The 57671-nt window shown below is 71.6% G+C and carries 43 protein-coding genes and 1 pseudogene (1 of these 44 running past the window's edge); 18 read left to right on the top strand and 26 right to left on the bottom strand.

Going from position 1 to position 57671, the window contains the following annotated elements; all coding sequences use genetic code 11:
- Together FLL47_RS12075 and FLL47_RS12070 are read right to left on the bottom strand one after the other, a co-directional pair.
- Positions 1-602, bottom strand: the 5' portion of a protein-coding gene (locus FLL47_RS12075; protein ID WP_144120580.1) for an Lsr2 family DNA-binding protein. 571 nt of this gene lie to the left of the window's left edge; 602 of the gene's 1173 nt are visible here — the first part of the coding sequence; its start codon is at positions 600-602; its stop codon lies beyond the left edge, outside the window.
- An 8-nt stretch (positions 603-610) separates the two neighbouring features.
- Complete coding sequence (locus FLL47_RS12070) at positions 611-3790, bottom strand: DEAD/DEAH box helicase (RefSeq protein WP_222106039.1); 3180 nt, start codon at positions 3788-3790, stop codon at positions 611-613.
- Between the two features lie 135 nt (positions 3791-3925).
- On the opposite strand from FLL47_RS12070, the gene FLL47_RS12065 reads away from it, so the two are divergent.
- Complete coding sequence (locus tag FLL47_RS12065) at positions 3926-4231, top strand: GNAT family N-acetyltransferase (protein WP_144120579.1); 306 nt, start codon at positions 3926-3928, stop codon at positions 4229-4231.
- A 43-nt stretch (positions 4232-4274) separates the two neighbouring features.
- Here FLL47_RS12065 and FLL47_RS12060 read toward each other — a convergent pair whose 3' ends face one another.
- Together FLL47_RS12060 and FLL47_RS12055 are read right to left on the bottom strand one after the other, a co-directional pair.
- Complete coding sequence (locus FLL47_RS12060) at positions 4275-5075, bottom strand: SCO1664 family protein (RefSeq protein ID WP_144120707.1); 801 nt, start codon at positions 5073-5075, stop codon at positions 4275-4277.
- 153 nt (positions 5076-5228) lie between these two features.
- The gene (locus FLL47_RS12055) at positions 5229-5816 is read right to left on the bottom strand and encodes a DUF3090 family protein (protein WP_144120578.1); all 588 of its coding nucleotides are present in this window, start codon (positions 5814-5816) and stop codon (positions 5229-5231) included.
- An 88-nt stretch (positions 5817-5904) separates the two neighbouring features.
- On the opposite strand from FLL47_RS12055, the gene mshC reads away from it, so the two are divergent.
- Positions 5905-7146, top strand: a complete 1242-nt coding sequence (mshC, locus tag FLL47_RS12050) for a cysteine--1-D-myo-inosityl 2-amino-2-deoxy-alpha-D-glucopyranoside ligase (protein WP_144120577.1) — start codon at positions 5905-5907, stop codon at positions 7144-7146.
- 188 nt (positions 7147-7334) lie between these two features.
- Here the strand turns inward: mshC and FLL47_RS12045 are convergent, their stop codons facing one another.
- The 4 genes from FLL47_RS12045 to FLL47_RS44705 all read right to left on the bottom strand — a co-directional run bounded on the left by FLL47_RS12045 (position 7335) and on the right by FLL47_RS44705 (position 11294).
- Positions 7335-7703, bottom strand: a complete 369-nt coding sequence (locus tag FLL47_RS12045; protein WP_144120576.1) for a hypothetical protein — start codon at positions 7701-7703, stop codon at positions 7335-7337.
- Positions 7704-7772: 69 nt separating this feature from the next.
- The gene (locus tag FLL47_RS12040) at positions 7773-8594 is read right to left on the bottom strand and encodes a GntR family transcriptional regulator (protein WP_144120575.1); all 822 of its coding nucleotides are present in this window, start codon (positions 8592-8594) and stop codon (positions 7773-7775) included.
- A gap of 252 nt (positions 8595-8846) precedes the next feature.
- Positions 8847-9713: a PAC2 family protein gene (locus FLL47_RS12035; protein WP_144120574.1), complete on the bottom strand. Its 867-nt coding sequence runs from the start codon at positions 9711-9713 to the stop codon at positions 8847-8849.
- Between the two features lie 204 nt (positions 9714-9917).
- Complete coding sequence (locus FLL47_RS44705) at positions 9918-11294, bottom strand: fibronectin type III domain-containing protein (RefSeq protein ID WP_186315683.1); 1377 nt, start codon at positions 11292-11294, stop codon at positions 9918-9920.
- 410 nt (positions 11295-11704) lie between these two features.
- Between FLL47_RS44705 and FLL47_RS12025 the strand changes: the two genes are divergently transcribed.
- Genes FLL47_RS12025 through FLL47_RS12015 form a run of 3 tightly spaced genes read left to right on the top strand, consistent with a single transcriptional unit; the run spans position 11705 to position 14976 of the window.
- Positions 11705-12544, top strand: coding sequence for a nitrilase-related carbon-nitrogen hydrolase (locus FLL47_RS12025; RefSeq protein WP_144120573.1), 840 nt, complete (start codon positions 11705-11707; stop codon positions 12542-12544).
- Between the two features lie 14 nt (positions 12545-12558).
- The gene (gene hydA / locus FLL47_RS12020; RefSeq protein WP_144120572.1) at positions 12559-13965 is read left to right on the top strand and encodes a dihydropyrimidinase; all 1407 of its coding nucleotides are present in this window, start codon (positions 12559-12561) and stop codon (positions 13963-13965) included.
- Positions 13966-13974: 9 nt separating this feature from the next.
- Positions 13975-14976 carry a TIGR03842 family LLM class F420-dependent oxidoreductase gene (locus FLL47_RS12015; RefSeq protein ID WP_144120571.1) on the top strand — a complete coding sequence of 334 codons (1002 nt, stop codon included), beginning with the start codon at positions 13975-13977 and terminating at the stop codon, positions 14974-14976.
- Positions 14977-15087: 111 nt separating this feature from the next.
- On the opposite strand, the gene FLL47_RS12010 is transcribed toward FLL47_RS12015, so the two are convergent.
- Positions 15088-16002 carry a DMT family transporter gene (locus tag FLL47_RS12010; protein WP_144120570.1) on the bottom strand — a complete coding sequence of 305 codons (915 nt, stop codon included), beginning with the start codon at positions 16000-16002 and terminating at the stop codon, positions 15088-15090.
- A gap of 221 nt (positions 16003-16223) precedes the next feature.
- Here FLL47_RS12010 and FLL47_RS12005 point away from each other — a divergent pair, with 221 nt between their 5' ends.
- The 3 genes from FLL47_RS12005 to FLL47_RS11995 all read left to right on the top strand — a co-directional run bounded on the left by FLL47_RS12005 (position 16224) and on the right by FLL47_RS11995 (position 19929).
- Positions 16224-17822 (top strand): Re/Si-specific NAD(P)(+) transhydrogenase subunit alpha, encoded by a 1599-nt coding sequence (locus FLL47_RS12005; protein ID WP_246157839.1) that lies wholly within the window; start codon positions 16224-16226, stop codon positions 17820-17822.
- Positions 17823-17825: 3 nt separating this feature from the next.
- A complete protein-coding gene (gene pntB / locus FLL47_RS12000) occupies positions 17826-19283 on the top strand; it encodes a Re/Si-specific NAD(P)(+) transhydrogenase subunit beta (RefSeq protein WP_186315682.1) in 1458 nt (485 codons plus the stop codon).
- A gap of 130 nt (positions 19284-19413) precedes the next feature.
- Positions 19414-19929, top strand: a complete 516-nt coding sequence (locus tag FLL47_RS11995) for a mycothiol transferase (RefSeq protein WP_144120569.1) — start codon at positions 19414-19416, stop codon at positions 19927-19929.
- A gap of 89 nt (positions 19930-20018) precedes the next feature.
- Here FLL47_RS11995 and FLL47_RS11990 read toward each other — a convergent pair whose 3' ends face one another.
- Positions 20019-21173 (bottom strand): pyridoxal phosphate-dependent aminotransferase, encoded by a 1155-nt coding sequence (locus FLL47_RS11990; RefSeq protein ID WP_144120568.1) that lies wholly within the window; start codon positions 21171-21173, stop codon positions 20019-20021.
- 134 nt (positions 21174-21307) lie between these two features.
- Between FLL47_RS11990 and FLL47_RS11985 the strand changes: the two genes are divergently transcribed.
- Positions 21308-23092, top strand: a complete 1785-nt coding sequence (locus FLL47_RS11985; RefSeq protein ID WP_144120567.1) for an HSP90 family protein — start codon at positions 21308-21310, stop codon at positions 23090-23092.
- The gene (locus tag FLL47_RS11980; protein ID WP_144120566.1) at positions 23079-25946 is read left to right on the top strand and encodes a hypothetical protein; all 2868 of its coding nucleotides are present in this window, start codon (positions 23079-23081) and stop codon (positions 25944-25946) included. The genes FLL47_RS11985 and FLL47_RS11980 overlap by 14 nt, the downstream gene beginning before the upstream one ends.
- A 49-nt stretch (positions 25947-25995) precedes the next feature.
- Here FLL47_RS11980 and FLL47_RS11975 read toward each other — a convergent pair whose 3' ends face one another.
- Positions 25996-26532, bottom strand: coding sequence for a RipA family octameric membrane protein (locus FLL47_RS11975; protein WP_144120565.1), 537 nt, complete (start codon positions 26530-26532; stop codon positions 25996-25998).
- Between the two features lie 166 nt (positions 26533-26698).
- Here FLL47_RS11975 and FLL47_RS11970 point away from each other — a divergent pair, with 166 nt between their 5' ends.
- On the top strand, positions 26699-27553 hold the full coding sequence (locus FLL47_RS11970) for an esterase/lipase family protein (protein WP_186315681.1): 855 nt from the start codon (positions 26699-26701) through the stop codon (positions 27551-27553).
- A gap of 46 nt (positions 27554-27599) precedes the next feature.
- Here FLL47_RS11970 and FLL47_RS11965 read toward each other — a convergent pair whose 3' ends face one another.
- From FLL47_RS11965 to atzF, 7 genes are all read right to left on the bottom strand, one after another.
- The gene (locus FLL47_RS11965; protein WP_144120563.1) at positions 27600-28409 is read right to left on the bottom strand and encodes a hypothetical protein; all 810 of its coding nucleotides are present in this window, start codon (positions 28407-28409) and stop codon (positions 27600-27602) included.
- Between the two features lie 88 nt (positions 28410-28497).
- Positions 28498-28875: an AtzH-like domain-containing protein gene (locus tag FLL47_RS11960; RefSeq protein ID WP_144120562.1), complete on the bottom strand. Its 378-nt coding sequence runs from the start codon at positions 28873-28875 to the stop codon at positions 28498-28500.
- A 78-nt stretch (positions 28876-28953) separates the two neighbouring features.
- Positions 28954-30597, bottom strand: a complete 1644-nt coding sequence (locus FLL47_RS11955; protein ID WP_144120561.1) for a regulator — start codon at positions 30595-30597, stop codon at positions 28954-28956.
- Between the two features lie 26 nt (positions 30598-30623).
- A complete protein-coding gene (locus FLL47_RS11950) occupies positions 30624-31322 on the bottom strand; it encodes a cysteine hydrolase family protein (protein WP_246157829.1) in 699 nt (232 codons plus the stop codon).
- Positions 31323-31357: 35 nt separating this feature from the next.
- The gene (biuH, locus tag FLL47_RS11945) at positions 31358-32086 is read right to left on the bottom strand and encodes a biuret amidohydrolase (RefSeq protein WP_144120560.1); all 729 of its coding nucleotides are present in this window, start codon (positions 32084-32086) and stop codon (positions 31358-31360) included.
- 86 nt (positions 32087-32172) lie between these two features.
- On the bottom strand, positions 32173-32823 hold the full coding sequence (locus FLL47_RS11940; protein ID WP_144120559.1) for a GntR family transcriptional regulator: 651 nt from the start codon (positions 32821-32823) through the stop codon (positions 32173-32175).
- A gap of 74 nt (positions 32824-32897) precedes the next feature.
- Positions 32898-34523 carry an allophanate hydrolase gene (atzF, locus tag FLL47_RS11935; protein ID WP_144120558.1) on the bottom strand — a complete coding sequence of 542 codons (1626 nt, stop codon included), beginning with the start codon at positions 34521-34523 and terminating at the stop codon, positions 32898-32900.
- A 338-nt stretch (positions 34524-34861) separates the two neighbouring features.
- On the opposite strand from atzF, the gene FLL47_RS11930 reads away from it, so the two are divergent.
- A complete protein-coding gene (locus FLL47_RS11930) occupies positions 34862-35887 on the top strand; it encodes a hypothetical protein (RefSeq protein WP_144120557.1) in 1026 nt (341 codons plus the stop codon).
- A complete protein-coding gene (locus FLL47_RS11925; protein WP_222106038.1) occupies positions 35887-36675 on the top strand; it encodes an HAD family hydrolase in 789 nt (262 codons plus the stop codon). The genes FLL47_RS11930 and FLL47_RS11925 overlap by 1 nt, the downstream gene beginning before the upstream one ends.
- A 14-nt stretch (positions 36676-36689) precedes the next feature.
- Here FLL47_RS11925 and FLL47_RS11920 read toward each other — a convergent pair whose 3' ends face one another.
- Together FLL47_RS11920 and FLL47_RS11915 are read right to left on the bottom strand one after the other, a co-directional pair.
- The gene (locus FLL47_RS11920; RefSeq protein WP_144120555.1) at positions 36690-40061 is read right to left on the bottom strand and encodes a phosphotransferase family protein; all 3372 of its coding nucleotides are present in this window, start codon (positions 40059-40061) and stop codon (positions 36690-36692) included.
- A 182-nt stretch (positions 40062-40243) separates the two neighbouring features.
- Complete coding sequence (locus tag FLL47_RS11915) at positions 40244-40666, bottom strand: hypothetical protein (RefSeq protein ID WP_144120554.1); 423 nt, start codon at positions 40664-40666, stop codon at positions 40244-40246.
- A gap of 129 nt (positions 40667-40795) precedes the next feature.
- Here FLL47_RS11915 and FLL47_RS11910 point away from each other — a divergent pair, with 129 nt between their 5' ends.
- Positions 40796-41620 carry a hypothetical protein gene (locus tag FLL47_RS11910; protein ID WP_144120553.1) on the top strand — a complete coding sequence of 275 codons (825 nt, stop codon included), beginning with the start codon at positions 40796-40798 and terminating at the stop codon, positions 41618-41620.
- A gap of 95 nt (positions 41621-41715) precedes the next feature.
- Positions 41716-43110, top strand: a complete 1395-nt coding sequence (locus tag FLL47_RS11905) for a lactate 2-monooxygenase (protein WP_246157826.1) — start codon at positions 41716-41718, stop codon at positions 43108-43110.
- 49 nt (positions 43111-43159) lie between these two features.
- On the opposite strand, the gene FLL47_RS11900 is transcribed toward FLL47_RS11905, so the two are convergent.
- From FLL47_RS11900 to FLL47_RS11890, 3 genes are all read right to left on the bottom strand, one after another.
- Positions 43160-44614 carry a M1 family metallopeptidase gene (locus FLL47_RS11900; RefSeq protein ID WP_144120552.1) on the bottom strand — a complete coding sequence of 485 codons (1455 nt, stop codon included), beginning with the start codon at positions 44612-44614 and terminating at the stop codon, positions 43160-43162.
- Between the two features lie 204 nt (positions 44615-44818).
- Positions 44819-49711, bottom strand: a complete 4893-nt coding sequence (locus FLL47_RS11895; protein WP_144120551.1) for a diguanylate cyclase — start codon at positions 49709-49711, stop codon at positions 44819-44821.
- A gap of 432 nt (positions 49712-50143) precedes the next feature.
- Positions 50144-50659, bottom strand: a complete 516-nt coding sequence (locus FLL47_RS11890; protein ID WP_144120550.1) for a DUF2199 domain-containing protein — start codon at positions 50657-50659, stop codon at positions 50144-50146.
- Positions 50660-50889: 230 nt separating this feature from the next.
- Here FLL47_RS11890 and FLL47_RS11885 point away from each other — a divergent pair, with 230 nt between their 5' ends.
- Entirely contained in the window at positions 50890-51942 is a 1053-nt protein-coding gene (locus FLL47_RS11885) for a LacI family DNA-binding transcriptional regulator (protein WP_144120549.1), read from the top strand.
- A gap of 109 nt (positions 51943-52051) precedes the next feature.
- Positions 52052-52408, top strand: coding sequence for an SHOCT domain-containing protein (locus FLL47_RS11880; protein WP_144120548.1), 357 nt, complete (start codon positions 52052-52054; stop codon positions 52406-52408).
- Positions 52409-52444: 36 nt separating this feature from the next.
- Here the strand turns inward: FLL47_RS11880 and FLL47_RS11875 are convergent, their stop codons facing one another.
- From FLL47_RS11875 to FLL47_RS11865, 3 genes are all read right to left on the bottom strand, one after another.
- Positions 52445-52903, bottom strand: a complete 459-nt coding sequence (locus FLL47_RS11875; protein WP_186315680.1) for a DUF305 domain-containing protein — start codon at positions 52901-52903, stop codon at positions 52445-52447.
- A gap of 260 nt (positions 52904-53163) precedes the next feature.
- Positions 53164-54366 carry a DUF1996 domain-containing protein gene (locus tag FLL47_RS11870; RefSeq protein ID WP_246157823.1) on the bottom strand — a complete coding sequence of 401 codons (1203 nt, stop codon included), beginning with the start codon at positions 54364-54366 and terminating at the stop codon, positions 53164-53166.
- 179 nt (positions 54367-54545) lie between these two features.
- On the bottom strand, positions 54546-56747 hold the full coding sequence (locus FLL47_RS11865) for a discoidin domain-containing protein (protein WP_144120545.1): 2202 nt from the start codon (positions 56745-56747) through the stop codon (positions 54546-54548).
- 698 nt (positions 56748-57445) lie between these two features.
- On the opposite strand from FLL47_RS11865, the pseudogene FLL47_RS11860 reads away from it, so the two are divergent.
- Positions 57446-57671 (top strand): annotated as a pseudogene (locus FLL47_RS11860) (hypothetical protein); the annotation flags it as partial.

Here is a 57671-nt window from a genome sequence, read left to right as displayed (position 1 = left end):
GCGTGTTTGCAGGGGTTGCCCCAGTCCGGGCACGAGCACGTCAGACGCAGTCCGCGCATGGCCGGGAACAGCGACATGCCCAGCGGCGCCAGAGCCTGCTCGATGTCCTCGGGCATCCGTCCGGCCAGCAGCGCGGCGCTGAACGCGGCCTGCTCGGCCAGCCCGCCGACGGCCCGCTTCCAGTCGGACGCGGTGAACGGCGCCACCGCGACGGTGACCGCGTAGGGCTCGTCCCGGGAGCCCTGCACCTGCGCTGTCACCTCGCCGGGTGACACCACCAGCGAGAGCACCTGGCCGGAGCGCGCGTACGACTTGCCGCGGCTGAGCCGGCTCGCGGTCTCCGGCGATTCGATGGCCTTCAGGAAACGGCGCGACCACCAGGTCGTGGCGATGTCGCCGCGCCGGCTACGGGCCCGGATCCCGTCGGCAGGCAGCCGCGGCTTGGCGGACGGGAAGCCTCGCCACGACCGGTCCGCCCCCGCGTCGGTGCCGAGGTCGGCCTCGTGGAGGTCGTGCTCGTGCTCGGCGGGCGGCCACCCGTCCAGATCGTGCTCGCCGGGGTTGTGCCATTCGTCCAGGTCGTGCTCGTCGTGCTGTGCCATGCCCGCCCCTACTCGACGACCGCGTCGCGGTTCAGCGCGACGAGGTCGCGCAGCGCGTCGGTGGACAACTCGGTCAGCCACGCCTCGCCGCTGCCGACGGTCGCCTCGGCGAGGGCCTTCTTCTGCTCCAGTACCGCGTCGATGCGCTCCTCCAGGGTCCCCGCGCACATCAGCTTGCGCACCTGCACGTCGCGGCGCTGCCCGATGCGGAACGCCCGGTCGGTGGCCTGGTTCTCGACGGCCGGGTTCCACCAGCGGTCGACGTGGATGACATGGTTCGCCGCGGTCAGGTTCAGCCCGACGCCGCCGGCCTTGAGCGACAGCACGAACAGCCCTGGGCCGCCCTCGCCCTGGAACGCCGCGACCATGCCGTCGCGGGTCCTGCGGTCCACCCCGCCGTGCAGGAACGGCACGGGCTGGGCGAATACCGCCGACAGGTGCTCGGACAGCATCCCGCCGAACTCGGCGAACTGCGTGAACAGCAGTGCCTTCTCACCGGCGGCGAGCACCTCCTCGCAGATCTCCTCGACCCGCGCCACCTTGCCAGACCGCCCGGCGATCCGTGAGCCGTCCTTCAGCAGCTGGGCGGGGTGGTTGCAGACCTGCTTCAGCTTGGTCAGCGTGGCCAGGATCAGGCCTCGACGGTCGATGCCGTCGGCCTGCGCGACCTGGCGCAGCATGTCGTCGAGCACCGCCTGGTACAGCGTCGCCTGCTCGCGTGTCAGGTTGCAGGCCACCGTCATCTCGATCTTGTCGGGCAGGTCGGAGATGATGCTCGGGTCGGTCTTGACCCGGCGCAGCATGAACGCGCCGGTCACCCGGCGCAGCCGTGCTGCCGCCTGCTCGTCGCCGTCCCGCTCGATCGGCACGGCGAAGCGCCGCTTGAACGACTCCGCACTGCCCAGCAGGCCGGGGCTGGCAAACTCCATGATCGAATGCAGGTCGGCCAGCCGGTTCTCGACCGGGGTGCCGGTCAGCGCGATACGCCGTGGTGCGGGCAGCGCCCGGATCGCCCGCGATTGCTTGGCCGCCGCGTTCTTGATCGCCTGCGCCTCGTCGACCACGATGCGCCGCCAGCCCACCTCCGCCAGGCCTTTCTGATCCCGCAGCGCCAGGCTGTACGTGGTCAGCACCAGGTCGACGCCCGCGACCGCGGCGCGGAACTGCTCGCCGGTCAACCGCTCCGCACCGTGGTGCACGTGCACGGCCAGCTTGGGCGCGAACCGTGACGCTTCCCGCTGCCAGTTCGCGACCAGCGACATCGGGCAGACCAGCAGCGTCGGGCCCTGCCCCGGGGCCTGCTGTCGTTCGCGTTCCAGCAGCGCCAGCACCTGGATGGTCTTGCCCAGGCCCATGTCGTCGGCCAGCACCGCGCCCGAGCCGAGCGCATCCATGAACGACAGCCAGCCCAGTCCGCGCTCCTGGTACGGGCGCAACAGCGCGCCGAACCCGTCCGGCGTCGGCAGCGCCGCGAACCTGCCTGCCGGGCCGCCGGCCAGCAGCTCGCCGAGCCAGCCGGTGGCGGCGACCCCGACCATCGGCAGCCCGGTTTCGGCGCCCTCGCCGAGCAGGCCCGCGCGCAGCACGTCCCGCGCGGTCATCGGACGCCCCCGCGACCTGCCGAGCTGCTTGAGCCCGGCGGCGAGCCGGGCCTGGTCCACCTCGACCCACTGCCCGCGTATCTTCACCAGCGGCGACTTCGCCTCGGCCAGCGCCGCCAGCTCCTGTTCGGTGAGCACCTCGTCGCCGAGGGCCACCTGCCAGGCGTACTCGACGAGCGAGTCCATGCCGAGCCGGGACTCCTTGGCGACGATGCCCGGCTGCGGCGGCGTCTGCGCGTTCAGGCGCAGCCCGAGCCGCGGCCGCGGGCCGCTCCACCAGGCGGGCAGCAGCACCCCGACACCTGCCGCGGTCAGCGCCGACGCGTGCCGGCGCAGGAAGATCAGCGCGTCCTCGCCGTCCAGCGCCATGCCGACCGGCGCGGCCTGCCGCAGCACCCGCGCCAGCGGCGGGTAGTGCTGCGCGGCCCGGCCGAGTCCGGCCAGCAGCGCGGCCTGCGGATCGAGCCCGGCCTCGGCGAACAGCAGCGCGTTGCCGTCCAGCCGCCACACCTCGGCCGCCCCGGCGACCAGGGACGGGTCCTCGTGCGACTGCAGCAGCAGCTCCAGCCGCCAGATGCCGCCCTCGTCCTGGTCCTCAGCCCTGGTCGCGTCTGCTCCGGCTGCGCCGTCGGGACCGGGCGCTCTTTCCGGCTCGCCCGCGCGGCCCCTTCCGGCCGTCCAGCCAGGCGCGGCGTCGTCGCCGGGGGCGATCAGGCGCAGGCAGGTGCGCACCAGCCCACCGGTCCGTGACCTGCCGCCCTCCCGCCACGTGTCCAGGGTCTCCGACAACCGGTTCGCCTCGTACGGGTTGAGCTGCTCCGCATCTATGACGTTGTCGGCGGAGGTGAGGGCCGTGAGCACCTGCTCGGCGGCCTGGGTCTGCCGGGTGGCCCGCCCTCGGGGCGCCGGCAGCAGGGCCGGGCCCAGGCCGGACACCGCCTCGTTGGCCAGCGCGTCCACCATCGAGTCGAGCGCCGCGTCGAACACCGCGTCGGCCGGGGCGAGGGCGACCTCGTCGTCGTAGAGCCAGCATCGCAACGCCGGGGGCATCGCCGCGAGCAGCGGGATGCGTACGGCGGCGACCTGCAGCGACGAGGCCGCCCGCCAGTCGGCGAACCAGTACCGGCTCTCCTCATCCCAGGTCAGCGCCGGGGTCACCAGCCCGCTGCCGACCAGGTGGGCAGCCGCGCGCGTCAGCGCGGTCGCGAAGCGCACGGTGGCCCCGCCGATCGGGGCGAGGCCGGGCAGCAGCCGCAGTGCCGCCGTGGCGTCCATCCGCAGCGTGGGCACGACGAACGCGGCCAGGTGGTCCGGCTCCGGGCCGGTGCCGAGTTCCGCCGACGGCGTCGGCCGACCGCCGTACGCCGGCAGAGCCAGGACCGACCAGCCCGTCTGGAGGTCGCCGCTCGGGTCTCCGAGCGCTCCCAGCGCCGCGCCGAGCGACGAGGCGGTCACCGCGAACGGATGCGTACGCGGCCGCCGGGTGCGGCGCTCGCGCTGGGCGGGCAGCGCGGCCCGCAGGTCCGCGTCCTCGGCCCAGAACTCCCAGCTGCCGTCTGCGGTGTACACGCAGTGCGCGACCAACACGCGCGGACCTCCGGATTCGCCGTACGAGGGGACCGCCGCCGATCCTCTCACGCCCACCGTCCCGGCCCCGCGCGCACATCACCGCCTACCAGCCGCAACGTCGGTCACACCGGGGCTGCGGGCTACGATGGCCGGATGTCGATCGACGTGACGGACGCGCCCGAGCGCGAACGGTTCGAGGCCCGCGACAGCGCGGAGCAGGCGGTGGCCGGGTTCATGACGTACCAGCTCACCGGCAATGTCATCGTGTTCACCCACACCGAGGTCTCCCCGGCGTACGAGGGCAAGGGCGTGGGCAGTGCGCTGGCCCGCACGGTGATGGACGACTCCCGGGCGAAGGGCCGCACGGTGGTGCCGATGTGCCCCTTCCTGGCCGGCTGGCTGGAGAAGCACCCTGATTACGCTGACATCACCGCCCAGGGCACCAAGCGGGTCAAGTAGCAGCCCGTCGGCAGTCCTGCCGTCTCGAGTCCGGCCTGACCGGTCAGATCGGGGGCCACGGGATGGCGTGGCGGTCCTCCGGCGGCTGCGGTAGACGGCCGTCGGCCACCAGTTGCTTGATGCGGGTGCCGACGGCGTCGACCTCCGCCGTGGTCAGCAGGTCGTCCAGCACACCCGGATCGAAGGCGCGCAGCGCCGCGCCCACGTCCGGCGGCACCGCCCGTCCGGCGAACCCCCACAGCACCGTGCGCAGCTTGTCCTCGGTGTGGAAGCAGATGCCGTGGTCGACGCCGTACACCCGCTGATCGGGGGTGGCCAGCACGTGCCCGCCCTTGCGGTCCGCGTTGTTGATCACAGCGTCGAACGCGGCCAGCCGGGCCAGCCGCGGGTCGTCGGCGTGCGCCAGCAGGTACGGCCGCCCCTCCTCGTCCTCGGCGGCGGCGATCGGCAGCCAGCCCTTGGGCAGCTTGTCGGCGGGCACGAAGTCGACCGGAGGCTCCACCGTCTCGTCCAGCCACAGCTGGCACGAGCCCGGCCCGAGCGGCCCGTCGCGCATCACCGTCGGCGGCACCAGGTCCCACCCGAGCGACTCGCTCACCGCGTACGCCGCGACCTCCCGGGCGGCCAGGGTGCCGTGCGGGAAGTCCCACAGCGGCCGCTCGCCGCGCACCGGCTTGTAAACCGCCCGCACCGACCGCCCACCGCCGGACAGGATCACGCGCAGCGTCGTGTTGGAGGCCTCGACCAGCCGGCCCTCGATCTCCATCTCGGCGTCGCGTAGCAGCCGGCCGAGCTCGGCCGGGCCGTCGCCCGCGGAGGACCGCGCGCCGGGCGCACCGGCCATGCCGCGGTCGCCGGAGCTGCCGCGCTGCTGCTGCGCGCCGACCGGGCCGTGCTCGCCGGTGTGCGTCTGGTCGCCGGTGGGAGGGATGGCGAACCTCACCTTCGGATCTGGCTGCGTGCTATCCGGGTGACGCTACTCCGCCACCGGACGATCTCACCTGCGGTGATAGCCGTTGTGCCGCGGGCACAGGTGCCCGGCCGGGTCCAGCGGCTGCCCGCACAGCGGGCACGGCGGCCGGCCCGCGGCCACCACCCGCTTGGCGCGGTCGATGAACTGCCGCACCTCCGCCGGGGTCAGCCGCACCCGCAGCCGGTCGAGATCGTCGGAGATCTCCGGCGTCGCGTCCTCGTCTTCGTCCTCATCGTCGGCGGTCTCGGCCTCGGCGTCGAACTCGACCTCCTCGGCCGCGATCGCCTCGATGATCACCGTGCTGGTCTCGACGTCGAAGGCCAGCCCCAGCGTGCCGACGCGGAACTCCTCGTCCACGGGGGTGTCCAGCGGCTCGTTGTCGGCCGGTCCCTCGGCCGCCGCGGGCAGCTCCGCACCGAACCGCTGATGCGCCTCGGCGAGCAGCTCCTCGAGCTTCTCCGCCAGCAGCGCGACCTGCATCTTCTCCAGCGCCACGCTGACCAGGCGGCCGCCGCCGCGAGCCTGCAGATAGAACGTACGCTCGCCCGGCGGACCCACCGTACCGGCGACGAACCGCTCCGGCGGCTCGAATGCGTACACCTGATGGGTCATGCCTCCGACCCTAGCGTCACGCCCGCGCCAGCGGGTAACCGCTCGAGGGGAGATCCGCTCTCGGCATAAAGCTGGTTAGGCTGGCGCCATGGAAACGTGGTCCGGTCTTGACGTCCCGCGCCTGCCAGGCGCCGGACAGCCGCTGGCTCTGTTCGACTCCGCACGCCAGGGCGCCTTCCCGAGCCGCCCGGTGGGCGGGCACGCGACGATGTACGTCTGCGGCATCACGCCGTACGACGCGACACATCTCGGCCACGCGGCGACCATGATCACATTCGACCTGGTGAACCGGATGTGGCGCGACGCCGGGCACGACGTCGTCTACGTCCAGAACGTCACCGACATCGACGACCCGCTGCTGGAGCGGGCCACCCGGGACGGCGAGGACTGGAAGGTGCTCGCCATGCGCGAGACCGCCCTGTTCCGGGAGGACATGGAGGCCCTGCGGATCATCCCGCCGAGCCACTACGTGGGTGCGGTCGAATCGATCCCCGTCATCGCCGAGAAGGTCGCCGACCTGCTCGACCGCGGCGCGGCATACCGGCTCGAGGACGGCACCGGCGACGTCTACTTCGACATCAGCGCCGCGCCCCGGTTCGGGTACGAGTCGAACCTGTCCCGGGAGCAGATGCTGGCCTTCTTCGCCGAGCGTGGCGGCGACCCCGAGCGTGCCGGCAAGCGCGACGCGCTCGACCCGCTGCTGTGGCGCGGCCGCCGCGACGGGGAGCCGTCCTGGCCCGGCGGCGTGCTCGGCGCGGGCCGCCCCGGCTGGCACATCGAATGCGCGGTCATCGCCCTCGAACTGCTCGGCGAGACCATCGACGTGCAGGGCGGCGGCAACGACCTGCTGTTCCCGCACCACGAGTGCTCCGCCGCGCACGCCGAGGTGCTCACCGGCAAGGCGCCGTTCGCGGCGCACTACGTGCACGCCGGCATGATCGGCCTGGACGGCGAGAAGATGAGCAAGTCCCGCGGCAACCTGGTCTTCGTGTCGCGCCTGCGCTCCGACAAGGTCGACCCGATGGCCGTACGCCTGGCCCTGCTCGGCGACCACTACCGCGCCGACCGCCAGTGGACCGACGAGGTCTTCAAGACCGCCGAGCACCGCCTCGGCCGCTGGCGCCGTGCCGCCCGTGCCGCCGCCGCCCCCTCCGGCGCCGAACTGCTGGCCGGCGTACGCGCCAAACTCGCCGAGGACCTCGACACGCCCGGCGCCCTGGCCCTCATCGACACCTGGGCCGACGACACCCTCGCCGGCGTCGGCAACGACCGCCAGGCCCCCACCCTCATGGCCGAAACCCTCGACGCCCTCCTCGGCCTCAAACTCTGACCACACCACCCCAACCACCACCACCCCAACCACCACCGCGACGATCTTGCGTGAACTGTGGGTACGACACGCTCGTACCGGACAAAAGGGCAACAGTTCGCGCAAGATCGTCGTGATCTAGAGTTCGGCAGCCGGTGGCGGGATGGTCCGGTGGTCAAAGTGGGGGTGGCGCGGTCCGGCCGTGGGAGTCAGGCGCGGGGGCGGGGCTGGGGGCGGGGGCGCACGGCGACCCGGGACGGCCGCTGCGGCGGCGCCTGGCGCAGACGGGCCGGGCGGGCCGGTGCCGCGGCCTGCCGCCGCAACGTCAGGGCGACGTGGCCCAGCCGCGCGGCCAGGGCGAACACGCCCACGGTCAGCGCGCCGAGTAGCAGCACGCCGGTGCTGGGCACGCCGTCGGCGATGCCGACCACCAGCACGGCGAGCAGGGCTATTCCGATCACGAGCACGACGAGCGCGCCGAGCAGGGCCACGAGCGCCTGCGGGGAGTGTGGAACCGCGCCGTCCGGCCGATTCTCGGCACCTCGCTGCGCTCCGTTGGAGAATCGGCGAAGGGTCATGCAACCATCCTTGCGGCGAACGCGCGGGTGCGCAGGCGAAAAGGTGTCGGGCACCCGACAGTCCGCAGATTAGCCCAGGACAAGGCCAGGATCGGTATCTCCGTCCAGGTCGGCGTCCGGGCGTGGCGTGGGCACCCGGTATTCCTCCGTCAGTGTCGTCATCGGTCCCGGCCACGTCGCCTGCGCCACCTCGATCACCTTGTGCTCGCCGTCGTACGCGACGTGCAGCAGGTGCAGCACCGGCGTGTCCGGCCGGATCTGCAGCGTCTCGGCCTCCTCGCGGGTGGGCAGCCGGGCGGTGATGGTGTCGGTGGCGGTGACGTAACGGCGGCCGGTGACCTCCTCGACCTCCTGGTAAAGCGGGCGGCCGAAGGACTCCAGGCGCTCCAGCGAGGTGCCCGCGGTGTCCTGGGGGCGCAACCAGGCGGCGCCGACCTCGACCACGGCGTCCTGGGTGCGCACCAGGTGCCGGCGCACCACCAGCAGCGTCGAGTCCGGCACGCCGAACGCGTCGGCCACCTCGGCCGGCGGGGTGGCCCGGGTGACCTCGGTCAGCTGCTGGCGGTAGCGGGCCGCCAGGTCGGCGTGGTAGCCGCGGTGCGCGCCGTAGCGGCCGCGGGACAGCCTGTTGAGCCGCCGCCGGGTGCCGCGGACGTAGGTGCCGGAGCCCGGCTTGGTGATCAGCAGCCCTTCGACTCTCAGCTGGTCGATGGTGCGCTGCACGGTCTGCTTCGCCACGCCGTACATCTGCGCCAGCGCCGGGATGGAGGGCAGTTGCTCTCCGGCGGCCCAGTCGCCTCGTCTGATCTTGGCGCGCAGCTGGGCGGCGATCTGCCGGTGCGGGTGCTCCGCAGCGCCCGGATTGATCCCGCCGATGCCCGTCTCGGTCATGAGGCGATCATGCCGTACAAATGTCCGAATACCTAGCGACCTAGGACGCCCCCAGACCGCATGTCGCCCGACACGTCGCCCCAACGCCCGCCCCACCGCGCCCCACTGCGGTCGGACCGGGCCGACCGAGGCCGGTCGGGAGGCCGCAACTCTTGAAGACTTGCGGCCTTCGGGCACGCCGAAAGGCGCAACTCTTCAAGAGTTGCGCCTGGTGACGGGTGGGGTGGAGGTGGGCGGCGGGCCGGGGCGGGGTTACCAGGTGCCGTGGGTGGGGCCGGGGGAGCCGCCGCGACGGCGGAGGTATTTCTCGAACTCGACGGCGATCTCGTCGCCGGACAGGGGCTTGGCCACGTCGCCGGCGCGCTCTTCCAGGTCGCGGAGGTATTCGGCGAGTTCGGCGTCCTGGGCGGCGGCGGCGCGGACCCGGTCCTCCCACTCGGCGGACTCCTCGGCCAGGTCCAGCATCGGCACCGGCAGGTCGAGGACCTCTTCGATGCGGTGCAGCAGGGCGAGTGTCGCCTTCGGGCACGGCGGGTTGTTCGCGTAGTGCGGAACGTGGACCCAGAACGACATCGCGTCGATTTCGGCGCGGGAGGCGCTGTCCTGGAGCACCCCGACGATGCCGGTCGGGCCCTCGTACCGGGTGGGGGTGAGCTGGATCTTCTCCTCACCGGCGTGCTTGCCGGTCACCGTGCCGCTGATCGGCAGCGGGCGGCTGTACGGCACATCGGCCAGCAGGGCGCCCAGCAGCACGATCTTCTCGATGGCCAGGCTGTGGCAGATCTCCAGGATCTCGTTGCAGAACGTGCGCCAGCGCAGGCTGGGCTCGATGCCGCGGATCAGGACCACGTCGTGCTGCGCCCCGGGCGGCGAGGCGACCATGAACTTGGTGCTCGGCCACTCGATGCGCCGGGTGTCGTCGACCAGGGTGATCAGCGGCCGGTTCACCTGGAAGTCGTAGAACTCCTCCGGGTCCACCGACGCCACCTCTTGCGCGTCCCATACCTGCTCGAGGTGTTCTACCACGGCAGTGGACGCGTCAGCGGCGTCGTTCCACCCCTCGAAGGCGGCGATGGCGACGGGGGAACGCAGGACAGGAAGGCCGTCGAACTCGGTCACGCCTGTCAGCCTACGGCGCTGCGCGGGATCGTCCAGGCGGGTCGGGTCCGCGAGCGTGTCGCAACAGGTGGTACGCAGGGCGATGATCGCGACCTGTGTCGGCGGACACGCGCCGGCGGGACCCCGGCCCGCGCGGTCACCGCCGGACTCGCGCGTCTGCGGACGCCGCGGGCACGGCCGGGCGCACCATGCGAGAGAGGGAGGTTACTCCGCTGCTGCGGGTTCGGTCGGTGGTACCGCATCCGGTGACGAGGTCTCCGGCGAGGGCGGGGACTCCGGTTCGGTCGGCGACGGTGACGGCTCGGCGGTCGTCTCCTCCGGTGACGGCGACGGCGGATCGACCGGCGACGGCGGAGGCGGATCGACCGATGACGGCGCAGGTGGATCGACCGGTGACGGCGTGGGAGGTGGCGGGGACGCGGTCACCGCCGTGATCTGGTTGCTCGGCTTGGACTGCAGCCCGGCGGCGCTGGTCGCGATGATCGCGAACGAGTAGGAGGTGCCCGGCGCGAGGCCGGTGACGGTCGCGCTGGTGTCGCGGGTCCAGCCGATGAACTGGCCGTCGCGCAGGATGCGGTAGTAGGAGACGCCGCCCGACCCGCCGTTGGCCGGGGCGGACCAGGAGAGCCAGACCTTGTGCTCGTCGGCGGCGACCGCGACCAGGTGCGTGGGCGCGGACGGAGCGACCGGCGGGGGCGGGGGTGGGGGCGGCGGCGCGCCGGGCCCGGGGGTGGGCGGTGCCGGTGGGGTCCAGCTGGGCGTCGGGGTGGGCTCATTGGTGATCATCGGCGAGGGCTCCGGGCTGACCGACGGCGGCGCGGTCGGCAGTGTGACCGGCTGGCCGCTCTCGTCGGCCATGACGCCTGCCGACAGCATCGGGGACGGCGGTCCGTCCTGCATCGACACCGGCTGGTCGTCGCCTGTCGGTCTGATGACCAGCATCAGCATGACGATGGCGGTGGCCAGTACGGCGACCGCGACCGGCACCAGCACCCGGCGTTCCGGGCCCGGCCGCGACGGGCGTGCCTCGGCCACGGGCGGGGCCGCGGTGGGGGCGGCGTCGGCGGTCGAGGGCCGCAGCGGCGAGGCGGGCAGCGACGGCGAGGCGGGCAGCGACGGCTGCGCAGCGGGTGTGGCGTGCCCGATGGCGGCGTGCTCGACGGTGGTGTGCTCGGCGGTGGTGTGCTCGGCGGCGACCAGCGCGGCTGCGGCGGCCGGGTAGTCGGGCACCGCGTCGACGGCGGCGCGGGCGGCGAGCCAGTAGGACGTCGCCAGCTCCAGGTTGAGCTTCATCTTCTGTACGTTGCTGAACGCCACGACGGTGGGCAGGACGACCTGCTCCCAGGCGGCCGTCGGCAGGGCGAGGCCGCTCTGTATCGCGTGCCAGCTGTCGGCGAACTCCTGCCGACCGAGCTCCATCGCGTCGATGCGGTAGTCGTGCACGGTGGCGTCGAACTGGTCCAGCAGGTGCTGGTGCACCGGCGCGGCCTGCTGCCCGGACGTGATGTCGGCCAGCAGCCGCCCTAACTGGACGATCAGATCGCTCGCGCGCTGTACCGGCGCGGGATGCGGCTGTGCCACCCGTGTCTCCCCCTGATCGGTGCCACGGCAGGGTGAGGCCCGGCCGGAAAAGGCGCTGAGCCGGTCAGGGGCCCGCGGCATCAAGATAAGCGACAGTTCGCCGGAAAGGAACCGCCTCGTCGTGAACGAACCTCATGAGCCACGAGGTGGAACCTGGACGGCGTGGCTGCTGGCGGCGAACGGTTTGTAGGACAGTACAAACGGCTTAGGGGCCCGGCAGGTCGATGTAGGACCATGCGCCAATTCCGCTGCCGCTGCCGTGCCGGTTGACTCCAACCATGCCGACCTCGTCGTCCGCATCCGGCGCCGTGCGACGGGCCTGGTGGTGAGGAGCCCGTGGGCACCCGGCGGACCCGGTCGCGGGCGGGCGTCTCGCCAAGCCGAACCGCTAGCAGGACGGAGATCGCACCATGTCAGACATCATTCGCGCCGCGCTGGTCCAGACGACCTGGACCGGTGACAAGGAATCCATGATCAAGGCGCATGAGGAGTACGCGCGCCAGGCCGCCGCGTTGGGCGCGAAGGTGATCTGTTTCCAGGAGCTGTTCTACGGCCCGTACTTCTGCCAGGTCCAGGACGCGCAGTACTACTCCTACGCCGAGTCGATCCCGGGCCCGACCACCGAGCGCTTCCAGGCCCTGGCCCGCGAGCTGGGCATGGTGATGGTCCTGCCGATGTACGAGCAGGAGCAGCCCGGCGTCCTGTACAACACCGCGGCGGTCGTCGACGCCGACGGCAGTTACCTGGGCAAGTACCGCAAGACCCACATCCCGCAGGTCAAGGGGTTCTGGGAGAAGTTCTACTTCCGGCCCGGCAATCTCGGCTACCCCGTCTTCGACACCGCGGTGGGCAAGGTGGGTGTGTACATCTGCTACGACCGGCACTTCCCCGAGGGCTGGCGGGCGCTGGGGCTCAACGGAGCCCAGATGGTGTTCAACCCGTCGGCGACCAGCCGCGGGCTCTCCTCGTATCTGTGGAAGCTCGAACAGCCCGCGTCCGCCGTGGCCAACGAGTACTTCATCGGTGCGATCAACCGGGTCGGCATCGAGGACCTGGGCGACGACGACTTCTACGGCACCTCCTACTTCGTGGATCCCGAGGGCAGGTTCGTCGGTGAGCCGGCCGACGCGCACCAGCCGGAGCTGGTGGTGCGGGATCTGGATCTCGGCCTGCTGGCCGAGGTGCGCGACCGGTGGGCGTTCTACCGCGACCGCCGACCCGACGCCTACGGCCCGCTGACCCAGGCCTGAGAGCGGAGACCCCCATGGCCATCCTCATCACCGGCGGCACCGTCGTCACGCCCACCGGCCGCCACGCCGCCGACGTGCTCGTCGACGGCGAGACGATCGCCGCCCTGTTCGCTCCCGGGCTCGCGCCGGTCGTCGCGGACGCCGAGGTCATCGACGCGACCGGCAAGTACGTCATCCCGGGCGGCGTGGACGCGCACACCCACATGGAGCTGCCCTTCGGTGGCACGTTCGCCTCGGACACGTTCGAGTCGGGCACCCGCGCCGCGGCCTTCGGCGGCACGACCACGATCATCGACTTCGCGGTACAGCGCGCGGGCGAGAACGTGCATGAGGGTCTTGCCGCGTGGCACGCCAAGGCCGAGGGCAACTGCCACGTCGACTACGGCTTCCACATGATCATCGGTGGGGTCGACGACGAGTCGTTGAAGGCTATGGACACTCTGGTCGACGCCGAGGGCATCAGCAGTTTCAAGCTGTTCATGGCATACCCCGGCGTGTTCTACAGCGATGACGGCCAGATCCTGCGCGCCATGCAGAAGGCCCGCGACAACGGCTCCATGATCATGATGCACGCCGAGAACGGCATCGCCATCGACGTGCTCATCGGCCAGGCCCTGTCCCGCGGCGAGACCGACCCGGTCAACCACGGCCTGACCCGCCCCGCCGAACTCGAAGCCGAGGCGACCCGCCGCGCCATCTCCCTGGCCCAGGTCGCCGGCGACACCCCGCTCTACATCGTGCACCTGTCCGCCTCCCAGGCCCTCGAAGCCGTCGCCGCAGCCCGCGACAACGGACGCAACGTCTTCGCCGAGACGTGCCCGCAATACCTGTACCTGACCCTGGAGGACCAGCTCGGCGCACCCGGCTTCGAAGGCGCGAAATGGGTCTGCTCGACGCCGCTGCGCAGCAGGCAGGAGAGCCACCAGCGGGATCTGTGGCGCGGCCTGCGCAGCAACGACCTCGCCATCGTGTCGACGGACCACTGCCCGTTCTGCTTCAAGGACCAGAAGGAGCTGGGCCTGGGGGACTTCTCGAAGATCCCCAACGGCATCGGCGGCGTCGAACACCGTGTCGACCTGCTCTACCAGGGCGTGGTCGACGGCAAGCTGTCGTTGGAGCGCTGGGTGGAGACGATCGCGGCGACCCCGGCACGCATGTTCGGCCTGTACCCGCGCAAGGGCGCGATCGCGCCGGGCTCCGACGCCGACATCGTCGTCTACGACCCGAACGGCCGCACCCGGATCAGCGTGGACACGCACCACATGAACATGGACCACTCCGCCTACGAGGGCTACGAGATCGCGGGGAAGGTCGACACGGTGATCTCCCGGGGCAGCGTGCTGGTGTCCGGCGGGCAGTACCACGGCCGCAAGGGCCACGGCCGCTACCTGCCGCGCGGCCTGTCGAGCTACCTGGTCTAGGAGGACACCATGGACATCGGAGTCGTGTTCCAGCTCGATCCGCCGGCCAGGCGGGTCGTCGAGCTCGCCCGGCAGGCCGAGGCGGCCGGGTTCAGCCACGTGTGGTCGTTCGACTCGCACCTGCTCTGGCAGGAGCCGTACGTCGTCTACAGCGCGATCCTGGCCGCCACCGAGAAGGTCGTCGTCGGGCCGATGGTGACCAACCCCGGCACCCGCGACGTCACCGTCACCGCGAGCACCTTCGCCACCCTCAACGAGATGTACGGCAACCGCACCGTCTGCGGCATCGGCCGCGGTGACTCGGCCCGGCGCACCCTCGGCCTGCCCCCGATGAACCTGGCCGAGCTGCGCGAGTCGGTGCACGTGATCCGCGAGCTCGGCAACGGCCGCGAGATCGAGCACCGGGGGTCGTCGCTGCGCTTTCCGTGGGTCGCGGATTCGCAGCTGGAGGTGTGGGTCGCGGCGTACGGGCCGAAGGCGCTGAAGCTGACCGGCGAGGTCGCCGACGGCTTCATCCTGCAGCTGGCCGACCTCGACATCGCCGCCTGGATGATCAAAGCGGTGCGGGACGCGGCGGAGCGGGCCGGGCGTGACCCGATGGCGGTGAAGTTCTGCGTGGCCGCCCCGGCCTACGTCGGCGACGACCTGCCCTACCAGCGGGCGCAGACGCGCTGGTTCGGCGGCATGGTCGGCAACCACATCGCCGACATCGTGGCCCGCTACGGCGACACGGGCGCGGTGCCGCAGGCGCTCACCGACTACATCAAGGGCCGCAAGGGCTACGACTACGCCGAGCACGGGCGGGCCGGCAACAGCCACGCCGACTTCGTGCCCGACGAGATCGTGGACCGGTTCTGCGTGCTCGGCCCGGTGCAGGCGCACGTCGAGAAGCTCACCCGGCTCAAGGAGCTGGGCGTGGACCAGTTCGCGGTCTACCTGCAGCACGACGCCAAGGAGGAGACCATGCGCGCATACGGCGAGCAGGTCATCCCCGCGCTCAAGTCACTCTGACCCGGCCGCCCACGCACCGCCTCATGATAGACGCTGGCCTATCTCATCGAAAATGCGTCGGCCGGATTCGATGAGATAGGCCAGCGTCGATGCAAGCGGGTCGGGTCCGGGTCACCGCGCTCGGCTGGTGCGGCGGGAGACGGCTACACCGACCAGGCACAGGGCGCCGCCGACGAGCGCCACCACCGGCGGCACCTCGCCCAGCAGCGCCCAAGCCAGCACGATCGCGACCGCCGGAACCAGGTACGTCGTCGCGCCGAGTTTGCCGGCGGTGGTGCGGGCCAGGGCGTACGCCCAGGTCGTGAAGCCGAGGGCGGTCGGGAACACGCCGAGGTACACCAGCCAGGCGATCGACGACGGCTGCGCCGCGGACAGCTCGCGTACCAGCACGGGCGCGTACGGCAGGCAGCACACCGCCCCGATCACGCACGCCAGCCAGGTGACCCGCAGCCCCGACAGATCGGCGAGCAGCGGCTTCTGCGCGACCACGCCCACCGCGTACGACACCGCGGCGACCAGGCACAGCACCACGCCCCACAGGTCGACGCCCGCGGTGGTCGACGTGGCGGTGCCGATCAGGACGACACCGGCGAACGCGACGATGCTGCCGGTGATCAGCGACCGGGGGAAGCCCTCGCCGAGCAGCAGCCCGGCCAGGATCGCGATCAGCAGCGGCCCGACGTTGACCAGCATCGCGGCGGTGCCCGCGTCGACCAGCCGCTCGGCCTGGTTGAGCGCGATGTTGTAGAGGCCGAACCAGACGATGCCGACGGTCAGCAGTCGCGGCCAGTGGCGGCGGCTCGGCCAGGGCGTCGGCGTGGCGGCGCGGCGGTCGTCGAGCAGCATCATCAGGCCGAGCACCACGGCGGCCACGACCAACCGGCCCAGGGACAGCGCGCCGGCGGACAGCTCACGTCCGACGTAGCGGATCGCCACGAACGCCGAGGCCCACAGCACCACTGTCACCAGTGCCGCGGCGAGCGGCAGCAGCCGGTTGTCCGAACGTGGCGCAGTCTTGATCGTCATGGCTCGACCGTATGGCCGGGACGGTTCGGCGTACGCCGAACGGTCAACGTGACCGCGTGGCTGTGGATTTGGTAACTCGGGGCGGGTATCGATGCTCCCTGCGCAGGGTGCCCGCGCAAGTGTGGCTTCGATTACTCGGCGCGTTCATTGACTGTCGCTGTGTCGTGGCCACACCATGACTGTCATCTCGATTGATCAAGTCAGTGTCGACAGGAGTCGTGGTGGGACAGCAGCATGACCTGGTGGAGCCGGACGGGCTCACGGGTACCAGAGAAGGTCCGGCCACGGCGCAGCGGCTGGGTGTCGCGGCGGAGTCGGCTGCGGCGGAGACCCGGGTGGCGGTGACGCCGACGGTGGTGCGGCAACTGGTGGAACTCGGCTACGAGGTCGAGGTCGAGTCCGGGGCGGGCCTGCGGTCGAGCTTCGCCGACGATGTCTACGAGGCGGCGGGCGCGAAGATCTGCAGCCGCGACGAGTGCTGGCGGGCCGACGTCATCGTCAAGGTCAATCCGCCGTCGCCGGCCGAGGTCGACGGGCTGCGCGCGGGCACCACCCTGATCAGCCTGATCGGACCGGCCGTGCACCCGGAGCTGGTCGACGCGCTGGCAGAACGCTCGGTGAGCGTGCTGGCGATGGACGCGGTGCCGCGCATCTCCCGCGCGCAGTCGATGGACGTGCTCAGCTCGATGGCGAACATCGCCGGCTACCGCGCGGTCGTCGAGGCGGCGCACACCTTCGGCCGCTTCTTCGCCGGGCAGGTCACGGCGGCGGGCAAGGTCCAGCCGGCCAAGGTGCTCGTCGCCGGAGCCGGCGTGGCCGGACTGGCCGCGATCGGCGCCGCGAAGAGCCTCGGCGCGATCGTACGCGCCACCGACCCACGGCCGGAGGTCGGCGAGCAGGTGCGCTCGATGGGCGGCGAGTTCCTCGCCGTGGCGGTCGAGCAGGCGGGCGGCGGTGACGGGTACGCCCGGCAGACGTCGGCCGACTACGACCGCCGCGCCGCGGAGCTCTACGCCGAGCAGGCGGCCGAGGTCGACATCATCATCACGACGGCGCTGATCCCGGGCCGCCCGGCGCCGCGGCTGCTGACCGCCGAGCACGTGGCGAGCATGCGTCCCGGCAGCGTCATCGTCGACATGGGCGCGGCGCAGGGCGGCAACGTCGAGGGCACGGTCCCCGGCGAGCTGGTCGTCACCGGCAACGGTGTGTCGATCATCGGGTACACCGACCTGCCCGCCCGGCTGCCGGCCCAGGCCTCGCAGCTGTACGCCACCAACCTGCTCAATCTGATGAAGCTGCTCACCCCGGGCCGGGACGGCCGGCTGGTGCTCGACTTCGACGACGTCGTACAGCGTTCCATGACGGTGGCCCGCGACGGCGAGAAGACCTGGCCCCCGCCTCCGGTGCAGGTGTCGGCCGCCCCGGCGGCCGCCGCGCCCGCGCCCGCGCCGGTTCCGGTGAAGGGGCCGGTGTCGTCGCGGCGCGCCTTCACCTACGTGGGACTGGGCGCGGCGGTGCTGTTCGGGCTGACCGCGTTCGCGCCGAAGGAGTTCGTCGGCAACTTCACCGTGTTCGCGCTGGCCGTCGTCATCGGCTACTACGTCGTCGGCAAGGTGCACCACGCGCTGCACACGCCGCTGATGTCGGTCACCAACGCGATCTCCGGGATCATCGTGGTGGGTGCGCTGCTGCAGATCGGGCAGGGCGGCGGCCTCGCCGTCACCGTGCTCGCCTCGGCCGCGATCCTGCTGGCCACTGTCAACATCATCGGCGGATTCGCCGTCACCCGGCGCATGCTCGGCATGTTCTCGAAGGGCTGATCCATGACCGCCATCACCGCCGTGCAGGCCGCGTACATCGTCGCCGCCCTGCTGTTCGTCCTGAGCCTCGCCGGGCTGTCCAAGCACGAGACCGCTCGCGCGGGCGTCGTGTACGGCATCTGCGGCATGACCGTCGCGCTGGCCGCCACCATCGCCCTCGCCACCCGCAGCATCAGCGCGGCGGGTGCCGCACTGCTGGTGCTCGCCATGCTGATCGGCGGCGGGATCGGGCTGTGGCGGGCCCGGGTCGTGCAGATGACCGGCATGCCCGAGCTCATCGCGATCCTGCACAGCCTCGTCGGGCTGGCCGCCGTGCTCGTCGGCTGGAACGGCTTCCTCGAGGTCGAGCACGCGGCACCGGCCGCGCTCACCGGTTCCCTGCTGCACATCCACCACGCTGAGGTGTTCGTCGGCGTCTTCATCGGCGCGGTCACCTTCACCGGCTCGATCGTGGCGTACCTGAAGCTGTCGGCGCGCATCGCGTCCCGGCCGCTCATGCTGCCCGGACGGCACGTGCTGAACCTCGGCGCGCTGGTCGCGTTCGTGGTGCTGACCGTGTGGTTCGTCATCACGCCCCAGCTGGGGCTGCTGGTCGCGGTCACCGTCGTCGCGCTCGCGCTCGGCTGGCACCTGGTCGCCTCCATCGGCGGCGGCGACATGCCGGTCGTGGTGTCGATGCTGAACAGCTACTCCGGCTGGGCGGCCGCGGCGTCGGGCTTCCTGCTGGACAACGACCTGCTGATCGTGACCGGAGCGCTCGTCGGCTCGTCGGGCGCGTACCTGTCGTACATCATGTGCCAGGCGATGAACCGGTCCTTCGTGTCCGTCATCGCGGGCGGCTTCGGCACCGAGCAGGTCGCCGGGGCGGACGTCGACCTCGGCGAGCACCGGGAGACTTCGGCCGCGGACGTCGCGGCCCTGCTGCGCGACGCCACCTCGGTGATCATCACGCCGGGCTACGGTATGGCCGTGGCGCAGGCGCAGGCCCCGGTGGCCGAGCTGACCCGCCGGCTGCGCGCCCGGGGCGTGCAGGTCAGGTTCGGCATCCACCCGGTGGCCGGGCGGCTGCCGGGGCACATGAACGTGCTGCTGGCCGAGGCGGACGTGCCCTACGACATCGTGCTGGAGATGGACGAGATCAACGACGACTTCGCGGGCACCTCCGTGGTGCTGGTCATCGGGGCCAACGACACCGTCAACCCGGCCGCCGCCGATCCGGGCAGCCCGATCGCGGGCATGCCCGTGCTGCACGTGTGGGAGGCCGAGCATGTGATCGTCTTCAAGCGGTCCATGGCCGCGGGCTACGCCGGGGTGCAGAACCCGCTGTTCTACCGGGACAACACCCGGATGCTGTTCGGCGACGCCAAGGCGCGGGTCGAGGACATCGTCGGCGCGCTCGGCCCCGTGGTCGGCGCGCAGCGCGAGGCCGGCGACGCCCGCCGGGTGCCGGTGGCGGCCTGACCTTCCCGCTTCACGGTCTGCGTCCGCCACCTTCGCGATACTGTGCGAAGGTGGCGGACCGGACTTCGCAGACAGTCCGCGCAGCGGGTGTCCGGTCGGCGGCCGCGGGCGTCAGGAAGGGCTGACTCGGGTGAATGTGGACGGCCTGCTCGTCGAACTGTTCGACCGGATTCCCGAGATGGTCCACGAGGCGGTCGACGGCCTGACCGCCGAGCAACTGCACTGGGCTCCGGCGCCGGGCGCGAACACCATCGGCTGGCTCGTCTGGCACCTCACCCGCATCCAGGACGACCATGTCGCGGACCTGCTCGGCGAGGATCAGCTCTGGGCCGGCGGCCCGTGGGCGCAGCGGTTCGGGCTGCGCGCCAATCCCGGCGACACCGGCTACGGGCACACCGCCAAGCAGGTCGCGGCGGTGCGCCCCGACGGGCCGGAGGTGCTGGTCGAATACTTCGACGCGGTCGCCGCCCGCACCCGGGACCTGCTGCTCGGGCTGAAGCCCAAGGACCTCGACCGGATCGTCGACGAGCGCTGGGACCCGCCGGTCTCCATGGGCGTGCGGCTGGTCAGCGTCGCCAACGACGACGTCGCGCACGCGGGCCAGGCCGCTTACATCCGGGGACTCATGCGGACCGCCAAACGCTGATCTGCCGCCGACGTGGTGCACGTGCCGGCCGGCCGGACAGCGCCCGGCCGTCGCGCCCGGCACGCGTCCGGATCGCCTGACCGCGACGGTCAGGCGGCAGACAGGGCCTCCGCCACCCGGTCCAGCGCGGTCCGGAAGTCCGCGGCCGGCAGGTGGCCGAAGCCGAGGCGGAACACCCGGTCCGGCTCGCCGAACCAGCCGCCCAGCCCGACCCGGGTCTCCCGCTGCGCGAGGGACCCGTAGAAGCGGTGCACCGCCTGGTCGTCGAAGCGGTCGGCGCGCAGCCGCAGGCAGCACAGCGCGCCGCCGTCGGGACGTACGAACTCCACCACGTCCCGGTGCTCGGCCGCCCACCGGTCCAGGGTGTCCAGCGCCGTGGCCAGCGCCTGCCGTCGCTCGCCGAGGATCTGCTCCTCGCGGCGCAGCACCTCGGCGGCCAGCAGCTCGTCCACCCCGGAGCCGGTGATCAGCGTGTTGAACTTCGCCACCCGCAGGGACTCGTACAGCGCGGGATCGGTGACGGTCAGCCAGCCGACCCGGATGCCGGGAGCACCGTGCGCCTTGGACACCGAGGAACAGGTCACCACCCGCGGCGACAGGCTCGCGGTGGAGCGGGGCACCGCCGCCGCACCGTAGCTCGCCTGCCGGTAGGTCTCGTCGACCAGCAGGGCCGCCTGCGGGGCCAGCGCCTCGATCCGGTCGAGCAGATCGCGCAGCTCCTGCTCGGTGAAGCGGACGCCGGACGGGTTCTGCGGCGAGGCCAGCGACACCAGCCGGGTCTCGGGCGTCAGCACGGCGGCGACCGCGTCGACGTCGAGGCGGTACCCGTCGTCGAAGCTCAGCGCGACCGGCGTCACCCGGCAGCCGATGGCGTCGAGCGCGGCCCGCGCGGGTGGGAAGCACGGCGTCACGACGACCGCATGGTCCTCCGGCCGGCAGAGCGTGAACGCCAGCAGGAACATGCCCGAGCTGCCGCCCGCGGTGACGAGCACCTCGCCCGGCGTCACGCCCGCGCCCGCGGCGATGAGGGCGCGCAGCTCCGTGTCGCCCTGGCTGGTGCCGTAGCCGATCTCGAGCGCGCCGAGCCGGGCGGCGGCGTCGTTGTCGAGCAGCTCGCCGAGCCGCAGCGGGGGGCAGGTGCTCTCGGCGAGGTCGTACCGGACGGGCCGGTCCACCAGGTCCGACATCGACGCCGCGGGGAACCTCGCCGGACGGGCGGACTCCGGGCCGGGGGAGACGGTCATGGACTCGATGATCCATGCCTGTGGGTGCGGCGGACAGGACCAATACGCGACCGGTGGCTCGTGTACTCGGTCGCGGGGGGGTACCCCCGACGGCCGGTTCCCGCAGGTGGACCCGCGCCGGTAGCCTCTGCCGGGTGAACCAGTCCTTCCAGGTCGACCTGCGCGGCATCGTCGACCTGCTCAGCCACCACCTCTACAGCAGCCCGCGGGTGTACGTGCGCGAGCTGATGCAGAACGCCGTGGACGCGATCACCGCCCGCCGGGCGCTGGCCCCGACCGCGCCCGCCTCGGTCTGGCTGGAGTCGCCGAAGACCACCGGCGACGGCACCCTGCGCATCCACGACACCGGTCTGGGCCTCACCGAGCAGCAGGTGCACGAGCTGCTGGCCACCATCGGCCGCAGCGGCAAGCGCGACGAGCTGGGCTTCTCCCGCCACGAGTTCCTCGGCCAGTTCGGCATCGGCCTGCTGTCGTGCTTCCTGGTCGCCGACGAGATCCGGGTGCAGACCCGCCACGAGGGCTACCCCACGGTGTACTGGACCGGCTTCGCCGACGGCCGCTACGAGACGAAGCCGGGACCGGACCGGCAGGAGGTCGGCACCACCGTCACCCTGATCCCGCGCCGCGACGCCACCGCGTGGCTCGACGCCGAGCGGGTGCGCGACCTCGCCACGCTCTTCGGTGAGATGCTGCCCTACCCGGTGCGCGTGGACGGCGACGTGATCACCGCCGAGACGCTGCCCTGGCAGGCCGGGCGCGCCGAGCGGAGCAGGGCGGCCGAGCATACGTTCGGCTTCACCCCGTTCGACACGATCGAGCTGAACGTGCCCGAGGCGGGCCTGACCGGCGTCGCCCTGGTGCTGCCCACGCCCGCGAACCCGGCCGCGAAGTCGGGCCACCGCGTCTACCTCAAGCGCATGCTGCTGTCCGAGGGCGCCGAGGACCTGCTGCCCGAGTGGGCGTTCTTCGCCCGGTGCATCGTCGACGCGTCCGAGCTGCGTCCCACCGCCAGCCGCGAAGCCCTGTACGAAGACGGCCTGCTGGAGTCGGTGCGCGAGCAGCTCGGTGCACAGCTGCGCGGCTGGCTGGTGAACCTGGCCGACTCCGACGCCGACCGCATGCACCGCTTTCTCGCGGTGCACCACCTGGGCGTCAAGGCGCTGGCGATGCACGACGAGGAGATGCTGCGCGTCGTCGACCAGTGGTGGCCGATGGAGACCAACATGGGCCGGATGCCGCTGGAGGAGTTCCGGCGCCGCCACGGCACCGTGCGCTACAGCGCCAACAACGACGAGTTCCGGCAGCTCGCGGCCGTCGCCGCGGCACAGGGCCTGGCGGTGGTCAACGGCGGCTACACCTTCGACGCGGAGCTGATCGAGCGGCTGCCGCTGCTCGACAACACGATCATGGTGGACCGGCTCGACCCGAGCGATCTGTCGACCCGCTTCGACACTCTCGACCCGGCGGCCGACCTGGCCCTGCGGCCGTTCGTGGCCGCCGCTCAGCGGGCCATGGACCCGCTGGGCTGCGAGGTCGTGGTCCGCGCGTTCGACCCGCCGAGCATGCCGGCGCTGTACCTGACCGACCGGCACGCCACGTTCCAGCGGCGGCTGCGCGAGACCGCGCAGGTCGCCGACGACCTGTGGGCGGGCGTGCTGTCCACGTTCGCCCACGCCGAGGCGCGGGTGCGCCCGCAGCTGGTGCTCAACCACCGCAACCCGCTGGTACGCCGGATGAGCGCGCTGCCGAGCCCGGAACTGGTCGCCGTCACGGTGTCCTCGCTGTACGGGCAGGCACTGCTGTACGGCCACCACCCGCTGCGCCCCGCCGACATGGCGCTGCTGAACCGCTCGTTCCTCGACCTGATCGACCTGGCCCTGCCCAACGCCGCCCCCGGGAGCACTGATGACGACGCATGACGAGGTCCACGAGCTGATCCACCGCTCGTGGGACACCCCCGACGGCCCGGCCCGGATCGCCGTCGTGGAACAGGTGCTGGCCAAGGCCGAGGCGCTGGGCGACCCCGACCTGCTGTACGCGGCACACGCCGCGGCGACCAGCGGCTACCACCAGAGCGGCGAGCCGATGAAGGCGATGATGACGTTCGCCCGCTGCCTGACCGACTACGACGCCGACCCGGGGCGGCGCAGCCACCACGACGAGCACCTGCTGCTGTGGCACTTCAAGTTCGTGGTGTCGTCGATGACGCTGTTCCCGCAGCTGGCGCTGGTGCGCACGATGGCGGTGCTGGACGACATGCAGCGCCGCTACCAGGCCGGCGGGCACAGCCTGCAGGCCGTGTACGCGTACCGCCACGACGTCGCCGCGCACCTGGGCGACGAGGAGCAGGCCGACCACTGGTACCGGCTGTGGGACTCCGCCCCCCGGGACGCCCTGTCGGACTGCGCGGGCTGCGACCCGTCCTCGAAGGCCTACCACCTGGCCTGGCGGGGCCGGGACGAAGATGCGATCGCGCTGGCGCAGGACGCGCTGAGCGGGCGGCTGACCTGCTCGGAGCAGCCGCACGGCATCCTGACCACGCTGCTGTACCCGTACCTGCGCACCGGCCGGCTCGAAGAGGCCCGCGACGCGCACCGCCGTGCCTACCGGGCGCTCGACGACAACAAGGCGGAGCTGGGCCGGGTGGCCACCCACGTGAGCTTCTGCGGCGCGACCGGCAACGAGCAACGCGGCCTGGAACTCGTCGAGCGGCACCTGCCGTGGCTGGACCAGGCCCCGACGCCGAAGACGGAGATGGAGTTCGCGGCCTCCGCAGCGCTGGTGCTGCGCCGGCTGACCGAGGCGGGGCAAGGCGACCTGGTGGTCCGCCGCGCGGCTGGTGAGATCACCGTCGCCGAGCTGGGGCGGCAGCTGCGCGAACGGGCCGTCGCGCTGTCGCTGCGGTTCGACGAGCGCAACGGCAACACGTACCAGAGCACCCGCATCGCCGCGCTGATCGAGTCGAAGCCGCTGGTGGCGTACCTGCCGCTGTCGGTGACCGCCGCCCGCGCCGCGTCCGTCGCCCAGGACGCGCCCGCCGAGGTCGAGACGCCCGCCGACCTGTTCGCGGTGCCCGCGGACCTTTCGCTGGACGGCCGGCTCGACCTGGTCGACGAGCTGTTCCACGCCGAGGAGCAGGCCAAGGCCCGTGCCCTGACCGCGCGGCTGCTCGCCGAGCACACCGACGGGCCGCTGACCGACCAGCAGCGCGGGCGGCTGGCCCGGCTGCGCGCGGTCGCGCTGCCCGACGAGGACCGGGAGGGGACCGCGGACGCGTTCGCCGAGGCCGTGGGGGCGTTCGAGCGAGCCGGTGACAGCGCCCGCGAGCACGCGGCGCGGCTGCAGTGGCAGATCGCCATGTTGCAGCTGACCGGCGACGGCTCGCTCGTGCCGGCCGTGTTCGAGGCCGCGGAGCTGGCCGTGGCCGCCAACACCGACCCGAAGCAGCGCCGCGCCGCGCTGGTGCGGGCCGCGTGGGTCGCCGCCGCGTCCGGCGACCTCGACCGGGCGACGTCGCTGCTGGACCGGGCCGAGGCCGAGCCGGGCGCGCTGCCCCCGGCGCGTCACGCGAGCCTGCTGCACCTGCGCGCGGGCGTGCTGCAGGCGCAGGAACGCATCGAGGAGGCCGCCCAGCGCATCCGCGCGGCCGCGACGCTGCTGCGCGGCACCGAGCACCGCGACCAGCTCGCGAACCTGCTGCGGGCGCTGGCCGACCTGCTCGGCCGTCTCGGCGACAACCCCGGCGCGATCGCCGCGTTCGAGGAGGCCGCCGCCGTGGCGCAGGACCCCGAGCTGCGCCGCAGCTCCCGCGCCGACGCGGGGTTCATGCTGGTCACCACCGAGCGGGCGGGCGAGTTCGTCGACGACATCGTCGAGCACGTGTGCCTGATGGAGGCGCGGGGTGCGGCCGGTGCGGCCGCGTACACCCGGCACCGGTTGGCTCTCGCGCTGGCCACCACGGGGCGCTTCGCCGAGGCCGCGGAGGTCGGCGAGGAGGCGCTGTCGTGGTTCCTCGCGCAGCGCGACGCCGAGCACGCCGACATGGTCGTGGAGTTGCGTGACATCCTGTCGCGCACGTACGCGCAGCTCGGTGAGGTGCATGTCGCGATCGGACAGCTCGACGCACTGCTGGAGCTGGTCGGCGGGGTGGAGCGGCTGCCGTATCGGGGCGACGTGCTGGAACGGGCGGGCGAGCTGCTGTGGCAGGTCGACCGCGACGCCGAGGCCGCCGACCGGTTCGACGCGGCCGCGCAGGCGTACGGGCAGGCCGATCTCGCCCTGGCCACGGTGCACGCCCGCCGCCGCCAGGTGATGGCGCTGTTCCACGCCGGGCGCAGGGACGAGGCGATCACTTTGTCCCAGCAGCTCGCGGAACTGATGGCGGTCACCGAGGTGCCCGCCGACCAGCAGCCGGGGTTCGCCTGGGAGCGGGCCATGGCCGGTTACGAGGCGGCGCAGGTGCTGTCCAACAACGACGATCCTGACCATGACGCGGCGGTGGCCCGGGTCGCGCCGTCTGCCGGGCTGTTCCGCTCCATCGGCGCGTTCGGGGAGGCCGCGCTGGCCGAGCTGCGCCACGGGCAGGTGCTGGTCGTGTCCGGCCGGGCCGCGGCCGGGGAGGCCGAACTGCGCCGGGCGCTCGACACGCTGCCCGCCGACCACGGCGCCCGCCCGGAGGCCGCGGCCTGGCTGGCCCGGGCGCTCGACGACCAGGGCGACTCCCGGCAGGCCCGCAAGGTGCGCGAAGAGCACGGCCTGCCCGAACCCGAGTGATATGGCACCGGCGGTGGGCCCGCGCCCACCGCCGGCGGTCCGGCATTTGTCAGCTGACCATGCCGACCAGTGTCATAACCAACTGGGCCACGTACAGCAGGGCGAATACCCCGATGACCACATAGCTCACCCACGCCACCCGCATCCGGCCGAGCCGACTCATCCGGTGCCGGACGGTCCTGCCGCCGACGGTCAGTTCCACGGGCTGACCGGCCGCGAACGCAGCACCGCGCGACACCGTCCGGGTGGGGGCGAGGTGCTGCTCTTCGAGTTCCCGCATGGACAGGATCCAGTACACGTAGTAGTCGAATCCACGCTGGTGGAGCAGGACCCAGCTGCCACACAGCACCAGGCCTGCGATGACCAGGCCGAGCTGGGCGAGGCCGGAGACACCCGACTCCACGGCCATGCCGAGGACCGCGACCATGACCGTGTGGGCAACCAGCATGGTGCCGAAGCGCACCCAGATCACATTGCCCTCGTACGTCATCAGGGCTGTTGCGACCTGGTAACCGACCCTGGCGTTGTCCGCAGGGGCGAGTTCGGCGGGGTCGCTGTCGGACGCGGCTCGCGTATCGAGGGTCATGACCGGACTTTAGGTCCTGACGGCAACAGGTGCATCAGTCGATCTGGATGCGTTCACAGGGGGTGCGCGGCGCGCGTTCAGGTGGGGCAGAATGCCCTCACCCACGACACCAGAACGTGTATGTCGTGTGGCGTTCTGTCGGTGGCAAGAGACCAGGGATGTGCACATGCGACGAACCGCGGCATTGCTCGCCTCTCTGGTATGGGCAGGCAGCCTCGCGCTCGTCGTGCAGGCACCCGCCTACGCCGCCGTGCCCGCACGGGCCAACGGCCAGGCCAACCGGGTGATCTTCATCCACGGTTGGAGCCCCGACGGCAATGCCGACTGCGATGCCTACTGGTCGGCGGTGACGGCCCAGTTCGCCAACGCGGGCTGGACCGGTGAGCTCACCCAGTTCGGCTACTACTCCGGCGACACGAACTGCGACATCAGGTTCGACGGCGACACCATGAACACGTCGATCAAGACGGTCGGCAAGGCGCTGGCCAACGAGATCTACAGCCGCTACTCGGTCAACGGGGAGAAGGTCGACGTGGTCGCGCACTCCATGGGCGGGCTGGTGATCCGCTCGGCGCTGACCGAGGTCGCCAAGGGCACCGCGGGCTACCCGCCGTACGTCCACGTCGAGGACGTCGTCACCCTGGGCACCCCGCACGCGGGCGCGGCCTTCGCCGGCTGGTGCAGCCTGACGCTCTGGTTGCAGTGCAAGGAGATGCAGGCGGGCAGCAGCTTCCTGAACGGGCTGGCGGCGCGCCCCGAGTCGGCGATGGGCACCGACTGGACGGTGATCTCGTCGTTCGACGACGGTGACGTGGACGAGTCGTCCGGGGTCGCCATGAACGCCCAGCACAAGATCCAGTACGACGACGACCTCGACCACACCGAGCTGCGGACCGCTGTCGGCAGCTTCCGGGCGCGCTACTGGCATACGGCGAGCGCCACCGCCTGGAGCGCCTGGGGCACCCGCGTCGGCCCGCTGCAGTGGGCCAAGAACGCCTGCTACTACCAGGTCTCGACCTGACCGGTGTCCGGCGGGCGGCCCGCACGGCCGCTCGCCGGCGTCCGCGCTAGCGCACGAGCAGCGGGACGCACTTCGTGGCCCCGGGCCTGCCGCCGAGCACCGACTCGACCAGGCAGCTGCGCACCTCGAACTCGTGATGCGTGGTGGCGCTGGCCACGGTGGTGTTGTTGCAGGTCTCCGACTGGCCCTTCAGGGTGTCGTCGTCCAGGACCGTGGTTCGAGCACAGGTGAAGGCGTACGTTATCGCCGTGACGGCACGGCTGCCGTAACCGACAGCCGTCCCCGTGACGACCGCGGACGGGCGGACGATCTTGAACTCGGCTGTCGTCGCGCTGACCCACTGCCACTTCGCGCCGACCCCGTCCGCGCGCAGCGCCGTGTGGTACTTCGTCGACGGCACGACCAGCTTCGACATGGCGCTGTAGTGGTAGTCGTCGGAGACGTCGCGCACGTGCAGCGTGAACGTGTACTCGGTCGGGGTCGGGTCGACCTGGTAGAACGGGACCGAGCCGTCGCAGGCGATGTAGGTCTGCGCGCCGCCCGCCTCCGCGAAGGTGAGATAGGCGCAGATGTTCGGATCCGGGGTCGTGTCGGTGACGGTGCCCGCGAAGACCCGCACGGAGGAGTCGTCATAGCCGGTGCCGGTCACCGTGCCCATCGGCATGACCAGTGAGTAGCTCCAGTTGTTGCCGTCCTGGAATTCCCAGCTGCCGGACCAGCCGACGTTGGGGTGGACGATGTTGGGCGGTGTGCCGGGGTCGGCCAGGGCCGCGGGTGCGGGCAGCGCGGCGGCCAGTGCCAGTGCCGCGGCGGTCACGGCCAGGCGTCGCCGCCATGGCGACGGTGGTGTGGGCATGGGTGCCTCCGATTTCTCAGTGGGCACCCAGCGTCGGCAACGCGGAGATCCATTCACGCTGTGCGACGCGGATCGGACAGTCCCAAGCTCAGGCGGGCAGCTGCGAGACGTGCGCATGCACGATGCGCCAGCCTTCGGGCAGCCGCACCCAGGTCTGCGACTGCCGCCCGGTGACGGCGCCGCCCGCGTACCCGAAACAGGTGGTGACCACCGCGAAGCCGTCGCCGAACGTGCTGATCAGAGTGTCGCGCAGGGTCCGGCCGGGTGGCAGCGGCGGCTGGGCCGCGCGCCACGCGTGCTGCTCCGCCCAGCCGGTCTGCCGGTCGGCGATGCCGAACCGCACCGTGCCGGGGCTGTCGTGGAAGAACGACATGATCTCGTTCGGGTCGTTCACCAGCAGCGCGTTCTCATAGGCGGCGAACACGGCGGCCACCTCGGCGACCACATCGGGCCGGTCCAGGTCCATGGGTTCTCCCTGACTTGATGGTGCCGCCTTCCGGCACGGTCGCGTGCTTCCGTGCCGGAAGGCGGCCGGTGAGCCGGATCAGGCCGCGGCCGCGGCCCGGTCCGGCTCCGCCGCTGCGGCCGGTGCCGGCGAGACCGGCGCGGGTGCGTCCGCGCCGCCGTGCAACCGGTCGAGGGCGAGCTCCTCGGGGTCGGGTTCGCGTGGGGAGTGCTTGCCGAGGTGGAAGATCGCGCAGACGACGGCGACGAACAGGTAGCCCAGGGAAACCGGACCGTTGGCGTTCCACTCGACCTTCTCGCCGTGGATCAGCCCGACGAAGGTGAGCAGCGCGCCGACCGAGGCGAAGATCCCGGCGTGCAGGAACTTCCGGTCGATGATGAACACCACGATCGCGCCGAAGACCAGGCCGGCCAGGATCGCGCCCTGCCCGAGCACCAGCAGGCCGTGGTAGACCACGCCCGCGCCGGCCAGCGCCTGGTCGCCGACCGCGGCGGCCGAGGTGCCCGCCGCGGCGAGCGCGTTGTCGATCTGCCCGGTGGCCCAGGAGGCCAGGTTGGGGATGAGCGCGGCGACCACCGCGGCGGCGTGGGCGCGTGGTGTCGCCTGGAAGGCCTGGGCACCGATGAGCAGGCCGATGTAGAGCAGGATCGGCACGATCGCCGCGGTCGGGAAGATCGCCGCGAGCAGGCCGAACATGCCCAGGAAGCAGAGCAGCGCGATGACGATGCCGGTGGCCATGGAGTAGCCGGTGCGGCCGCCCGCGGCCTTCCACCCGGGGTGCCCGACGTACACGGCGGGCGGGAACGGCGAGCCGAGCAGAGAGCCGATGACCGCGCCGATGCCGTCGGCCAGCAGCACGCTGCGCAGGTTGTAGTTGTCGCCGGCGGTGGCGGCGCTCTCCACGTTGGTCATCGCCTCGGTGAAGTTGTAGACGCCCAGCGGGATCGCGGTGGCCAGCAGCGGCGCCATCTCGTTGAGGCCGTCGAACAGCAGGCCGAACCTCAGGTCCGGCAGCGCGAACGCGATGGTCTTCGCGGCGGCGGTGACGTCGGGCACCGACATGACCCCGCCGATCCAGCCGATCGCGGTGCCCAGCAGCAGCGCGGCCAGGCCGATGGGGAAGTTGAACGGCAGCCTGACGTTGGTCATCAGGCCGATCAGCAGCAACGCGAACACGGGCAGCGCGACCCAGGCCAGGTCCCACATGCGCCCGGCGGGGTTCATCGAGATGAACGTGATGGAGATGCCGGCCAGGGTGCCCAGCAGCGCGGCCCGCGGGGTGTACCTGCGGATGTACGGGCCGACGAACGCGCCGATGAGCACGATGACGCCGATGATGAACGCCCAGGCCACACCGGCCTGCCAGGCCAGCATCGGGTCTTTGGTCTTCAGGTAGATCGGCAGCATGATCACGAAGATGACGATGAACATGTGCGGCACGCTGGGCCCGTACGGCAGCGCGGTGACGTCGGTGCGGCCCTCCTTGGCGGCCAGGCGGCGGGCCAGGATCGTGTAGTACACGTTGCCGAAGACCAGGGCGATGCCGAGCGCGGGCAGGATCGTGCCGAACACGTCGCCCTCGGACAGGTTGATCACGAACAGGCACAGCGTGGTCAGCGTCAGCACGTTGACGAGCACGTTCACGCCGAAACCGAAGAAGGCGTTGGTGTCGCCGCGGACCCAGTGCGGCAGTTTCACGGCCGCGGGGGTGGGTGTGGTCATGGGCATCCTGCTTTCGAGGCGGGGGGTCAGGCGGCTTGCGGCAGTGCGGCGCTGCGCTGCAGCGCCCCGATGAAGGCCGGTGACTTCGCCACCCAGCCGAAGATCCCGCCCTGGGCGGCGATCATCTGGAGCCCGACGCGCTGGAACTCCGGGAAGTACGAGCCCACGCAGTCCGACAGCACCAGGCACTCGTAGCCGCGGTCATTGGCCTCGCGCACCGTGGTGTGCACGCACACCTCGGTGGTGACCCCGGTGACGATCAGGCTGCGGATGCCCCGGCTCTCCAGCAGCTCGCCCAGCTCGGTGGCGTAGAAGGCGCCCTTGCCGGGCTTGTCGATCACCGGTTCGCCAGGCCGCGGGGCGAGCTCGTCGACGATGTCGTGGCCGTACTCGCCGCGGATCAGGATGCGGCCCTTGGGGCCGGGGTCACCGATGCGTTTCGAGGCCGCGCCGCGGTGCAGCTTCGCCGGCGGGCAGTCCGACAGGTCGGGCAGGTGCCCCTCGCGGGTGTGGATGATCGTCAGGCCGACCGCGCGGCACGCGCCGAGCAGGGCCTCGGTCGGCGCGATGGCCGAGCGCAGCTGGTTCACGTCGTTGCCCAGCGTCTCCCCGAAGCCGCCGGGTTCCAGGAAGTCGCGCTGCATGTCGATGACGATCAGCGCGGTGGTCGATGGGTCGAACGTGTACGGCGACGGCATCGCGTCGACGGTGGCGTGGGTACTCAAAAGGGTGCTCGCCTTCTGTGAGGCGGAACGGTCCGTCAGGAGGTGGTGGTGGCCGCGATGACGTCGTCGGACGTCGCCACGCAGCCGAAGACGCCGCCCTGCATAGTGACCATGTGCAGGGCCGCGGCGTGGTTGCCGGGGTCGGTGGCGCCCGTGCAGTCCGACAGGATCAGGCACTCGTAGCCGCGGTCGTTGGCCTCGCGCATCGTGGTGTGCACGCAGACGTCCGTGGTGATGCCGGTCAGGATCAGGTGCGTGATGCCGTTGGTACGCAGCACCAGGTCCAGGTTGGTGGCGTAGAACGCGCCCTTGCCGGGCTTGTCGACGATCACCTCGCCGGGGGCCGGGGCGACCTCGGGCACGATCTCCCAGCCCGGCTCGCCCTTGACCAGGATGCGCCCGCACGGGCCGGGCCCGCCGATCTCCGCGCCGATCCGCGCCGAGCGCCAGCGCTTGTTGGCGGGCAGGTCGGACAGGTCCGGGTCGTGGCCCTCGCGGGTGTGCACGACCAGCATGCCCAGCGAGCGCACGTGGTCGAGCAGCTTGGCGGTGGCGGGCAGCCCGGCCCGGGTCAGCGCGATGTCGTAGCCCATCGCGTCGACGTAGCCGCCCGGTCCGCAGAAGTCGGTCTGCCAGTCGATGCACAGCAGTGCCGTCCGCGCGACGGGCACCGAGCCGTCGTACGGCCACCGGTAAGGGTCGGCCTGCACCGGCCCGATGCGTACGCCGGTCGACGGATCAGGTTGGGGCACCAGGGTTTGCATACTGTCGATTGTCGACCGAACTGTTTCAGGGTCTGGTCGGCTCGGTAACGTGTGCATGACCTGGTGCCCACGATGGGGCCAGGTGACTACAGATAGGACCTTGCGCCGTGCCCGGCCAGCGCGGTGAGCACCACGGCCGGGTCGCCGGTCGCGACCGCCTCCAGCAGCCGCTCGTGCCGGTGCACCCCGTCGTCGGCGTGCGCCAGCTCGGCCTCGCGGCGCAGGTTGATCGCCATGTACAGCTGGAGCTTCACCAGGATCGACTCGTAAATCGCGGTGAGCTGCCCGTTGCCGGACAGCGCCACCAGGCTCACGTGGAAGGCCCGGTGCGCGTTGGCGACCTCCAGCTGGTCCCCGGTCGCGGCCGCCTCTCGCATCCGGTCCACCGCCGCCCGCAGCCCGTCGAGCTTTGCCGGGGTGCTCAGCGCCTGCTCGACCGCGTGGCGTTCCAGCATGTCGCGTACGGCGTACAGCTCCTGCACGTCCCGGTCGGACAGCGTGGCCACCCGCGCCCCGCGCCGCGGCACATGCTCGACCAGCCCTTGCTGCCCCAGCAGGCGCAACGCCTCGCGTAGCGGGGCCCGGCTGATGCCCAGCCGCCGGGTCAGCTGCTCCTCGACCAGTCGCTCGCCCGGCTCGGAGCGTCCGCTGAGGATCTCCCGGCGCAGCCGGGTCACCGCGAGCTCGACCAGGCTGTAGCTCTCGATCTCGCCGTTCGCGGGGGCCGTGTCCGTCACGGCACCGAGTGTGCCAGCACCCTGCCGCCGGGCGATCACGTGCCCGCGCGAGCCGGGATCGTGGCCGAGCGCCGTCACGGCACGGCCGGGCTGCTGGCCGCCCGCCACCCGCCGAAGTGGGTGATGTCGGCCGCGTCGCCCAGCCGCGGGGCCTCGGCGATGAACCCGGTGACCTCGCTGCCGTCGTCGAGCACGACCCGGCCCAGCCCCAGCGGCGCGGGCACGCTGCCCAGCAGCGCCCCGAGTCCTTGTTCGGGCAGGTCGTAGACCTCGACCGCGATGCCGCCCGCGGGCCCGTCCCCGGTGTGCACCAGTGCCGGGCGGTGCACCCCGGGTCCGGACAGGTGGTAGAGCCGGTAGCCGCCCGCCGTACGGGCCCGGTGGGCCAGCCGCGCGCCCAGGCCGAGCAGCTGCGGGTGCAGCGGCATACCGGTCAGGTGCGCGCCCACCACCGCGACCCGGGCCCCCGCCGGGACCCGCTCCGGCAGCCGCCCGCCGGTCCAGCGTTCGGCCAGGTCCAGCAGCGGCTCGTCGGCGAACGCGGGCGCGACCAGCTGCACCCCGAACGGCAGGCCGTCCGTGCGCTCGCCCGCGGGCAGCGCCACCGCGCACAGGTCGAGCAGGTTCACGAAGTTGGTGTACGTGCCCAGCCGCGAATTCACCGCCACCGGCCTGGCCGCCACCTCGTCGAACGTCGGATGCCCCGGGGTGACCGGCAGCAGCAGCGCGTCGATGTCGTGCCAGACGTGTTCGGTGGCCCGGCGAAGCGCCGCGAGCCGGTCGGCGGCGGCGAACGCGTCCGCGGCGCGCAGGTCGCGTCCGGGCAGCACGATCGCGCGCACGATGGGATCCAACTGTGGGCCGTCGGGTTCGAGCAGGTCACCGAACGCCGCCCAGCGCTCGGCGACCCACGGGCCCTCGTAGAGCAGCCGCGCCGCGGCCAGGAACGCCGAAACGTCCACCGGCACCAGGTGCGCGGCGACGCCGCGGGCGTGCGCCAGGGCGCGCTGCCAGGCTGCGGCGTGCGGCGGGTCGAGATCGAGATCCCCGGCCGGTACGCCGATGACGCGCATCCGCGCGGCGACCCCCGGCGGCGGCAGCGGCGGCCGCGCCCGCGACCACGGATCGCCGACGTCGTAGGCCGCCAGCGCGTCCAGGGCCGTCCTGGCCTCGGCGACGGTGCAGGTGAACGTGGTCACGCAGTCCAGCGAGCGACAGGCCGGCAGCAGGCCCGAGGTGGACACCAGCCCTCGGGTCGGTTTGAGCCCGACGAGGCCGTTGAAGGCCGCCGGCACCCGGCCGGAACCGGCGGTGTCGGTGCCCAGGGCCAGTTCGGCCTCACCCGTGGCGACGGCGATCGCGCTGCCGGAACTGCTGCCGCCGCTGATGTGGGCGGGGTCGGCGATGCTGTGGCAGGCCCCGTACGGCGTGCGCGTGCCGACCAGGCCGGTGGCGAACTGGTCCATGTTGGTCTTGCCGACGGGGATCGCGCCCGCGTCGATCAGCCGGGTCACCGCGACCGCGGACGAGACGGCCGGGCGGTCCAGCGCCGGGCAGGCGGCCGTGGTCGGCACCCCGGCCAGGTCGAGGTTGTCCTTGATCGCCAGACGGGCCCCGGCCAGCGGGCCGCCGGGGCTGTCCCGCCGGTACGCGTCGACGGCGGCGTCGGGGAGTCTGGTGATCCAGAGAGGTTGTCCCATGGCGTGGCTCCGATCGGAGTCGGGCGGCCGCGCCTGCCACCTCGACGGGTGGCCGTGCGCCGGTCCACGCCGCGCCGTGGGAGGGCTGCGGTCCGCGGGTTCAAGAAGCACACGATCGGGCTGTGACAGCGGCAGGACGGCCGCGTTGCGTACCGGTTAAGAACCGCTCACGGGCCTTGCCCGCCCGGCCGCGGGCGGTGCCGTGGGCCCTGGCGTCGGCCGGATGGAGGCGTCGTGGGGGCGACAGACGGCGACGCAGGTCGATGCGGACGGGCAGACTGGATCGACCAGCAGGCCCCTGTCGGCAGGTCTGCGTTCCTGCACTGGTGGAGCCGAGAATGCTCGATGCCTACATGCGGCGCCTGCACACCGACGAGGGCTGGCGAGTACTGACGACGCAGCAGAAGAAGTTCGACTACTTCGTGACCGACACCCATTTCCGGGAGAGCTGGCGTACGGCAGTGGACGTTCTCGGCACGCACGCGGGCTGGCTGATGCAGCGAATCGCCCTGCTCACGCTTCGTCCGGAAGGGATCATCGGACGCAGGGCACGTCAATGCGTGGAGGTCCTGGCCAGGCTCGACTACGCGCCGTTGCACGCACACCGTTTTCGGTACGACCGCATGATGATCCGTGAGCTGTGGCGATATCAGTGGAATGTGGCGTCCTTCGACCGGCTGGCGGTCGGCGACCGGCTGCACTACCGCACCGACGTACTGAGCCTCGTCTTGCTGGACGTCCGAGAGCCGTTGGCGATCCCGGCCAGTTCGCGGCTGAGCCGGCACAAGGGGTCCGCATTTCCGCCCGACCGGCGCGCCGACCACCTGCGGTCGCAGTTGGGTGCCCCGAACCGCATCATGGTCGTCGTGCACTGTCCGGACGAGCCCATGGACGTGGTGCGCGAGCTTGGCATCATCTTCGAGCGCGACACCTTGCGTCAGCTCTACGCGAAGCTGGCCGAACGCGTGGCGACGGGGACACGGGTCGACCCGGAGCCGTACATCTCGCGGCTGTACGACGACTTTCCCGCCCGCTCGCTGTCGGTTGACGACGCCGTCCGCGAGGTGTTGGCCGAGCTGGACAGGGCCGAGTGTCGCAACGCGCGCACAGGCCCTGCTGCGGCGCGGGCACGTGCTGCGATCATGCGTGCATCCGAGGGTCAGTATCTTGACTGGGACCGGTGGTGCGCCGACCTCGCGGGCTGCGGCGTCGATCAGCGGAGCTGGGCAGTGACCGTCGTCGCCAGCGAGTATGTGCAACACGATGTGCCCGACGCGCGTTGCCTGATCAGCCGCACCGGGCGCGGTCTGTGGCAGGCCGGGCACGGCCGGATGCTCGACCAGCCGCCGGCCGAGGTCGCGTGATGGCGCCGCGGCTCGTGGCGACCGATGCCGACGGAACACTCCTCGACGATGCCAACATGGTCAGCGTCCGCACCGCCGCCGTGGTCAGGCGAGTGGTCGCCGCCGGTGTGCCGTTCGTGCTCGCCAGCGGCCGTCCGGCGCGCACGCTGGGCAAGATCGCGGCCAGAGCGGGTGTCGCGGGTCTGGCCGTCTGCTCGAACGGGGCAGTCGTGTACGACATGCGACGCGAGCGTGCGCTGCGCGTCGTCACATTGACCCCGGGGTCCTTGCGGGCTGTCGTGACGGCGTTCGATACGGATCTTCCGGGGTGCGCATACGCCGTGGAGAGCATGGAGGGCAGGCCGGCACTGCTTGCCGAGCATGGCTTCCGCGCCGTTCGGTCCATCAAGTGTGAGGCTGCCAGCCGCGAGGAGATGCTGGCGAGGGCGGGCGTGAAGATCGTCGTCAGTCATCCCGGCATGACCAGTGCGGCGCTGGCCGCCACCGCCGCCGCGATGTTCGGCGACACGGTAAGCGTGACGTTCTCACAGGCGGGAGGGCTGATCGAACTGGCTGCAGCCGGGGTCGACAAGGGGTCCGGTCTGGCTTGGGCTGCCGATCACCTGGGCATCGCCGCCGGTGAGACGGTGGCGTTCGGGGACATGCCCAACGACATCCCGATGCTCGTACGCGTCGATCATGGCGTGGCGGTGGCCAACGCCCACCCTGACGTGATCGCCGTGGCGGCCGAGGTGACGGCCGCGAACCGGGATGACGGTGTGGCGCGGGTGCTGGAGCGCTGGTTCTGACCGCCTCCGGCGACTCAGGCGAGGTACCCCGTCAGCAGCGACCTCACCTCGGTGGGGTCCACCGGGCGCAGGTCACCCCACACCCGCCGGGCCAGCGCCAGCTTGTCCGTGAACGTCTCGGTGCACTGCTCCACCTGGCTGCGGTCGGCGGCGACCAGCTTGGCGTACCGGACCGAGTCCACGATCACGGACTTCACCCGCTCGTGTGCCAGGTAGCGCTCGACGTCGACCGCCCAGCCGGGCCACCGGTGCGCGCCGCAGGCGGCCGCCCAGGCCGAGCGCATCGCCTCGTCCTCGCCGGGCAGGTATCCCATCTTGTGCAGGTGGACAGCCAGCTCGTAGACCGGGTCGCCGGACAGGGCCAGCTCCCAGTCCAGGAATACCGGTGCGCCGTCGCGCAGCAGCACGTTCTTCCGGTGCACGTCGGCGTGCACCAGCCGGAACGGCCGCGACGACAACTGCCGTAGGGTGAGCGCGGCAAACGGATCGGTGGGTATGCCCAGCCGCTGCCACAGCGTGGCGAAGTCCCCGGCGAATGCGGAGTGCACGCCCCGGGTCGTGGCGAGCAGCCGGTCGGCGAATCCTGCGGAGTCGCCGTCCCGCGGCCAGTCCCGCGGAACGGGTGGCAGGTCGCCCGGCGGCACCGCCTCGAGGCGGGCGAAGAAGACGGCGATCTGCTCGATCAGGCCTGCCGGAAGAGCCGTGCCCCGAGGAGCCACGTCATTGAGGGTGGGTCCGTCGACCCACTCATGGATCTGGTAGGCCGGGTCGGTGCTGACGCTGTGCAGTGCCGGGACGCAGCCCAGCCGCCGGCTCACCGCGGCCAGCACCGCCTCCTCGCGCCAGATGTGCAGATCCATGCGATCGGCCCCGGCGATGGGCACCCGCACCAGATGGTGGCCGACCCGCACGTTGTGGTTGTAGAACCCGGAGCTGCCCTCGGCTTCGGTCCGCGCCTGCTCGTACATGTCGTCCCATTGGTCCGCCACGAGCCGGGCCACGAGGCCGTGCACCGCCGCCCGCAGCCTCGGCATGCCCCGCAGCGGCTGCAGCGCGTCGACCGCCCGGTCGACCGCCGCCGTCACCGCCGGGTGCGGCGAACCGATGCGGTCGAGCAACGTCCCGGCGACCATGATCAGTGTCGGGTAGACCTGGACAGCCTCGAGCTCCGACACCGCCCACACCGCGCTGGCCAGGGCCTCGTCGTGTCGGCGTGCCCGCGCGTGGCACAACGCCCTGATCAGCTCGGCACGGGCGCGCCCGGACCGATAGCCGGACCGTTCGAGCACCACGACGGCCTCGTCGAGTGCCTCGTCGGCCGACTCCAGCTCGGCCAGGCCGAGGTGGCCCAGCGCCATCGCGGACAGGGACTTGCCGACCTCGTGATCGGCACCCAGTTTGCGCTGTGCCGCTACGGCGGCCTTGGCGGCGGCGACCGCGCCCGCCGGGTCGGCCAGCGCCAGGATCTCGGCCTCATTGGTCATGATGTTCGCCAGACCGACCTCATGCCCGGCGGCCGCGTAGAACTCGCGGGAGATCCTCAGCTCCGCGGAGGCGAGTTCCGGCTCGAATGCGAATCGGTACGCCAGGGCGCGCAGCCGGGCCAGATCGCCCAGCAGGGCGATGCGATCCGGTGTCGTGGCGGAGGCGACCGCCTCCGCGGTGGCGATGGCATCGACGAACCTGCCCTGCGCCATGTCCAGGTCGGCGTGCCAGAGCCCGGCGTCGAGTTTCACGGCACCACTGTAATCAGGCCATATCTGTGCGTACCGGCGCAACGCTTGACCGGTCTCCCCGCGGATCCGCAACGCGTTGGCCGCAGCCAACGCCAGCCTCGCGTCCACGTCGTCGGCGGCCGCGGGCAGGCGCTCACTGAGCGTGCGCAGGGTCGCATGTGCCGTCTCGGCATCTCCCACCAGCAGCGCCGCCTCAGCGACAAGCAGCTGCACGAACCGCCGGACGTGCGGGTCAGGGGCGGCGGCGGTCATCTCCTCGAGGTCGGCGCGCATGGCGTCCAGGCCCGGCTTGCCCATGGCGGCCAGCCGGTCGACATTGGGGAGCAGGGCAGCGAGATTCTGCGGGTCGGCGTGGGCGGCGTGCCGTGCGGCCTCCCGCCACGCGTCTGCCGAGCGGGAGGTCACACCGCGCTGGTGCCACAGTTCGCCGAGCAGCTCGTGCAGTTCGCGCAGCACACCGGGGCTCAGCCGGGTCTGGATCGACCGTGCCATCAGCTGGTGCATCTGCAGCGTGTCCGGCCCCGCCGTGGCGATGAACGAGTACGAGATCAGCCGTTCCCACATCTGAGTGTCTGCACGCAGCTCGTAGTGGTGTGAGATCCGGCGGAAGATCTCGCGGTCGAAAACCCTCGCGACGCTCAGCAGTTCGAATACCCGCACCATGTCGGGTTCCACGTGATGAAGGAATCGTTCCTCGATGTGGGCGTACCGGCTCGCGGCCGGGCCCGACTCATGTGCCAGGTGAATGTAGAACGGCAGTCCCTCACAGTCGCGTGCGATCGCCTCGCGGGCGTTCGGATCCGTGACACCGAGGGCCGCCGCCAGGTCGCGCCGGGCCGGATAGGGCAGCGACGCCACCGGAAGCGGGCGGATCCGGTCCGCCCATCCGGGATCGTGGCGGGCCCAGCCCAGCGGCTCCCGAGAGGCGACCGCCACGAGTCCGCGATCGAGCTGTCCGAGCAGGTCGCGCAGCCAGACGTCGGCCAGCGACGCGGTGCCGGCTCTGGCCACGCCGCCGACGAGGGCCTCGTAGGCGTCGACGCACAGCAGGTAGCGATCATGCGCGTCGAGGTCCCGGGCGAACAGGTAGACCACCGCGTCGCCGAGCTGGTCGAGGGTGAGCTCGTCGAGTTCGAGCAGGGTCGCGTCGTGGCGGATCAGATTCCACCGCTTGAACTTGCGGGCCGCGATGTCCAGCACCTTCAGTGCGACCCCGAAGACGGGCAGGCCCGCAGCCTCGCCCAGCACGCTGGTGAGCGCTTCGCTCTCGGCTGCCCAGCTGAGCCGGTCGGCGGACAGTGACACATGGGGGTTGAGGCGTTGCCACCACACCCCGTAGGCGAGGTCGAAACGGTCGAATTTGACGCCCGTCCGTCCGAACTGAGCCCGGAGCGAGCCCAGGCCGGCCAGTGCCGAGCGTTGCGACGGCTCCTGAAGGTTCAGCGTCGCGACAGCCGTGTCCTTCGGGGCCCGTTTGATCAGCTCGTGCAGCAGGCGGGACTTGCCGATGCCGCCCACTCCGGTCAGCTCCAGCAGTCGCGGCGACATGCCCGTCGCGGCGAGCTCCGCGTCGAACGCGGCGAGAAGCTCCTCGCGGTTCACGAAAGGAGTGCGAACCGCACCGGGCTGATACCGGGCTGTGACCGTCATTCAGGGCTCCGTGAGACTCGGACCGGATGACCGTGCTTCACGCCCCGTCGATGGGGCGATCACTGTATGCCAGAGTGGCGTCAGTCTATCCTGGACGGTCGCCATGGGTATGCGCCCGAGCGACTACGGCGCGTCGTCAGGCAGGGAAGCCTTCGCACGGGCCGCCGGCGGCGTCGCAAGGCCTAGTCGCGGGTGAAGTAGCAGACGCCGCCGGAGTCGGTGTCGCCGAACACGTAGACGATCTCGTCGTCCTGCGCGCCCCAGCTCTGCAGGCTCTCGCCGTAGGGGTGGTACGCCAGGTTCAGCTGCTGGTAGGGGTCCAGGAGCTCGGGCTCGTCCAGCGTCCACAGGCCCTCGCCGTCCGCGCCGGGCGCGTGGTCGCCGTCGGCGTCGGCGCAGTCGCCCAGGGAGTGGGTGCTGAACGTGTGGTCGGCGCGCAGCACGAGCCGGGCGCCCTCCTCGCTGACCCAGGTGCCGACGATGTCGGCGTCGGCGAGGTCGGGCGCGAAGCCGACCGGGCCCCAGTTTCCGCAGCAGCAGGAGCACCCGCCGAGGAGCATCAGCACCGCGAGCCACCGCCCGAACGACCGCCACGTCATGGTCACCGCGCCAGGGTAGGCCAGTCGCCGTCGGTGCGGGACCCCGTCCCAAACCCGGTGATCCGGGGTTCGCGGGCGGTGTCGGGATCGGACGGCGGGTACGGTGTGGGTGGGCTTGCCAGGGAGGGAGCACGGATGGACGTGCGCGACGCGCCCCGCCGCTACGCCGACGCGCTGCTGTTCGTCACGGAGGTCACCCGGGCCGCGACCCGGTCCCCGGGCGGCTGGCTCTACGAGGAGGGCCTGACCGATCCGCTGTACACGAGCCTGCTCGACGGCCAGTCGAAGTGGGAGTGGTCGGACAACCGGCAGGACGTGAACCTGATCGCGGGCGGCCCGCTGCGGGCCGTCGTCGACTTCACGGCCCGCCGCCACGCGACGACGGTGCCGTGCACCGGCCCGCCCCCGCTGGAACTGTGGCCGGACTGCGCGGAGCGGCTGCGGCTGCTGCGCGAGGCCCTGACGTTCGCCACCGGCGCGGCCACCGACGCCTGGCGGTTCGTGTTGCACGAGGTGCTGGCCGGGTGGCTGTCCGCGCGGCTGGACGAGTTGCTGGTCCCGCCCCCGCCCGATGAGACGCTGGGGCGGCTGGAACAGCGGCTGCGCGAGGCGGTGACCGTCTGCCACCGGTACCGGCTCGCGATGCACGGGCTGTTCGGCGACCACCACTGGTCCGGCCGCGAGCCCCAGCCGTGGTGGTGCATCGCCGACGACCTGGCCGCCCACGCGACCTTCGCCAGCCCGGTGGCCGCGCCGGCGTACGTGTTCCGCCTGGACGAGGGCAGTGCCCACGACGGCCTGGCGACGCTGTTCGTCGCCAGCACCCTGATCCATCCGGTGCTCCGGCACGAGGTCACCATCACGTCCGGCCTGCCCAAACTGCCTGGCGACGCGGGACCCGAGACCGTCCAGGCCGCCCGCGGCGCCGTCGCCGTGCTCGCCCGGCACCGCGTCGCCTGATCACCCGGCACCGCGCCGCCCGGCCGCCGGGCTCGGCGTCGGCCGAGCACCTGGCGTCCCGGCCGCCGGTCGTCGCCACGGGCCGCCGGGATGGCATGATCTGCGGACTGCCGCACGCCCACCGGGCCGCGGCGGCCCTGCCGACGCACACCTGCGAGGACCCGATGAGCGACTCCGGCCAGACGCCGCCCGCCGACAACACCGATCCGGCCGTGCGTGCCGCGGGCGGCTGGGGCAGGCTGCGGCAGGGCGTGATCTACCGCGACGGGGTCAGCGGCGGCCGTCCGGCCGTGCCGACCGCGTTTTCCGAGCTGGAGCGCCGTGCCGCCCGGGCACTGTCGCCCAAGGCGTACGCCTACGTCGCCGGCAGCGCCGGGTTGGAGGGCACGGCCGACGCCAACCGCCGCGCCCTGGACCGCCACCGCATCGTGCCCCGGATGCTGCGCGACGTGTCGGCGCGAGACACGTCCGTCGAGCTGTTCGGCCGCCGGCTCGCGTCGCCGCTGCTGCTCGCCCCGATCGGCGTGCTCGAACTGGCCCACCCCGAGGCCGACGTGGCCGTGGCGCGGGCCGCGGCGGCCGAGGGCGTGCCGTACATCCTGTCCACGCAGGCGTCCCTTCCGATGGAGCAGTGCGCGGCCGCGATGGGGGACGCCCCGCGCTGGTTCCAGCTGTACTGGAGCAAGTCCGAGGAGCTGGTCGCGAGCTTCCTGGCCCGCGCGGAGGCGTCCGGCTGCGAGGCCCTCGTGGTCACCCTCGACACGACCGTGCTCGGCTGGCGGGCCCGCGACCTGGACCTCGGGTCGCTGCCGTTCAGCCAGGGCCAGGGCATCGCGCAGTACACCAGCGACCCGGTGTTCCTGCGGCTGGCTGCCGAACGGGCGGGGCGGCCGAAGACCGGGCCGAAGCCGAAGGTCACCCCGGCGGCGGTGCGCTCCCTGTTCTCGATCGCGCGGACCCACCCCGGGCCGATGCTGCGCAATCTGCGCTCGCCGCTGCCGCGCGCCGCGGTCGAGACGTTCCTCGACATCTTCTCGCGGCAGGACCTGACCTGGGGCGACCTGGCCCGGCTGCGCACCATGACCCGGCTGCCGATCCTGCTCAAAGGCCTGCAGCACGCCGACGACGCACGCCGGGCACTGGACGCGGGCGTGGACGGGGTGATCGTGTCCAACCACGGCGGCCGCCAGGTCGACGGCGCGACCGGCTCGCTGGACGCGCTGCCGGGCATCGTCGAGGCGGTCGGCGGGCGGGTGCCGGTGCTGTTCGACAGCGGCGTGCGCGGCGGCGCGGACGTCTTCAAGGCGCTGGCCCTGGGTGCCCGCGCGGTCTGCGTCGGCCGGCCCTACTTCTACGGCCTGGCCCTGGCGGGCGTGGATGGCGTACGCGAGGTGATCCAGAACCTGCGCGCCGAGCTGGATCTGACCATGGCCCTGACCGGCTGCGCGAGCCTCGCGGACATCACACCGGAGCTGCTCGCGTCGGCCTGAACGTGCCGCGGGGGCCCGGACCGGCCGGTCCGGACCCCCGCGTTCGTGCTCAGCTGAGCTTCGGCTTCTTCTGGCCGAACAGCCACGCGTCGAACAGGGTGTCCAGCTGCTTGCCGGAGACCTTCTCGCACAGCGCGATGAACTCATCCGTGTTGCCGTTGCCGTTGGTCTTCTCGGCCACCCAGGTCTTGACGATCTCGAAGAAGACCTGGTCGCCGACGGCCTTGCGCAGCATGTGCAGCGTCATGGCGCCGCGGTCGTAGACGCTGCTGTCGAAGATGTGCGCGGCGCCCGGCGCGCCCGGCGGCGTCGTCCACACCTCCGGCTTCGACTTGGCGTAGTACTGGTCGAAGGTCTTCTGCACGGTCTGCACCTTGGCGTACGCGTCCCACAGCCACTCGGCGTAGGTGGCGAAGCCCTCGTTGAGCCAGATGTCGTCCCAGTTCTGCACGGAGACGCTGTCCCCGAACCACTGGTGCGCCAGCTCGTGCGCCACGACCGCGTCGTAGACGCCGTTGCGGAAGAAGCCGGCCGAGTAGACCGGACGCGATTGCGTCTCCAGCGCGAAGCGGATCCGGTCGTCCTTGATGACCACGCCGCCGTAGGCGTCGAACGGGTACGGCCCGAACTGGGTCTCCAGGAAGTCGGCGATCTTCAGGGTGTGCGCCATCGAGGTGTCCGCGGCGCCCTTGGCCACGGTCGTGGTGACCGCCGAGAACACCGGCTTGCCCTTGTGCGTGCCGGTGGTGACCCGGAACTTGCCGATCACCATGGTGCTCAGGTAGCTGGCCATCGGCTTGCTCTCGGTCCACGTCCAGGTGGTCCAGCCGCCGGTGCTGTTCTTCGGGCCGGGCACGCCGTTGCTGATCGCGGTCAGCCCGTCCGGGACCGTGATCTCGAAGGCGTAGGTGGCCTTGTCGAGCGGGTGGTCGTTGACCGGGAACCAGCTCGCGGCCGAGTCGGGCTGGCCGAGCACGATCGCGCCGTCGGGGGTGGCGAAGAAGCCGCCTTGGCCCAGCGACTTCAGCTGGTTGCGGACCGGCTTGGGCTTGCCGTCGTACTGCACCCGCACGGCGAACTTCGCGTCGGCGTCGACGCCCTTGGCCGGGGTGATGACCAGCTCGTTGTCGACCCGGGTGTGCGTGGCCTCGGCCCCGTCGACGGTCACCGACTGCACGGTGAGCCCGGACAGGTCCAGGTTGAACTGCGACAGGTCCTGCTTGGCGGTGGCGTTCACGGTGACGTCACCGGTGAGCACGTCCGTCTTCGGGTCGTACTTGACCTTGATGGCGTAGTCGGCGACGTCGTAGCCGCCGTTGCCGTAGGACGGGAAGTACGTGTCGCCGACCCCGTCCTTGCCGGGCTGGTAGTCGCGCACGCGCTCCGGCGACGGCGTGGGCGCCGCGCCGGGCTTCGGTGACTCGGACGTGCACCCCGCCAGCAGCGCCGCTGTTGCGGTGATCGCGACGAGCGCAGCACGCGTCGCCGTCCCCCGTGTGTACATGCTTCTCCCTCGTGAAGGCGGGCTCGATCGGCCCAGCCGCAGAGTAGAGACCGCAGGCAACGCGAAGATCACGCAAAAGCCGGAAGTGGCCACCGTCACGCCCGGCCTCCCAAGATCGCCCGACTTGCCAGGCAGATGGGTGTATGGCGCCCCAAGATACGCACACGTGCCAGGCAAGTCGGGCGATCAAGTGGCGCCGGGCGGTCAGCCGACGACGGCGGCGCGGACCTGGTCGCGGCCGTTGCGCTTGGCGCGGTAGAGCTCGACGTCGGCGAGACCGACCAGGTCGTCGGGGTCGCGGTCCGGGCGCGGCATCATCGCGGCCACGCCGATGCTGACCGTGACGATGCCCGAGCGCGCGAGCACGTGCGGCTCGGCGAGGCCGGAGACCGCCAGGCGCAGGCGCTCGGCGGTGCGGCGGGCGGCCTCGGTGTCCAGTCCGGGCATGACCACCGCGAACTCCTCGCCGCCGTACCGGGCGACCAGGTCTCCGTCGCGCAGATTGCGGGTCAGCACCGCGGCGACGCGCTGCAGGCACTCGTCGCCCGCGGGGTGGCCGTAATGGTCGTTGTAGAGCTTGAAGTGGTCGATGTCGACCATCGCCAGGGCCAGCGGCCGGCCGGTGCGCTGGGCGGACTCCCACTCGCTGTGCAGGATCTCCTCCAGCCGCCGCCGGTTGGCCAGCGCGGTGAGCGCGTCGGTGGTGCTGAGCAGCTCGAGCCGCCGGTTGGCGGCGGTCAGTTCCTCGGTGCGCTGGGAGACCTTGCGTTCCAGCGAGGCGTACACCGAGGCGTTGTCCAGCGACACCGCGAGCTGCCCGGCGACCAGCCGGACCGCGTCGAGGCGCTCGGCGGAGAACGCCTCCCGGATGAGGTGGTTCTCCAGCACCAGCAGCGCCTGCCACGTGCCCCGGTTGACGATCGGCACGACCAGCAGCGAGCAGCAGCCGAGCTCACCGAAGTAGGGGTCGCGGGAGAACCGGTCGTCGCGGGTGGCATCGCCGACGACGAGCGGTTCGCGGGTGCGCTCGACGTAGCGGATCACCGAGGCGGGCACGGTGGGCCGCTCGCCGTTCGGCGGTGACGTGGGCAGTGTCCAGCGCTGCCGGTCGTCGTCCCACAGCAGCAGGTGCACGGCGGTCGCGCCGGTCATCTCGCTGAGCACGTCGACGACGCGGGCGCGTACGCCGTCGAAGGTGGTCTGGGAGCTCAGCGCCTGGGAGGCGGCGAGGATCGCGAGCAGGTCGATGGTGCCCGACAGCAGCGGGGCCTGCGGGCTCGCGTCCGGAACCTGCCCGCTGGTCGGCGGCCGCAGGCCGGACAGCCACGGTGCGCTCGGGTGGATGCGGTCGAGCTGGGCGACCTTCGCAGCCGCACCCCAGGTGTGGTACGCGTGCCGGGCCGAGTTCAGGATGCTGGTCCCGGCCACCTGCATGCCGTGAGCCAGGTAGAACCGGGCGGCGCGTTCCAGGGCCAGGGCCCGGTGCCAGGGCCGCCCCCGGCCGGCGACCTCGTGCTGGGCGGCGTCGTAGGACTGCGCGGCGGTCTGGAAGTCGTCGCCGGCCCACGCGCGTTCGGCCTGCAGCAGCAGCAGGGTGTGGGAGAAGTTGACCGGGGCGTCCGCGGCCCGCGCGGCGAACCAGGCCACCGCCTCGTCGAGCTCGGCCAGCCGCGCGGCGCGCTGCTTCGCCGGTCCGGTTCGGGCCTGTTCGGCCAGGTCGAGGCCGCGCAGCAGGCGGGCCTGGGCGACGGGGTAGGTCGACGGGTTCACCGGCAGCAGCGCGGTGGCGGCTTCGATGTGGCGGTGCAGGGCGGGCATGTCGTCGAGCAGCGCCGCCGCCAGCGCCCTGGTGACGTGCACGTTCGATACGGCCACCGGGTTGCCCGCGAGCGCTTCGGGTAGCGGGTCCGCGCCGCTGTCCGCCGCCGCGGGCTCGCCGCGCAGCATGCCGGCCAGCCTGCGGTAGGGCAGGTATACGTCCGTGGACTGGTCGTTGCCGGTGCGGGTGGCGAACGCCAGCCCGGCGTCGACCTCGGTGAGGTAGCCGTCCAGGGTGGGGGCGTAGTCGAGCAGCTCGTACACGGAGACGTAGTAGGTGTGGCAGGCCTTCTGCAGGTCGCCGCCGTGCAGCAGGCCTTCGCGGGCCAGCTGCGCCTGCTGCACGTTGTCCTCCAGCGGTTCGTACCAGTGGCCGGTGCTCAGCGCATACAGGAAGCGGGCCTGTGAGGTGTCGGGTTCGTAACCGCGGGCCTCGCCGACGGCGATCACCCGCAGCAGGGCCCGGTGCCCGGTGCGGTAGTCGGCGCACCGGCCGACGGTGACGAAGGTGAGGTGGGCGACCGGCCCGACCAGGGTCGCGACCGGACCGTGCAGCACCCACATGCGCAGTGCCTGCAGGGTGAGCCAGGCGAGGGTGTCCTGGTTGCTGAAGAACGCCGGGGCCATCATGCGGTTGATCAGTGCGGCGGTGGCCAGCAGCTCCGGCTCGGTCACCTCGGGGCGGCGCAGGTCGTCGGCGGTGTCGCCGTCGAGCCAGCGGTGCAGCAGTTCGAGTCCTTCGTCGATCTCGGTCGCCACCCGTTCGGGCGGCGGCGCGGCGAAGCCGAGGTGGCCCAGCATCTCCAGGCCCAGGGCGACGGCCTCGGCGGCTCGGCCCTGATTGGTCAGGCCGCTCACCTGCACCAGGGTCGCATCCGCGTGCAGGGCAGGGTGGTGGCACAGCCGGTCGATGGCCGCGTACACGGCGTCGGCCTCGTCGAGCCGGCCCAGGCTGTAGAGGGAGGCGTGCCGCCGGGTCTGCAGCGTGATCAGGTTGCCCTTGTCGGCCGGGTCGGCGAAGTCGACGGCGACGGCCAGGTAGCGCTCGGCCATGGCGTGGTTGCTCACCACCAGCGACTGCTCGGCGGCGTAGGCGAGCAGGGCGCTGACCCGTCGGCGCTCGTCCGGGTCGTGCACGTGCTCGGCGACGGCGTAGTACTGGTGTGCGGCGACCTCGGCGTGCTCGGGGTGCGGGGCCAGCCTGCGGGCCAGGCCGAGGTGCAGGGCGGACTTCGCGGACGGGGTGAGGCCGTCGAGGATCGCCTGGTTGACGCGGTCGTGGCGGAACCGGACGGCGTCGGCGGGCTCGCCGGGCTCCAGCACCAGCAGGCCCTCGTCGAGGGCGGGAGCGAGCAGGTCCTCGGTCTCGACGCCGGGGTGCCCGTCGGCGATCGACAGCAGGTCCATGTCCGCCCGGCCGCCGAGGCAGGCCATGATCTCGACCAGCAACCGGGTGCGGGTCGGCAGGCCGCGCAGCCGGGTGGTCCACGGGTCGACGACGTTGGCCTGGCGCAGGTGCCGGGACAGGTTGCCGGCGTCCCAGGTCCAGCCGTCGTCGCCGAGCACCAGCACACTGCTGCGGCGCAACGAGTTGATCAGTTCCACCGTGTCGTACGGGTTGCCCCGGGTGCGCTGCGCGACGGGTTCGGCCAGCGCCTCGGCGTCGGTCGCGTCGAGTTGCAGCAGGTCCCCGACGAGTTCGGCGGTGCTCGCCGGGGGCAGGTTGCCCAGCGCGATCCGCTGCGGCTCGACGCCCTGCTGCCGCCAGCGCGTGATGATGGCGGTGAGCGGGTGGGTGGCGTCGATCTCGTCGTCGCGGTACGCCAGCACCAGCAGCAGCCCGTCCGGCGGGCCCTCGGAGATCAGCATGTCGAGGAAGCCGAGCGTGGTGCGAGTGGCCCACTGCACGTCGTCGACGAACATGACGATCGGACGTTTCGGCGACGCGACGGTGGTCAGCACGTCGACACCGATGCGCTGCATGCGGGCCTGGGCGTAGAGCGCGTCGCCGATGGTCGGGTCCGGCTCGACGCCCATCAGCAGCGCGAACTCCGGTTGCACCGCGGCCAGCAGCCCGGCGTTGCGGCCCAGCACGTGGCGCAGCCGCTGCCGCAGGTCGGCCAGCTCCTCCTCGGGCTCGGCCAGCAGCAGCCGCCCCAGTGCGCGGATGGCCTGGCGGGCTCCGTCGAACTCGATGTCGCGCCGGTGCTGGTCGAACTTTCCGGACACGAACCAGCCGCTGCTGCCGGAGGCGATGGGCCGGAGCTCGTCGACCAGCGAGGTCTTGCCGACCCCGGCCGGGCCGCTGACCAGCAGGCCGTGGCTGAGCCCGGTCATCGCGTCGGCGAACGCCGCGCCCAGCGCCCGGATCTCCGGGTCGCGGCCGATGATGCGGGACTGGGGGAGCAGCCGCAGCGGCACGTCGCCCGCGCCGACGCGCAGCGCCACCGTCTCGCCCGGCGCGGCGGCGCGCAGCAGGCCGAGGTCGTACGCCAGGCCTTCGGCGGTCTGGTAGCGGTTGTCGGGCTCCTTCTCCAGCAGATGCATGATCACGTCGGACAGCGCGGCGGGCACCTCCGGGCCGACCTCGGCCGGCGGCACGGGTACCCGGGCCAGATGGGCGTGGCTGAGCCGCAGCGGGTCGCCGGTGCCGAACGGCGGCTCGCCGGTGACCATCTCGTACATGGTCGCGCCGAGGGAGTAGAGGTCGGCGCGCTGGTCGACGGGGCGGCCGGTGCGGCCGGTCTGCTCGGGCGCGAGGTAGGGCAGCGTGCCCACGATCTCGTTGTGGTGCGCGAACTCGGGCCTGATCTCGGCGAACGTGGACGCCAGCTCGAAGTCGATCAGCAGCACGCCGCCGGCCGCGGTCAGCACGATCTTGCCGGGGCAGATGTCGCGGTGTACGACGTGCCGGCGGTGCACGGCGGCGAGGGCGTCGGCGAGACCCGCGGCGACGCTGAGCGCCTCGCCCGGCGGCAGCGGCATCGGCCGGCGGTCCATCGTCGCGCCGCCCCCGTCCTGGAGCACCAGCGCATCCGCGATCACGGGGGTCGGCTCGACCTGCACGACACCCTGGGCCCCGCGTAGTCGGCGCAGGATCGCCGTCTCGTGCTTGAGCCGCTTGAGCGCGTCAGGCCCGAGCGGCTGCTTGACCACGACCGTGCGGTGTCCGGGCAGATGCAGCCGGTACGCCCGCGTCCGATCGCTGTCGTGCAGCAGCTCGACCTGATCGGCGTCGACCGGCGGGCGTCCTGCCGGATGCTCGCCGCTGATGCCCATCGTCCGCCCCGGAATCAGTCAAACGCCCCAGCCCCGCCGAGAAGTCGCCGGATAACCTGAATTGTCCTCGAGTACCAGAATAGAGCTTTTGTCGCGATCGCGAGGCCCGCCTGCCCGGCGGGGCCGACGGCTTGCGCGGCACATCACGCCGTCACGGCGCGTCCGGCACGCGGTCAGGTCTGGCGTGGGCGGTCCGCGGCGTCGTCAGCGCGGGCCGGCAGGGTGGCGCGCAGATGCGTCAGGACCTGGGCCGACGCGGGCTACACCCACGTGCAGGCGCACGTGCTGGCCGGGAACCGGGCCGCCCTGCGCACGATCCGGCGGCTGGCCGGTGGCGACGGTCCGGCCGGGACGCCGGTGTGGAGTACGACGGCCCGATGCTCACCATGACCGTCCCGGTGGCCGGACCGGGCACCGCCTGACCGGCGCGGGTCAGCCCTGCCCGCCGTGCAGCAGCAGTTCGGCGAACTGCTGTACGCGGGCCATGGTGATGCCGGTGCGCTGGTCCACGGCGAGCGGATGGTCGGTGGGCTCGACCTCGACATGGGGCTTGTGGCCCACGGGTCGGGTGTGCACGTTCGTCTTCAGGTTCAGCGTGCTCACCCCGTAGCCGGCCAGCTCGGTGGACAGCCAGCCGAAGTGCGGTGCCTCGGCTTCGCGTCCCGGCTCGTCCCACAGGTCGGTGGTGCGGGCGAAGTTGGCCGGGCTCAGTGACACCCACACGCCCCAGGCGAGGACCTCGTCGCTGCCGAGGATCGGGATTTCGAGGTTGCCCTGGATGAAGAAGTGCCGGCCCGAGATGACGCACAGGTCCGGGGTGAGTTCGCTGTTCGGGTCGTCGTCCAGGGCGTCCGTCCAGGTTGCCGGCGCCGCCGTGCGGTACGACAGCGGCAGGTCCTCGTGTCGCCGGCCGCACGATTCGCAGGTGTAACCCGTGATGTTCCGCATTCGGCGACTCTAGGCGGTGCGGTGGCGCATGGGCCTTCATGGGGCCCGGCCGGATCCGCGTTTCCCGTCAGAACGTCGAAATGGCTGCCACCGAACACTTTACGGTGATCAAGGTCAACCGGTTCAGCCCAGCCCAATGCGCATGCCATGCATTTCGTCCTTGACCTGCAAGGGAATTACAAACGACCTTGGAGAGAGCGCTCCCTGGAATACCTGCTATAAATGACGTCATGACGAGCAGTCGACCTGACGGCCAGCGATCCCCGACGCTGGAAGAGGTCGCCGAATGGGCGGGGGTCTCGCGCTCCACGGTCTCCAGAGTGATCAACGGCGTGTCCACCGTCGATCCCGAGTTGCGTGAACTGGTTCAGCGCGCCATCGACGCCACCGGCTACGTGCCGAACCTCGCGGCGCGTTCGCTGGTCACCCGGCGCACCGACTCGGTCGCCCTGGTGGTGTCCGAACCGGACGATCGCACCGAGCAGACTGAGCCGTTCCTCAACCGGATATTCACGGACCCGTTCCTGGGCCGGATCACCGCCGGGGCGCTGGAGGTGCTGCGGCCCGAGGGCATCCATCTGGTGATCATGCCCGCGGAATCCCCGGCACACCACCATGTGCTGCGCTACCTGCGCCAGGGACACGTCGACGGGGTCCTGCTCATCTCCAGCAGCGACGAGGATCCGCTGCCCCAGCAGCTGTGCGACCTGGGCATCCCGGCCGTGCTGTCGGCCCGTCCCGGCAAGCCGCTGCCGATGAGCTACGTCGACGTCGAGCAGCAGGTCGGCGCGAAGCTCGCGGCCGAACACCTGCTGGCCATCGGCCGTCATCACCTGGCCACCATCTCCGGTCCGCTGGACATGCCGTCGAGCCAGGACCGCCTCGCCGGGTTCCGGGCCGCACTGGCCGTACACGGGCATGCGTACGTGCCGTCGGCGGCGGGCAACTTCACCCGCGCCAGCGGCGAGCAGGCGGCGCGCGAGCTGTTCGCGGCGCACCCGGAGATCGACGGCCTGTTCGTGGCCAACGACCTGATGGCCGAGGGCGCCCTGCAGGCACTGCGTGACCTGGGCCGCCGGGTGCCGGAGGAGGTCGCGGTGGTGGGCTTCGACAACAGCATCGCCGCGCTGCAGTGCCGCCCCCGGCTGACCACCATCCACCAGCCGCTGGAGGAGATGGCGGCCGAGATGGCGCGGCTGCTGCTGGCCCGCATCGGCAAGGCCGACCCCAAGCCGCGGTCGGTGATCTTCCACCCGCGGCTGGTGAAGCGCGAGTCGGCCTGAGCCGGGTGCCGCTCGGCGGGCCGGGTGGCTGCGGGCGGACGTGCCCCCCGCGCCTGGTGGGTGTGCCCTAGCATGGGCGGCACTTCGCCCCCCAGCCTGGAAGGCAATCATGAGTCTGGCCGATGAGCTGCAGAAACTGCAGCAACTCCGCGACGCCGGCACCCTCACCGCGGAGGAGTTCGAGCTCGCCAAGGACCGGCTGCTGCAGGCTCCGCCGCCCGCCGCACCCGCGCCCCAGGTCGTGGTGCCGAACATCAGCCTGCTCAAGGAGGTCGACCCGGCGGTGACCCGGGTCGCCGACAAGGCGGTCAACTTCCAGGGCGTCACCGGGGTGATCTTCATGGTCATCGCCCTCGTCGTCGCCATGTTCATCCTGTTCGTGGGGTGCTCGATGGTCGGCGGGATGAACGACGGCCCGCTCGGCTCCAGCGGGATCTGCGACCACCCGAGCGTGACCTGTCAGTGATGAGACGCGGCCCGGCCCGGCCGGGCGGCGGTCCTGCTACCCCGACAGCGTCGCGAGGCGGTCCAGATCGGCTTGCCGGGTGGTCTCGACGGCGGCGGCCAGTGCCTTGACCGCGGGGTCGGCCCCGGCGGACTGCTCGGAGCCGGCCAGCATGCGGCACTGCTCGAAGTGCGCGCGCAGGCTGTCGGCCAGCATCGTGTCGAACGCTGCGCCGGACTTGGTGGCCAGCAGCGACAGGTTCTCCTTGGTGATCATGCCGGGCATGTCGTGGCCCTCGTGCGGGTTGGTCTCCGGCGCGCCGGTCGTCTGCAGCAACTCCCGCAGCCGGACCACCTCCGCCTCGTGCCGCCGGGCCACGTCGGCCGCGAACGCGTTCAGGTCCTTGCTCCCGGCGCGCTGCGGGGCCAGCTCCAGCGCCGCCAGCATGCGCTGATCCAGCGCGATCATCAGCTGCGTCCAGGCGACGTCCGTGCTGATCGCCCCCGCCTCGGCCACCACCGGCGGACTAACCGACGCAACCGGACCCGGAGACGCTCCACCACACCCCGCGAGCATCAACACCACCGCACCCGCAAACACCCTTGATCTCATCGCGGACCTCCCGGCGATCTTGCGCGAACTGCTGCTGCTATGCCCGTTTGGAGTGTGTCGTCCCCACAGCCCGCGCAAGATCGTCGTCTGGAAGGTGGGTGGCACCGGCCGGGACGGGAGAGGGGGGCCGTCCCGGCCGGTGTCGTTTTCAGGGGCGGGTCAGGTCAGGGGCGACCGTTGGCGCCGCACTTGATGATGGGACGGATGCAGTCGCGGACACGGCGGTCCATTTCTGCGGCGGGCCAGGCGTTGAAGAAGTCGCCGTGCATGGTGTAGCCGCGGCCTGAGGACAGGCGGATCCGGGCGGGGTCACCCGTCACGGGGTAGCGGAGCACCTGGCGGAGCTTCGGGACCGGGACGGGGTGCGAGGACGGGCAGGCGCCCGCGACGGGGTACGCCATGTGGCTCTTGTGGTTGGCGGAGTCGAGGTTGACGCCGTCCCAGCACTGCGGGAAGTCCAGGTACGACTCCAGCATCGAGCCGGCCGGGCAGTTGACGAAGTCCTTGCCCGGTGGGATCTCGTTGTGGTGCAGGCAGGACCAGCGGGCGATGCTCTGGTCCCCGCTGGTGGCCTGGGCGTTGCCGGCGACGATGCGCAGGCCGAGGGGCAGGGACTGGATCTGCGCGATGATGTCGTCGCGCACGCCCTCACCCAGGTAGTAGAAGGTCGTGCCGGTCGGGGCGACCGCCACGTTGTCGACGTACATGGTGGGCACCCAGTACGACGACAGGTCCTCGATCGGGTTGCAGTTCGTGCCCGCGTTGGCCAGGCTCGTGTACGTCGAGAACGCGTTGGTGGACGTGTTGCCCATGAAGTCGTGCATGTGCGACCCGCCGGGCAGGTTCGGGAAGACGATCGGGTCGTCCGGCAGGCGGTGCGTGAACGGGCAGTCGGCCAGGAACTCCGACACCCGGACGATCGGGCCGCCCCCACCGCCGCCGCCACCGCTGGACTGGCCGAACACCTGGAACTCCCACAGCGAGACACCGTACTGGGTGGCTCGCGCGGTCGCGTACAGGCGGACGTAGCGGGTGCTGACGTTGACGGTGAGGGACTGGTCTGCCCCGTTGTGGTTGGTCGTGGTGTGGAACGTGCTCCAGTTGTTGCCGTCGGCGGAGCTCTGCAGCTGGAAGTTGCGCGCGTACGCGCCCTCCCAGTCCAGGAAGATCCGGGTGACCGCCTGGCTGCTGCCGAGATCGATGCGGATCCATTGCGGGTCGGCGAAAGCGCTGGACCAGCGGGTGCCGGCGTTGCCGTCGACCGCTGCCGAGCCGGGCGTGCCGCCGTTCTCGGTCGAGGAGACCGTGACCGGCTTGCCCTGTGAGAGCGAGATCTCGGCAGCGGCCGCACCACCGGTGGTCGCCACCAGGTAAGTTGCGAGGACGGCCGTGACGGTGGCGAATAGCCCAGCGGCACGTAGCCGCCGGCGGCCAGGAATCGGTGCGAGACGATTCATGGTGAGCTCCCTACGGGAATGGGACGGACGGGTTTCCGTTGGGGGCAGGGGGCCCTGCGGGGCTGCGGGGCCCCCTGCCGGCGGTCTGCTTACTTGTAGACGCGGACGTAGTCGACCAGTACCTGCGCCGGGAACGGGGTGCCGGCGTCCGGCGGGCCGGGCCAGTCGCCGCCCACGGCGAGGTTCAGGATCATGTAGTGCGGGTGGTCGTAGACCCACGGGCCGCGGGTCGCCTCGACGGTCGCCTTGCTGGCGTAGAACACCTCCGTGCTGTCGACGAAGAACCGGATGCCGTTGCTGTCCCACTGCGCGGCGTAGACGTGGAAGTCGGCCGAGAGGTCGATGCCCCAGACCTTCTCCAGTCCGTAGCCGCCGCCGCCGTTGTAGGCGGGGGCGTGCAGCGTGGTGTAACTGCGGGTGGTGTCGCGGCCGAGGATCTCCATGATGTCGATCTCGCCGTTGTAGGGCCACGGGCGGCTCGTGGGCGGCAGGAAGTCGGCGCCCATCATCCAGAACGCCGGCCAGAAGCCGTTGCCCTTGGGCACCTTGACCCGGGCCTCGACCCGGCCGTACTGGAAGTGGAACTTGTTGCCCGTGTTCATGCGGTGCGAGGTGTACTGCATCCCGCCCACCGCCTCACGGCGGGCCTCCATCACCAGCGCGCCGGTGCCGTTCATGTTGGCGTTGTTGTTGTTCGTGTAGTACTGCAGCTCGTTGTTCTGGCCGGTGCCGGTGTCGATGGTCCACTTGGACGCGTCCGGCTTGCTGCCCGCCGGGCCGTTGAACTCGTCCGAGAACACCAGGTTGGTGGCCGGGAAGGTCGGGTTCGGCGGCTGCGCCGGGGGCGTGGTCGGGGCGCCGCCGGTGCCGTAGACCTGGAACTCCCAGAGCGAGTAGCCGTAGCCGTTGGACCGGGCCGTGCCGTACATGCGCACGTAGCGGCCGGTGCCGTTGACCGTGATGTTCTGCTTGAAGCCGGTGCTGGTGGTGGTGCTGTAGACGGTCGTCCAGTTGGCGGCGTCAGCCGACGTCTGGAGCTGGTAGGAGGTGGCGTACGCCGGGTCCCACTGCAGCACGACCCGCTTGATCTGGGCGGTCGCGCCCAGGTCGACGTAGATCCAGCCCGGGTCGGTCCAGGCGGAGGTGGCCCAGCGCGAAGCCGGGTCCAGGTCGAAGGCCCGCGCCGGGAAGCACTGCCAGCACGCTCCGTCGTTCTGCGAGGTCGAGGCGAAACCGGGCTTGTTGTACGACAGCAGCACGTCCCCGCCCGGGTTGGGCGACGGCGAGGTGGGCGGGCTGGCCGACGGCGACGCCGGCGGGGGTGAGGACGGCGGGTTGCTCGGCGTGCCGCCGGTGCGCACCGCGAACTCCCAGAGTGAGTAGCCGTACGCGGTGGCCCGCGCGGTGCCGTTCATCCGCACGTAACGACCGGTGCCGGAGACGGTCAGCGTCTGCACGCCGCCGGTGCCGGTGGTGGTGCTGTAGATGTTCGTCCACGGGCCGGTCGCGGAGTTCGAGACCTGGATCTGGAACGCGCGTGCGTACGCCGGCTCCCAGTTCAGGGTCACGCCGCAGATGTTCTGGCTGCTGCCCAGGTCCACCTGGATCCACTGCGGGTCGCTGAACGCGCTCGACCAGCGGGTGCCGGTGCTGCCGTCGAAGGCGTTGGCCGGGGCGAACGCGCCCTCCTGCGAGGAGGAGCTGGCCGGGCGGCCCTGCGCGGCGTTGGCCGTGCCGCAGCCACCGCCACCACCGCCGCCGATGACGCCGTAAACCTGGAACTCCCAGAGCGAGTAGCCGTGGATGGTGGCGCGGGCCGTGCCGTTCATGCGTACGTAGCGGCCGGAGCCGCTGACCGTGAGGGTCTGCACGCCGCCGGTGCCGGTGGTGGTGCTGTAGATGTTGGTCCAGCCGCCGGTGCCGGTGGCCGAGACCTGGATCTGGAACGCGGTGGCGTACGCCGCCTCCCAGCGCAGGACGACCTGGCTGATGGTGGCCGTGGCGCCCAGGTCGACCTGGATCCACTGCGGGTCGGAGGACGCACTCGACCAGCGCGTGCCGTTGTCGCCGTCCACCGCCGCGGTGGCCGGGAACACGGCGTTCTCGAGCGACGAGGCGGTGACCGGCTTGCCCTGGGAGATCAGCGGGTCGGCCGCGTTGGCCGAGCCGGCGACCACGGCCAGGTAGGACGAGGCGAGCACCGCGCCGAGGGTGGCGAGAACGGCGTACCAGCGCCTGCGGGAGGTGGGGACGGAGCGCGGCGGGGCTGCCGCGTTCGGGACGGATCTCATGTCATCTCCTGTGGATGGCTCGAGACCGCGAGGGCCGTGCTCCTCGCGGAAGGCCCGGAGGCGCTCCCGCCGATCGCGGATCCGATGACCCGCGGCAGCGCTTCCGGTACGCACGCGACGGCCGCCCGCCGACGGGACCGGTGTGTCGGGGCTGAGCCCGGTCCCGCGGCATGGCGACGCCGTGATGAGCGGCGGGTCGCCGCGTGCAACAACCTGCCGCCCGAATGGGCGTCAAGTCGGACAAACAATGTGGGGGAGCGCTCTCTGAGCAGAATCGTCCAGGACTGCTCGGATGTCAATGGTGGTCACTGGACGGGCCGCCGCAGCGATTGTCGTTAACGTCCCCGAAACTTCGCGGTGCGGTCAGGACGGGCAGCTAGAGCGCGTTGTCGTCGGTACGGCGGTCGGCCAGAAATCGGCACGATCGATGGCAGGCAACCGATACGGCGTTTTGACTGCCTGCTCACGACACTTGCCGGTGCGTTGGTGAGCAGGTGCGCCCGCAGGCGGGGCGGCATGTCGGGATCGGATTCGCGGTTGCGCTTTGTAACGAGACGGCAACGGCATCTTGACAGCCGCCCGGCATGAGACGAAATTCAGAGGCCATAACCAGGGAGCGCTCTCTGGATGATCAACTGTATGTGACCAGCGGTTCTTGCTCGTGCTCGTGCCTTATACCTGTTCCTGGAGGAGCTCCGATGCGTTCAGCACTATCCGGCGCCGGCCAACGGCGCCGTCTCGCGGCCGTGGCCGCTCCGCTGCTCGCCGCCGCGCTGGTGCTGGGCACCGCTGCGTGTGGTGGCAGCGACGACCCGGGCAAGCCGGGTGAGAAGGTCAAGCTCACGATCGCGACGTTCGGCGAGTTCGGGTACAAGGACTTGTACAAGGAGTACATGGCCGCGAACCCGAATGTGGAGATCGTGG

It is taken from the genome of Catellatospora sichuanensis (genome assembly GCF_007483665.1).
GTDB classification, from domain to species: domain Bacteria; phylum Actinomycetota; class Actinomycetes; order Mycobacteriales; family Micromonosporaceae; genus Catellatospora; species Catellatospora sichuanensis.
This window is presented reverse-complemented; position numbering and strand designations above follow the sequence as displayed.

Bases quoted from the DNA above. Each gene is read 5' to 3' on its own strand.
- FLL47_RS12065 (WP_144120579.1), top strand. From the start codon at position 3,926: ATGTCGATCGACGTGACGGACGCGCCCGAGCGCGAACGGTTCGAGGCC.
- FLL47_RS12060 (WP_144120707.1), bottom strand. From the start codon at position 5,075: ATGGCCGGTGCGCCCGGCGCGCGGTCCTCCGCGGGCGACGGCCCGGCC.
- FLL47_RS12055 (WP_144120578.1), bottom strand. From the start codon at position 5,816: ATGACCCATCAGGTGTACGCATTCGAGCCGCCGGAGCGGTTCGTCGCC.
- mshC (WP_144120577.1), top strand. From the start codon at position 5,905: ATGGAAACGTGGTCCGGTCTTGACGTCCCGCGCCTGCCAGGCGCCGGA.
- FLL47_RS12045 (WP_144120576.1), bottom strand. From the start codon at position 7,703: ATGACCCTTCGCCGATTCTCCAACGGAGCGCAGCGAGGTGCCGAGAAT.
- FLL47_RS12040 (WP_144120575.1), bottom strand. From the start codon at position 8,594: ATGACCGAGACGGGCATCGGCGGGATCAATCCGGGCGCTGCGGAGCAC.
- FLL47_RS12025 (WP_144120573.1), top strand. From the start codon at position 11,705: ATGTCAGACATCATTCGCGCCGCGCTGGTCCAGACGACCTGGACCGGT.
- hydA (WP_144120572.1), top strand. From the start codon at position 12,559: ATGGCCATCCTCATCACCGGCGGCACCGTCGTCACGCCCACCGGCCGC.
- FLL47_RS12015 (WP_144120571.1), top strand. From the start codon at position 13,975: ATGGACATCGGAGTCGTGTTCCAGCTCGATCCGCCGGCCAGGCGGGTC.
- FLL47_RS12010 (WP_144120570.1), bottom strand. From the start codon at position 16,002: ATGACGATCAAGACTGCGCCACGTTCGGACAACCGGCTGCTGCCGCTC.
- pntB (WP_186315682.1), top strand. From the start codon at position 17,826: ATGACCGCCATCACCGCCGTGCAGGCCGCGTACATCGTCGCCGCCCTG.
- FLL47_RS11990 (WP_144120568.1), bottom strand. From the start codon at position 21,173: ATGACCGTCTCCCCCGGCCCGGAGTCCGCCCGTCCGGCGAGGTTCCCC.
- FLL47_RS11980 (WP_144120566.1), top strand. From the start codon at position 23,079: ATGACGACGCATGACGAGGTCCACGAGCTGATCCACCGCTCGTGGGAC.
- FLL47_RS11975 (WP_144120565.1), bottom strand. From the start codon at position 26,532: ATGACCCTCGATACGCGAGCCGCGTCCGACAGCGACCCCGCCGAACTC.
- FLL47_RS11970 (WP_186315681.1), top strand. From the start codon at position 26,699: ATGCGACGAACCGCGGCATTGCTCGCCTCTCTGGTATGGGCAGGCAGC.
- FLL47_RS11965 (WP_144120563.1), bottom strand. From the start codon at position 28,409: ATGCCCACACCACCGTCGCCATGGCGGCGACGCCTGGCCGTGACCGCC.
- FLL47_RS11960 (WP_144120562.1), bottom strand. From the start codon at position 28,875: ATGGACCTGGACCGGCCCGATGTGGTCGCCGAGGTGGCCGCCGTGTTC.
- FLL47_RS11955 (WP_144120561.1), bottom strand. From the start codon at position 30,597: ATGACCACACCCACCCCCGCGGCCGTGAAACTGCCGCACTGGGTCCGC.
- biuH (WP_144120560.1), bottom strand. From the start codon at position 32,086: ATGCAAACCCTGGTGCCCCAACCTGATCCGTCGACCGGCGTACGCATC.
- atzF (WP_144120558.1), bottom strand. From the start codon at position 34,523: ATGGGACAACCTCTCTGGATCACCAGACTCCCCGACGCCGCCGTCGAC.
- FLL47_RS11930 (WP_144120557.1), top strand. From the start codon at position 34,862: ATGCTCGATGCCTACATGCGGCGCCTGCACACCGACGAGGGCTGGCGA.
- FLL47_RS11925 (WP_222106038.1), top strand. From the start codon at position 35,887: ATGGCGCCGCGGCTCGTGGCGACCGATGCCGACGGAACACTCCTCGAC.
- FLL47_RS11920 (WP_144120555.1), bottom strand. From the start codon at position 40,061: ATGACGGTCACAGCCCGGTATCAGCCCGGTGCGGTTCGCACTCCTTTC.
- FLL47_RS11910 (WP_144120553.1), top strand. From the start codon at position 40,796: ATGGACGTGCGCGACGCGCCCCGCCGCTACGCCGACGCGCTGCTGTTC.
- FLL47_RS11905 (WP_246157826.1), top strand. From the start codon at position 41,716: ATGATCTGCGGACTGCCGCACGCCCACCGGGCCGCGGCGGCCCTGCCG.
- FLL47_RS11900 (WP_144120552.1), bottom strand. From the start codon at position 44,614: ATGTACACACGGGGGACGGCGACGCGTGCTGCGCTCGTCGCGATCACC.
- FLL47_RS11895 (WP_144120551.1), bottom strand. From the start codon at position 49,711: ATGGGCATCAGCGGCGAGCATCCGGCAGGACGCCCGCCGGTCGACGCC.
- FLL47_RS11890 (WP_144120550.1), bottom strand. From the start codon at position 50,659: ATGCGGAACATCACGGGTTACACCTGCGAATCGTGCGGCCGGCGACAC.
- FLL47_RS11885 (WP_144120549.1), top strand. From the start codon at position 50,890: ATGACGAGCAGTCGACCTGACGGCCAGCGATCCCCGACGCTGGAAGAG.
- FLL47_RS11880 (WP_144120548.1), top strand. From the start codon at position 52,052: ATGAGTCTGGCCGATGAGCTGCAGAAACTGCAGCAACTCCGCGACGCC.
- FLL47_RS11865 (WP_144120545.1), bottom strand. From the start codon at position 56,747: ATGAGATCCGTCCCGAACGCGGCAGCCCCGCCGCGCTCCGTCCCCACC.